Source organism: Stenotrophomonas sp. 704A1, from assembly GCF_030549525.1.
GTDB lineage: Bacteria > Pseudomonadota > Gammaproteobacteria > Xanthomonadales > Xanthomonadaceae > Stenotrophomonas > Stenotrophomonas tuberculopleuritidis.
This window is the reverse complement of sequence record NZ_CP130831.1, coordinates 1,350,673-1,407,249: the sequence shown is the minus strand read 5'-3', so window position 1 is coordinate 1,407,249 and position 56,577 is coordinate 1,350,673. Positions and strand designations below refer to the sequence as shown.

Sequence of the window (56,577 nt, the reverse complement as noted above, 5' to 3'; positions counted from 1 at the left end):
ACGCTGGGCCTGCTGCATGTCGCCGTTGATCGCGGCAGCGGCCAGGCCACGGGCCTGCAGCTTGCTGGCCAGTTCTTCGGTACCGGCCTTGGTCCGCGCGAAGATGATCATCGCGTCGAACGGCTCGACTTCCAGGATGCGGGTCAGCGCGTCCAGCTTGTGCATGCCGCTCACCCACCAGTAGCGCTGGCGGATGTTGGCCGAGGTGGTGGTCTTGGCCGCGATGGTCACTTCCACCGGGTCCTGCAGGTAGGTCTGCGCGATGCGGCGGATCTGCGGCGGCATGGTCGCCGAGAACAGCGCGACCTGGCGCTGCGCCGGCAGCTTCTTCAGCACCGCTTCGACGTCGTCGATGAAGCCCATGCGCAGCATTTCATCGGCTTCGTCCAGCACCAGGGTCTTCAGCTCGGACAGGTCCAGGGTGCTGCGGTCCAGGTGGTCGATCACGCGGCCGGGGGTACCGACCACGACGTGCACGCCGCGGCGCAGGGCCGACAGCTGCTGGCCGTAGGGCTGGCCACCGTAGACCGGCAGCACGCGGAAACCGGGGATCTTCGAGGAATAGGACTGGAAGGCCTCGGCGACCTGGATGGCCAGTTCGCGGGTCGGGGCCAGCACCAGCGCCTGCGGCTTGATCTGCTGCAGGTCGATGTTGGACAGTACCGGCAGCGCGAAGGCGGCGGTCTTGCCGGTGCCGGTCTGCGCCTGGCCGAGCACGTCGCGGCCTTCCAGCATCGCCGGGATGGTGGCGGCCTGGATCGGCGACGGGGTTTCGTAACCGATGGCGGTGACGGCCTGCATGACAGACTCGGACAGGCCAAGCTGCGCGAACTGCATCGGCGCCTGGGCCGGCGTCTGGGAATCGTGGGACATGGGGAACTCCAACGGCACGGCCATCTGCATGGCAGTGCGATAAAAAAGGGATGGTCCGCGCTTTGGGCGCCCTTCTTATCGCGTGCCCTGGCGCTGCTCGTTCGGAGGGAGATTCACTCGCTCAGAGCGGAATGATACCGCACTCATCCTGAACCATGCGTACAGGAAACCATCCGCACCCCGTTGCGGCCGGCGGTAGCGCACAATAGGCGCCCCATTTTACCGGCCCCGGGCCCCGCCCGGCGTCGCCTGCCGCAGGAAACCCCGTCCCATGCAGATCCTCGAATTCGACCTCGACGGCGACTACGTCGAACTCAAGCAGCTGCTCAAGCTGGCCGACCTGGTCACCAGCGGTGGCGAAGCCAAGATGGTGATCAGCGAAGGCCTGGTCCTGGTCGATGGCGAAGTCGAGCTGCGCAAGGCCTGCAAGATCCGCGCAGGCCAGGTGGTCGAGTTCAACGACAGCCAGATCCGGGTGCTGGCCGCCGGCTGAGGCGGCTCGTGGCCAGCCGGTTCAGGCCACGCGCTGGGTCAGGTGCGAGGCGATCAGCTGCCGGAACGGCGCCACCCCCTGCGCCAGCCGCAGCCCGGCGGCCCGCAGCAGGCGCGCCGGCCGGCGGTCGTCGGTGTACAGGCTGGCGATGGCATTGGTGGCCTCGTACAAGGGCCGCGACGCCAACCGGTGGCCACGCTGGTAGCCGGCCAGCATGCCGGCCGCAGCGATGTCAGCGCTGCGCCGCTGCTGTTCCAGGATGCCGTTGGCCAGTCGCTGTGCGCTGGCCAGGCCCAGGTTGAAACCGTGCGCGGTCACCGGGTGCATGCCCACCGCCGCATCGCCGATCAACGCCGAACGCTCGGCGATGAACCGGTGGGCGTACACGCCCACCAGCGGATAGGCCTGCGGCGTCGCCACCGGCTGCATCCGCCCAAGGCGGTGTTCGAAGCAGGCGCTGATGGCCTCACCGAAGGCCACCTCGTCCATCGCCAACAGGTCTTCAATCTGCCGCGGCGGCAGCGTGATCACCGCCGATGCCTGGCCCTCGTTGAGCGGCAGCAGCGCCATGGTGCGGCCGTAGCCGAACCATTCCCAGGCAGTGTGGTGATGGTCGCGCTCGACCTGCATGCGGCACACCAGCATCGACTTGCCGAAGTCGCGCATCTGCGCGCCGATGCCGAGCATGCGCCGGGTCGCGGAGAAGCGGCTGTCGGCGGCCACCAGCAGCCGTGCGTGCAGCCTGCTGCCATCGTCCAGGGTCACCACATGGCCCTGTGCGTCGGCCTGTACGCCCTGCACCCTGCGCCCGTCGAACAGTTCCAGGCCGTCCTGGTCCTGCACGGCATCCCAGGCAGCACGGCGGATCAGATGGTTGGGCACCAGCCAGCCCAGCGGCTGGCCATCGACCTGGCTGCTGGCGAAGGTCAGCGCGAACGGCGAGCCGCCGTTCATCACCCTGGCATCGCGCAGTTCCGCGATTTCGGCGTGCGGCAGGCGCTGCCACAGCCCCAGCTGCTCCATGCTCTGCCGCGAGGCATGGGTCAACGCGATCTCGCGGCCATCGAAGGCGGCTTCGGCCAGGGCCTGGCGCGGCTGAATCTCGACCAGCCCGACCTGCAGGCCGCTGCCGGCCAGCGCGCGCGCGAAGCACAGACCTGCCGGTCCGGCGCCGACCACCACCACGTCCATCCTGCGCATGCGCGCCTCCTGCCGTTGATTCAGTCGCGGCCAGCATAGCGCCACGCGCATGACTGGCCTTGATCTGGATCAGGCCCGGCTCACAGCAGCGCGAACACCAGCGCCAGGATCGACAGCAGCGACACCAGCCAGACCAGGCTGCGCACGTAGGGCACGCCCGCGGCATACAGCGGCAGGTAGACCACGCGTGCCCAGAAGTAGGCCTGCGCAGCCAGCGCCGTGGTGTCGCTGCCGCGCCCGGCCACCACCACCGCAATTGCGGCAGCAGCGAAGAACGGAAACGTCTCCAGGAAGTTGCCCTGCGCCCGCTGCAGGCGGCCGGCCAGCGGGCTGAGCGGCCGGCCCTGGTCATCGCGCACCGAGGCATTCCACTTCATGCCGCGCTCGCGGGTAATCACTGTGGATGCGGCAAAGATGTACACGAAGCCGAGCAGCGTCGCCCAGGCCAGCATCGTCAGTTCGGTTGCCATGCTCACTCTCCGTCAGGGGCTGGACGCACGCAGGCTGTAGCCGGCCAGGCGCCAGGTCTGGTCCTCGTCGAAGCGGAACGACACCAGTTCGCGTACCGGCTGGGCACTGTTGGCGAAACGGGTCGGGAAGCTGACATTGATGTACAGCCCCTCCGGGACCGCCGCGCCGGCCGCGTACTTGACCCGGGTGATGGTCGGCTGGCCACGGCCGGCCATCGCCCCCAGGCGCGCGCGATCGGCGGCGAGCTGGCTGACGAAGGCGTCCTTGGGCACAGCGCGCCGGGCGACGGCCGAGGCCCCCTCCCACAGTTCGGCGGCCCGGTTGGCGTCGACCAGCTGTGCCGCCTGCAAGGCCGCGCTGCCCATTTCCGCGTCCTGCTTCTGCACCTGCGCCTGCTGCGCGGGGCTCAACGCCGGTGCCGTCGCGGTTGCCGGTTTCGCCGCCCCGGCGGCGCTCGGTGCGGGGCGCGCGGGAGCCGGCGCGGGCGTGGCCGGCGCAGGCGTCTGCGCCAGGGCCGCCAGGGGCAACAGGGACAGCAGCAGGAGCACGCGCTTCATGGACACCGCCGGTTCGATGGGAAGAACGGCAGTCTACGCCAGCGCGGTGAGTGGTTCGTCAGCGTGCGTGGACGCTGCCTTCCACCGCGCCGGCATCGGCGTTGGCGGCCGGCGCGGGCAGCTGCTCGGCCACCGGCGGCGGCTCCGGCGGTGCCGGCGGCAGCGTGGCCACATCGATCTCCGACAGCGGGCTTTCCTCCGGGCACACCGGATCCGGGAAGCCGAAGCGCTGCTTCAATGCCTGGCCGCAGCTGTTGATCGATTCCATGTCCGCGCCTTCGCGCTTGCACTGCTGGTCGAAGGCCACCAGGAAGGCATCCTTGCGCTGCACGAAATCATCGCCGCAGGCGCGCATCTGCTTGATCCGCTCCAGGTCGTCCTGCACCGCATTGGTACCGTCCAGGCCGTACTGCCGCAGCTCGTCCGGGGTCAACAGGCGCAGGCTGCGGTTGGGCACGGTCATCATCAGGTCGGCCACGCCCACCGCCACGCCATTGCGCTGCAGGTAGTCCTTCACGTTGTCGTAGACCTCATGCAGTTCGCGATTGAGCTCGGCACGCGAGGTCGCCTTGGAGCTGATGCGCATCATCCGGTGGATGCCGACCTTGCCGGTCAGCAGGCGGTTGTCGCCGGCCGCGAGCACGAACACGCAGGCACTGTGGCAAATCGAGCCTTCGCGCACCCAGATGGTCCAGCCGGACTCACCGATGCTGTCGCCGGCCAGGATGGCCGATTCCACCTGGCCGCCACTGGAGTCCAGGTCGAGGATGCGCTTGTGGATCTGCAGTTCATCGGCGACCACGGCCAGGCGCCACATCAGTTCGGCGAAGCCCGGATTGATCTTGCCGTTGTAGCGCACCCGCAGCAGGCCGCGCTCGGCACACGGCGCCAGCGCCTGCACCAGCTGCTCGCGCTGCAGGCCTTCCAGCTCGGTGCCATCGCCCCCTTCGGCTGCGTAATCGGTGCTGCAGCTGACCCAGGCCTTGCCGTTCTCCAGCTGCGCCTGCGGCCACGGCCGGTCGGCCCGGCTGCGCGGCGGCGCCGGCGGCGGCGGTGCATCGGCGGCGTTGATCGACACCATGTTCTCGCCATCGCTGGCCGGGGCACGCGTGGCCTTGTCGGCAGCGGTGACATTGCCCGGATTCTCCAGCTGGCTGCAGCCCGCCAGGGCCAGGCACAACAGGGGCAACCAGCGGAATTTGGCGGACATCGGGCAACCGGGATCGATGGGAGCAAGGGCCACAGTCTACCCGTCCGCTACGCGCATTCAGCGCGTGGCACTGAACCCCTTCTGACCCTGGGCATTGCGTACCGACCAGGATCAACACCGGCCAGAGCAGAACGCCGTTGCTTCAGCCGCGGTCGTTGCTGCGGCGGATGCAGGGCGCAGCCTGCCGCCCTCTTCAGCATCGATGTCCGAATCCGGCGAGTATCCCTGCCCGCACGGGCCTAGACTGGCGCCATGGATACCGCTCTCGCCCTCGACACCGCCGCCTGCGACCGTGCCCGCCTGGCCCGGGATGCGCGCTTCGACGGCGTGTTCTTCACCGCCGTGCGCAGCACCGGCATCTATTGCCGGCCGGTCTGCCCGGCCCCGCCACCGAAGCCACGCAACATCCGCTACTACCCCACCGCGGCGGCCGCCGCAGCCGCCGGTTACCGGCCCTGCCTGCGCTGCCGCCCCGAGCTGGCACCGCAGGCACAGCAGGCGCTGGCCGGGCAGGCCGTGCAACGCGCACTGGCCTTGATCCAGGGCGGCTATCTGCAGGAGCAGCCGGTGGCCGGCCTGGCCACCCGGATCGGCATCAGCGCCCGCCAGCTGCAGCGCCTGTTCGTCGAGCACCTGGGGGCGACGCCGGGACAGATCCATGCCACCCACCGCCTGCTGCTGGCCAAGCAGCTGCTCACCGAAACCACGCTGCCGGTGACCGACGTGGCGCTGGCGGCCGGCTACAACAGCCTGCGCCGCTTCAACACCGCCTTCCTGCAGGGCTGCGGCATGGCACCGACGGCACTGCGCCGCCAGCACCACCCGCTGGCCGCCGATGACGGCGGACTGGTGCTGCGCCTGGGCTACCGCCCACCGCTGGATTTCCCGCGGATGCTGGCGTTCCTGCGCAAGCGCAGCCTGCCCGGCATCGAACTGATTGGCGAGGACAGTTACCAGCGCGTGCTCGGCACCGCCGAACGCCCCACCCTGCTGCGCGTCAGCGCCGATCCGAAGCGCCCCGAACTGCGCCTGCAGCTGGGTGCGGTCGACCCGCGCCTGATTCCCGACATCGTGCGCCGGGTCCGTCGCGTGTTCGACCTGGATGCCGACCTGCAACAGGTGCACGCCGCGCTGGGCGAGGAACCGCTGCTGGCGCGTGGCATCGCCGAACGCCCCGGGCTGCGCGTACCGGGCGGCTGGGATGGCTTTGAAGTAGCGGTACGCGCGGTCCTCGGCCAACAGGTCAGCGTGGCCGCAGCGACGACCTTCGCACGCCGGCTGGTCGATGCCTACGGTGCGCATCTGCCGGGCATGCCGGCTGAGTTCGACCGCCAGTTCCCCGCCCCGGCAGTGCTGGCCGAGGCGCCGCTGGAATCGATCGGCCTGCCGCGCAGTCGTGCCGCCACCGTGCGCGCCCTGGCCAGCGCCTGTGCCAGCGGCCAGCTCGATTTCGCTCCCGGGCAGGCGCTGGAGGAGTTCGTTGCGCGCTGCGTCGCGCTGCCCGGCATCGGCCCGTGGACGGCCCAGTACATCGCGCTGCGTGGCCTCGGCCAGCCCGATGCCTTCCCCGCCGGCGACCTGGTGCTGCAGCAGGTGCTGGGCCATGCGCAGGGCCAGCGCCTGAGCGAACGCGCCACCGAAGCCCGCTCGCAGCCGTGGCGGCCGTGGCGCGCCTATGCCGTGCTGCATCTGTGGCACCTGTCCGGCACCTTCGTTGGAGAACCGACATGACCCTGTTGTTCGACCGTTTTGACAGCCCGATCGGCGTGCTGACCATCGCCGGTGACGAACGTGGCCTGGCCCATGTGCTGTTCCCGGAAAACCGCCACCCGGCGCGTGGCCGCGATGACTGGCACTACGCACCGGACGCACTGCCCGACGCCCGCGAGCAGCTGCTGCAGTTCCTGCATGGCGAGCGCAGCAGCTTCAACCTTGCACTGGCACCACGCGGCACGCCGTTCCAGCTGCGTGTATGGCAGGCGCTGGCGCTGATTCCGTTCGGCCAGACCTGGAGCTATCTGCAGCTGGCGCAGCATCTGGGCCAGCCCAGCGCGACCCGCGCGGTCGGTGCGGCCAATGGCCGCAATCCGCTGCCGATCATCCTGCCCTGCCATCGCGTGATCGGCAGCAACGGCGCGCTCACCGGCTTCGGCGGCGGCCTGGAAACCAAGGCCGCGCTGCTGCGGCTGGAGCAGCGCCAGGCGCCCCTGTTCGCCTGAGGGCGTGCCGCTGCGCGGCGCGCGGGCGCACGCGGGGCGCAACGCGCCCCGTGTCTTTGGTACGTCATTGCACCGGCTTATCATGCACGGATGACTTCCGTACGCCTGACCTGCGCGCTGGCACTGCTGCTGCCCCTGGCTGCCTGCACCACCGCGCCCGCCCCGTCCGCCTCCGTTCCCCCTTCCGTCGCTGCGGCCGCGCCGCCGAAGCTGCTGCTGATCTCCATCGATGGCCTGCGCGCCGATGCGCTCGACCGCGGCCTGACGCCGAACCTGCAGCGCATGATCGACAACGGCGTGCGCGCACGCTGGATGACACCGTCGTATCCATCGTTGACCTTCCCCAACCACTACACGCTGGTCACCGGACTGCGCCCGGACCACCACGGCATCATCAACAACAGCATGGATGATGCTGCGCTGGGCCGCTTCGCGCTGCACGACCGCAGCGCGGTGACCACCAGCGGCTGGTGGGGCGGTGAGCCGATCTGGGTCGGCGCCGAGAACGCCGGGGTGCGCACCGCCACCACGTCGTGGCCGGGCAGCGAGTCGGAGATCCGTGGCGTGCGTCCCAGCCAGTGGCGCATCTACGACGGCAAGGAACCGCTGGAGGCGCGTGCGCGCACCGTGCTGGAGTGGCTGGCGCAGACCGATGCCGATGCGCCGCGCCTGACCACGCTGTACATGGAGCATGTGGACAAGGCCGGCCACAACTTCGGCCCGGACTCCCGCCAGTATGCCGATGCGATCGTGCGCGCCGACCAGATCATCGGGCAGGTCCTGGATGGATTGCAGCAGCACGGCCTGGCAGCGACCACCAATGTGGTGGTGGTCTCCGACCATGGCATGGCGCAGGTACCGGAGGGCCAGGTGATCGCCATCGAGTCGATGGCCGATCCTGCGCTTGCACGCAACGTCAGCGCCGGGCAGTCGGTCGGCTTCGCGCCGGTGGCGGGCCGCGAGGCAGAGGCCGAGCGCATCCTGCTGGGCCGCCACGAGCATTACCAGTGCTGGAAGAAGGACGCGCTGCCGGCGCGCTGGCAGTACGGCACGCATCCGCGGGTGCCGGCCATCGTCTGCCAGATGGACGAGGGCTGGGATGCGCTGAGCGCCGCGCGGATCGCTACGCGCGAGCATGCCGATCGCGGATCGCACGGCTACGATCCCGACCTGCCATCGATGCGCGCGGTGTTCCTGGCCAGCGGCCCGTCGTTCCGGCAGGGGCTGGTGATCGACGGCTTCGACAACGTCGATGTCTACCCGCTGTTGGCCCATCTGCTGCAGGTACCGGCCGCGCCGAATGATGGCCAGGCGGACACCCTGCTGAAGACCTTGCGCTGATCGTGCGTCATCCGCCGGGCCTGGCTCGGCAGGCGCGACGGCTGGCCGCACAGGCATAAAAAAACGCGGCGCCAGGCGCCGCGTTTTTCATTGGACCGGTCGGTCGGCCGGATCAGGCCTTGGCGACGGTCTTCTTCGCCACGGCCTTCTTCGCCGGAGCCTTGGCCACGGTCTTCTTGGCAACCGGGGCGGCGGCGCCTACGGCGACCTTGCTCGCGGTGTGCGAACGGGCGTTGCCGTAGCTGGCGTTGTAGCGCTTGCCCTTGGCGGTCTTGCGGTCACCCTTACCCATGTCTTCAACTCCTCAAATGTGAAATCTGGTTACCCCGTACTGACACGGGTTCGGCGGGGCCGCCTTGCTGGGCGCCCCCGCGCACGATCGGAAAGCCTATCACGGCGGGCCTAGTGCGCGCAGCTGGCGTCATGCACGTGGCCATGGTTCAAGCGCAGGTTGACCAGATGCGCGATGCCCACCAGCAGCCCGCCCAGGGTCATCACCACCGCATGCGGCACCGGATTGTGGTGCAGCGGGTCGTACAGCACGCCGGCCCACAGCGCGACCAGGCCGGGAATCAGGAACGCCAGCGCACGCAGGGCGCCATGCCGGCGATACCCCCAGACCAGGCTGAACAGCCCCAGCAGGGTCACGAACACCACCAGCGCCTGCTCGACGCCATCGCTCAGCCAGAACGACAACCCCAGCGAAGGGGCCGCTGCCAGCAGTACCGGGATCACCGCGCAGTGCACCGCGCACAGCATCGAACCGGTGGCGCCAAAGCGGTCAAGCAGGCGGCGCAGACGTGAGGACAGGGACATGACTTCCAGCAGGGTCGGCGAATCGTTATGGAATAATATAACATCCGTTCCCGAACCGCACGGTTTCCCCCTCCCCCGTCCCGCCGATGGGATGCGTGCGCCATACGATTGATACATTGTAACAAAGGACCCGCCCATGCCCCGCCACCACCCACGCTTCAAGCCGCATACCCTGGCCCTGGCGCTCGCCGCCCTGCTGCCGTCGGCCGCGTTCGCCGCCGCTGCGGACGACGCGCATCGTGACCGCCACCTGACCGAACTGTCGTCGGTGCAGGTCACCGCGTCGCCGCTGCAGGGCGATGCCGAATCGCTGGCGCGCCCGATCGAGGTGCTGGCCGGTGAACGCCTGGACGAACAGAAGGCCGGCACCCTGGGTGACACCGTGGCCAAGCTGCCCGGCGTGCAGAGCACCTTCTTCGGCCCTGGCGTCGGCCGCCCGATCATCCGCGGCCAGGAAGGCCCGCGCGTGGCCGTGCTGTCCAACGGCATGGGCAACATGGACGCCTCCACGGTCAGCGCCGACCATGCCACCAGCATCGAGCCGTTCCTGGCTGACCAGATCGAAGTGCTGAAAGGCCCGGCCACGCTGCTGTTCGGCAGCGGCGCGATCGGCGGCGCGGTGAACGTGGTCGATGGCCGCATCGCGCGCGAACTGCCGGATCGTCCGCTCAGCGGCCGCGCCGAACTGCGTGGCAACTCGGTCAACGACGAGCGCAGCGGCATGTTCCGCCTCGACGGCGTCAGCGGCAACGTCGTGCTGCATGTCGATGGCCTGGTGCGCAACGGCGATGACTACCGCATCCCCGGCTACGCGGTGATCGACAGCCTGGAAGACCACCACGAAGACCACGACCACGCAGGCGAGGAAGGCGAAGAGCCGCGCCGTGGCCGCCTCGACAACAGCTCCATCCGTACCCGCGCCGGTGGCGTTGGTGCCACCTGGCTGGGCGAAGGCGGCTACTTCGGCGTATCGGCCAGCACCTACCGCACCAACTACGGCATCCCCAACGGCGCCCACGTGCACGCCGACGGCGAGGACCACGATCATGATCACGACCACGACCATGGCGACGAGGAAGAAGGTGACGAGCACGACGTGCGCATCGACATGGTGCAGAACCGCTTCGAGACCAAGGCCGGCATCTACAACCCGGTCTCGTTCCTGAAGAACATCAATGCGCGCGTGGCCTACACCGACTACGAGCATGTCGAGCTGGAAGCCGGTACGCCGTCCACCCGCTTCACCAACCGTGGCATCGAAGGCCGCCTGGAAGCCGTGCAGCAGCAGATCGGTGGCTGGGACGGCGCGTTCGGCCTGCAGGTGGGCAACAGCGATTTTGGTGCGAAGGGCGAAGAAGCCTTCGTTCCGGATACCGGCACCAGGAACATCGGCGTGTTCGTGCTGCAGGAAAAGCAGTTCGGTCCGTTCAAGCTGGAACTGGGCGGCCGCCATGACCAGGTCAAGCTGGACCCGACCGGTGATTACCAGCGCCGCACGTTCGATGCGACCAACCTGTCGGCGGCCGGCATCTGGAAGCTCAACGATGCCGTCGACCTGCGCATCGGCGTGGACAGCTCCGAGCGTGCGCCGACCAATGAGGAGCTGTACGCCGCCGGTGCGCACATCGCCACCCGTTCGCTGGAAATCGGCGATGCCGACCTGAAGACCGAGCGTGGCCAGCGCGTCGAGCTGGGCATCCACACCCACAGCGAACGCCTGGATTTTTCGGCTGCGGTGTACCAGACGAAGTTCAAGGACTTCATCTACCTGGCCGACACCGGCGTCACTGAAAGTCTGCCGGTCCGTGCCTGGACCCAGCAGGACGCGGTGTTCCGCGGTGCCGAGGCCGAGGCCCTGGTGCACCTGTTCGAAGGCGGCGCCGGTGACTGGGACCTTCGCCTGTTCGGCGACTACGTGAAGGCCAAGCTGGATGGCAGCGGCAGCCGCACCCTGGACGTCGCCGTGCCGCATGGCGACCACAACCACAACTACACGGTGGAGCTGGCCAACACCGGTTACCTGCCGCGCATCGCACCGGCCCGCGTCGGCGCCGACCTGCGCTGGGCAAAGGACGGCTGGCGTGCCTCGGTGGGCGCGGTCCGCTACAGCCGGCAGAAGGATGTGGCGCAGAACGAGGCGCCGAGCAACGGCTACACCCTGGTCGACGCGCACTTCGCCTACCGCTGGGACCGCAACGACAGCAACAGCTACGAAGTGTTCCTGGACGGCAGCAACCTGACCAACCGCGAAGTGCGTCCGCATACCTCGCTGCTGCGTGACTACTCGCCGCTGCCGGGCCGCGGCGTCGCATTCGGCATCCGCGCCTACTTCTGACCGGCCAGGCCGGGGCCATCGCCAAGGGCGCTGGCCCCGCCTTCTTCCACGCAGGGTGTGGGTCCATTTCCCACTCCTTCCACATGCACACCACGGGGGCCTTCGGGCCCCCGTTTTCATTTCGCCGCCCCATCACGCGTCCATCACAAAGATGTGCGTAGGACAACAAGCGGACAATCCCGTCACTCAACGTCTCGCGCAACGGACACTTTTGTCCGAAAATAATTCCATGACCGCCCAACGTGCCGATGCCGCCGCCCGCCGTGCCCTCATCCTCGATGCCGCCGACCATGTGTTCGGCCAGCACGGGGTCACTGCTCCCCTGGATCTGGTGGTCGAACGCGCCGAAGTCGGCCGGGCCACGCTGTACCGCAATTTTCCCGACCGCACCGCGCTGATCCAGGCGCTGCTGCAACGCACGGTCGACCGGATCCGCCGCCAGGTGGAGCAGCTGGGCGACCGCGATGACGCCCTGTTCGAGGTGTTCGAGGGCATGGCCCAGCGCATCATCGACTCGCCTGCACTGGCCGACTACTGGCGTGCGGTGGACGCGGACGTGCCGGCCATGCGCACCGCGCGCGAGACCGTGCGCGACCTGCTGGAAGAACCGATTGCCCGCGCCAAGGCCGCCGGCCTGTGCCGGCCCGACCTGGACAAGACCGATATCTCGCTGATCTCGGGCATGCTCGGCGCAGCCCTGCGCGGCAAGACCCGCGAGGAGCGTGCGCAACTGGCCGGGCGCGCACTGCAGCTGTTGCGTGGTGGCCTGCAGGGAACCGCCACCGGGCCACGCTGATGGTGCAGCCGTATCTCAAGCCGATTCCGGATTGGGAGGACCATGAGAAGCCGACCATGCCCGGTTCGGCCTCGATGCCCTGGCACCCGCCGTATCGGCGGCTGGCCTATGCGCTGGTATCGCTGCTGGTGGCGATCACCGGTGGCCTCGGCAATGCCCTGGTCACCGCCAACCTGCCGTTCCTGCAGGGCCAGCTGGCGCTGACGCCGACCCAGGGCAGCTGGCTGGTGGCGGCCTATGCGATGGTGAATGTCACGGCCAACCTGCTGGCCTTCAAGTTCCGCCAGCAGTACGGCATCCGCCTGTTTGCCGAGATCGGGCTGGGCCTGTACGCAGCGCTGGCCGTGCTGCACCTGTTCGTCGGCAGCTTCGAGACCACCATGCTGACCCGAGCCGCCAGCGGCTTCGCTGGCGCGGCCTGTTCAACCCTGGGCACGCTGTACATGCTGCAGGCGCTGCCGCGCCGTTTCACTGGCAATCTGCTGGTGGTCGGCGTCGGCCTGTCGCAGCTGGCGGTGCCGATCGCCTGGATCGTCTCGCCGGGGCTGGTCGATACCGGTCAATGGCACCAGCTGTATTCGTTCGAAGCCGGGCTGGCACTGTGTGCATTCGCTGCGGTGGTGGTGCTGAAGCTGCCACCCGGCATCCAGGTGAAGGCCTTCGAACCGCTGGATTTCCTCACCTTCGCCCTGCTCGCCCCTGCTGTCGCCCTGCTGGTGATCGTGCTGGCGCAGGGCTACACGCGCTGGTGGCTCAACACGCCGTGGCTGGGCTGGGCCCTGATCGCGTCGATCGCGCTGACCACCACCGCGCTGATCCTCGAGCACTACCGGCGCAACCCGTTGCTGCAGATCCGCTGGCTGTCGACGCTGCCGGTCCTGCACTTCATCGTCGGCGCGTTCCTGATCCGTTTCCTGACCACCGAACAGTCCTACGGCGTGGTCAACCTGATGCGCACGCTGGGCATGGGCCCGGACCAGATGCGGCCGCTGTTCGTGGTGATCCTGGCCGGGGTGGTGACCGGCATCGCTGGTGCAGCATTGACGTTCGGCCCCAAGCGCTTGATCGCACAACTGCTGCTCGCCATCCTGCTGCTGGGCACCGCCGCCTTCTTCGACCAGCACCGCACCAGCCTGGACCGGCCGCACGATTTCTACATCAGCCAGTTCCTGGCCTCGGTTGGTGCCGGCATGTTCATGGGCCCGTTGATCATGCTCGGCATTTCCGCCGCGCTGAAGCAGGGCGTGGACCACATGATCACCTTCCTGGTGACGCTGTCGATCACGCAGACGCTCGGTGGCCTGGCCGGCTCGGCGGTGCTGGGCACCTTCCAGCTGCATCGCGAGCAGTTGTACTCCAGCGCATTGACCAGCCAGCTCGACCCGGCCGACCCGGTGGTGGCACAACGCCTGCGCGTCCAGCAGCAGCTGTACGGCGCACAGATCACCGACCCGGTGCTGCGCAGCGCGCAGGGCAGCGCGCAGCTGGCGCAGACCGCGCGCCGCGAAGCCAACGTGCGTGGCTTCAATGACGTGTTCACACTGAGCGGTTGGCTGGCAATCGGCTTCCTGTGCTGGTTGCTGCTGCTGTCGCTGCGCACCGCCGTGCGCAAGCAATGGCGCAAGCGCCACCCCACCCCCTCCTCCGCTGCGGCGCCGGCCGCGGCACTGCGCTGAGTCCTTCGCCATGCCTCCCGTCCCGCCCCGTGCCGACGATACCGACGCTGCTGACAACGTCACCCCGCCGCCGCCCACCGATGCCGCGCCCGCAGCCACGCCGGCGGCACCGGCAGCGGCGCCGAAGTACCTCAAGCCCAGCGCGCGCAGCGTGGTGGTGATGGTGGTGGTGGCGCTGCTGGGCATCGCCCTGATCCTGCGCGCCTGGCACCTGTGGCCGTTCACCAGCAGCGTGATGGTGACCGACAACGCCTATGTGCGCGGACAGATCACGGTGATGGCGCCGCAGGTGAACGGCTATGTGACCGAGGTGCTGGTGAAGGACTTCCAGCAGGTGAAGAAGGGTGAGCCGCTGCTGCGCATCGATGACCGCATCTACGCCCAGCGCGTTGCACAGGCGCAGGCAACACTGGACAGCGCGCGCGCCGCGTTGGCCAACTCGGACCAGTCGCAGGCGCAGAACCGGGCGCAGATCAGCGCGGCACGGGCCACCCTGACGGCGGGCCAGGCCGAGCTGCAACGCTCGCGCAACGAACTGAAGCGCTACGAGGAGCTGGCTGCACAGCGGCTGGTATCGATCAACGACCGCGACAAGTTCCGCACCACGCAGGCGTCGGCGCAGGCCAGCGTGCAGCAGTCACAGGCGCAGATCCGCATCGCCGAAGAGACGCTGGTGTCCACCCAGGTGGCGCGCAAGAGCCTGGAAGCGCAGGTGGAAAGCGCGCAGGCGCAGCTGGAACTGGCGCGCATCGACCTGGCCAACACGGTGATCCATGCGCCGCGCGACGGCCAGATCAGCGAGGCCAGCGTGCGCGTAGGCCAGTACGTGGCGGCCGGTTCGCAGCTGCTGTTCCTGGTGCCGGACGCACTGTGGGTGGTCGCCAACTACAAGGAAGGCCAGACCTGGCAGATGCGCATCGGCCAGCCGGCGACGTTTGCGGTGGATGCCTTCCAGGGCCAGGTGCTGCGTGGCCACGTCGAGCAGATCGCACCGGCCACCGGCTCGGAATTCAGCGTACTGCGGCCGGACAATGCCAGCGGCAACTTCACCAAGGTGGTACAGCGGCTGCCGATCCGGATCTCGATCGATCCGGGCCAGACACTGGCCGCGCGGCTGCGGCCGGGCATGTCGGTGATCGCGCGGGTGGATACGGCGGCGGAGCCGGCGCCGGCACCGGCACCGGAACGGTAGAGTCGACTGGCAGTCGACTGCTCTACTGCCAGCCGAACCGCGCGGCTTCGCCGAAGGCGGCGAACGGCGGAGCCCCTCGTGGCTGATCGTTGCGGTTGGATTGCTGGATGGGCCGGGTGGGTCAGCCACGCGAATCAAAGGAATAGAATCAAAAGCGGGGCCCTGGCTCCGCTTTATTTGTAGAGTCGAGCCGTGCTCGACTGCTTCTGGTCAGGAACGATCACTCATCATGAAATTCAACGCACTGGCCAGAAAAGCGGCCAAGGGCCCTGCGCCGCTGGAACATGGCGGCAACGTGGACGTGGAGGATCTGATCCGCTTCGTGCTGGAACACGGCAGCGAAGGCGCGGCCGAGATCGAGCGCCTGTGTGCGCTGCACGGCTGGCGCGAGGAATTCCAGTACAACGCCGATGGCACGCACTTCGCGCCGATGGCGCCGTGGGCGCAGGCGTGTGCGGCATTCGGCCACGGCGGCGTGGCGGGGTTGCAGCCGCTGCTGGATGATCCGCGGCGGGCGACCTATGCGATTGGTGTGCTGGAAGACGTGCGCAGCGAGGCGTCGGTGATGGCGCTGCTGGGGTTCTGCGCGCAGGCGGATTTCAGCCAGGGCGATCCGATGTCGGCGCCGTCGCGGGCACTGGCTGCGTTGAATTCGCTGCTGTCGTTGGACAAGGGCGTTGTGGTGCCGGTGGCGACGCAGCAGGCGCTGCTGCGCCTGGTCCAGCGCGCGTGGGAACAGGCGCCGACCGCGCAGGCCCGCAGCCTGGCGCTGTATGCCGCGCGCGGTGCATCGGTGGCTGAAGCGATGGCGTGGCTGCAGTCGCTGGCGCTGGAGGAGGAAGAGATGGTTGCTGCGCGCAAGGTGGCATTGAAGCGGCTGCGGCAGCGTCTGTGAGATGGGGCCAGAGCCCTCTGCCTTGGGGCAAAGGGGTCCGACCCCGGTCCTCATGCCGGCCAGCGGCCGGCACTACCGTTGCGTCAGCCTGCGCAGCGGGCGCACAGCCCGTGCACTTCCAGGGTCTGCGCCTGCGGCTGGAAGCCCAGCTCCTTGGCGCGCTTTTCCAGCTGGCTGACGATCTCGCGGTCTTCCAGTTCCACCGCGCTGTGGCAGCTGTTGCAGATCAGGAACGGCACCGAGTGTGCGGCACTGCTGGGATGGTGGCAGGCCACGAAGGCATTCACCGACTCCAGCTTGTGCACAAAGCCATTCGCCATGAGGAAGTCGAGGGCGCGGTACACGGTGGGCGGGGCATCGGCGCCCACGCCCTTGCCGTTGCGCACCCATTCCAGCAGCTCATAGGCCTTGACCGGCTTGCCGGCCTCGGCGATCAGCTTCAGCACATTGGCGCGGATCGGGGTCAGGCGCAGCCCGCGTTCGCGCGAGACGCGCTCGACCACCGCCACGAAATCCGATGCATCGTGGACGTGGTGGTGCGGGGCGGTGCAGGCAGTGGCGGTCTTGGCGGGCATGCGTGTTCTCCGGTTCGGGCCTGGGCCGGTGGGCTCAGGCCGTTGCTACCTTGGTGATGGCCACATCGATGCGTTTCAAGGCCTGCTCGCGGCCGGCCAGGTAAACGGTATGGGAAATGTCAGGGCTGACCTGGGTGCCGGTGATGGCCACGCGCAGCGGCTGGGCGACCTTGCCCATGCCGATTTCCAGCGCTGCGGCCGCGTCGTGCAGGGCGACGCCGACCGATTCGGCGGTCCATTCCGGCAGGGCGGCCAGCAGCTCGCGGGCCTTGCCCAGCGCCACCTCGGCACCGGCCTTGAAGTGCTTGGCCACCGCCGCGTCGTCGTACTCGGTCAGCGGCTGGTACCAGACCACCGCCTTCTCGGCCATTTCCTTCAGGGTCTGCACGCGTTCACGCAGGGCGATCACCACGTCCTCCGGGGCGGGGCCGGCGGCCAGGTCCAGGCCCAGCTTCTGCAGCTGGTAGACCAGGTGCGGCACGATCGCGGCCACTTCCTCGGTCTTCAGGAAGTGCTGGTTGACCCAGCCCAGCTTGGCCATGTCCAGGCGCGAGGCCTTGGAATTGCAGTCCTTCACGTCGAACAGGTCGATCAGTTCCTGGCGGCTGAACAGCTCCTGGTCGCCGTGCGACCAGCCCAGGCGGGCCAGGTAGCTCAGCAGCGCGTCGGGCAGGTAGCCGGCGTCCTTGTACTGCATCACGTCGGCGGCGCCGGTGCGCTTGGACAGCTTGGCGCCCTGCTCGTCCAAGATCATCGGCATGTGGCCGAACTTCGGCACCGGCGCACCGATGCCTTCATACAGGTTGATCTGCCGCGGGGTGTTGTTGATGTGGTCGTCGCCGCGGATGACCTCGGTGATGCCCATGTCCCAGTCATCCACCACCACCGCGAAGTTGTAGGTGGGGTAGCCGTCCGGGCGGAAGATGACCATGTCATCCAGCTCGCTGTTGGCGATCTCGATGCGGCCCTTGATCAGGTCGTCGAACACCACCGTGCCGTCCAGCGGGTTCTTGAAGCGGATGACGCGGTTCGGGTCGTCCTTGCGCGGCAGGCCCAGTTCGCGCGCAGCGCCGTTGTAACGCGGCTTCTCCTGCTTCGCCATGGCGGCCTCGCGCATCGCGTCCAGCTCTTCGCGGGTCTCGTAGGCGTAGTACGCCTTGCCGTCGGCCACCAGCTGCTCGGCCACTTCCAGGTAACGGGCAACGCGGTCGGTCTGGTAGATCGGACCCTCGTCGTAATCCAGGCCCAGCCACTCCATCGCCTCCAGGATGGCGTCGATCGCGCCCTGGGTGCTGCGCTCACGGTCGGTGTCCTCGATGCGCAGCACGAACTCGCCGCCCCGGTGGCGGGCCTCCAGCCAGCAGTACAGCGCGGTGCGGGCGCCACCGATGTGCAGGTAGCCGGTGGGACTGGGGGCGAAGCGGGTGCGGCAGGTCATGGAGGGCTCGAGGAACGGGAATTCCCCGATTTTACCACCAGCCCCGGAACGCGACCCGGGGCGCCGCACGTCCGGCGCCCCCGGGTTGCCCCCGGTTACGGCTGGGGCTCGGGCTTGCGCGGGAAGGACGGCTCGCGCATGGCCGCGTGGTAGGCGAAGGAGGCGACGATGGCCGCGGCCTGCTTCAGGTCTTCCGGCTCGGCATGGTCCCAGGTATCGAGATGGCTGTGATGGACGTTGCTGAAGTAGTCCAGCTTGTCCTGGATGAACTGGAAACCGGGCAGGCCGATGCGGTCGAAGCTGATGTGATCGGTGCTGCCGGTGTTGCGGGTGGCCACGGTGGTGGCACCGACGTCATGGAAAGGCGCCAGCCAGGCTTCGAAGATCGGCATCGCGGCCAGGTTCTCCTGCGCATAGATGCCACGGAAGCGGCCCGAGCCGTTGTCCATGTTGAAGTAGACCTGGAACCTGCTGTAATCGCGCGTCTTCTGCAGCGCGCCGGTCGGGTCACGCAGCGATGCCGGCAGCGCCTTCTGGGCCGGATCGGCGGGTTCCGGGAAACGACCGAAATGCCTGGCCACATAGGCCTGCGAGCCGACCAGGCCCTGCTCCTCGCCACTCCACAGGGCCACGCGGATGGTCCGCTTCGGCTTGGCGCCGGTGGCCTTGAGGATGCGCATGGCCTCCATCATCACCGCCACCCCGGCAGCGTTGTCGGCCGCGCCGGTGCCGCTGTGCCAGGAATCCAGGTGGGCACCGATCATCACCACTTCATCGGGCTTGCTGCTGCCGCGGATCTCGGCCAACGTGTTGTAGCCGGGCTGGTCGGCGACATCGGTGAAGCGCGCCGCGACATCCACGCGCAGGCGCACGGCCTGCTTGGCCTCCAGCGCGCGCGCCAGCGGATTGAAGTGTTCGGCGATCATCGCCAGTTCGGGGATGCCGACCGATTCGCCGGCCTTGCGCGAACCGCCGCCGGCCACGCGGATGATGCCGTTGTCCCAGCTGCTGATGCTGATCGCGGCCAGCGCACCTTCTTCCACGAAGAACGCATTGACCTTGGCCGCCAGCGCCTGCTTTTCCTGGTATTCCTTGACCCGCTTGGCACGATCGGCGGCCACGTCCTTGTCCTTGGGCAGGGTGAATTCCTGCAGGCCTTCCAGCGAGGTGGCGTCATGCCGGTGCGAATCGGCGTCGGTGCCGCGCTTGTATTCGCGTGCCTCGCCCAGCAGCAGGATCTTTCCACGCAGCTTGCCGCGGTACTGGTCGATGTCTTCCGGCTTCTTGATGTCCACCTGCAGCAGATCACCTTCCACCGGCCCGTTGGTGCCCGGCGTCCACGCCTTGGGCAGGGCATGCAGCGGTTGCACGCGCTCACCCAGCCTCTCGACGCTGGCCGAGGTGAACTCCCAGCCGCGGCCGAAATCATCGAAGGCTTCGTCGTGGACGTTGTCCAGCTTCCACTCGTTGAACTTGCTGCGGGTCCAGGCATTGGCCCGGCCCATCGCCGGCGAGTTGCTCAGGCGCGGTCCGATGCGCTCGGTGAGGTAGCTGAAGGTGTCCATCACCTGCGAACGGTGGAAGGCCTGCTGGCGGATCTTGCCGACCATGTCCAGATCCACCGGCTCGCGCTGCTGCGCGGCTGCATGCCCACCTGTCGCCAGCGCGATCGCCAGCATGCCCCACTTCAACACAGTCCACCCCTGCCCTTCGGCCCGATCATCAACCATCGAGTCTAGCCAGCACGGCGCTGTGGCCCCCGTCCCATCGGTCATGGGCAGCAGTGCATCCTCGCCACGCGGGGATGCACCGCCTGCGATCAGCAGCTCCACCCCAGCCACAGCTGCGCCCGCTCCGGCAGCAGCAGCAACCAGTGCCGCCGGTCCACGCTGCTGCAGCCGAACACTGCCGCGTGCGCCGGCCAATCCTGCGGCAGGCCATCGATGCCGATGTCCGACAATGCCGCCGCGCCGGCCTTCCATGGCCGGTAGTGCGGCACCTTGCCTGCCAGCGCGCCGCGTCCGTGCCGTGCGCCCTGCAGCCACTCCAGCCCCCACCGCTGCAATCCGCTGCAGGTCTCGACGGCCAGCGTGAAGCGGACCAGGCCGGGCGCGATCCGCGCCCCCGGCAAGGCTGCCAGCACTCCGTGGGCCTGCAGCAGCGCATCCACTTCCAGCAGCGCCGGAATGCCCTGCCGTGCCCGTTGCTGCAATCCCTGTCGCCAGCCCATGGCGTGCTCCTTATTTCTGTTCGGCCAGTGCATACCAGTCAACGCGGCGGGTCACCCACATCGCCAGCGCCAGGATCACGAACAGCAGCAGCGACCCCATCAGCAGTGCGTTGTTCTCAGACACCAGCAGGCCATACAGCGCGCCATACAGCACCGTCAGCATCGCCGCGAAGCCCAGCCCGCGCTTCCAGTGCCCCAGCACATTGGCCAGGTACACCGCCTGCAGGCTGATGCAGGCCAGCGCCGAAACCAGGTAGGCCAGCCAGAAGGCGATGTGCTCGGACAGGCTGATCAGCAGCAGGAAGAAGATCGCCAACGCCAGGCCCACCATCAGGTACTGCAGCGGGTGGATGCGCAGCGACTTGATCAGTTCGAACAGGATGAAGCCGACGAAGGTCAGCACCACGAACAGGACGCCGTACTTGGATGCCCGGTCGGCCTGGGTATAGGTGTCCACCGGATCGACCAGCGAGACCTGAACCGCCTGCGCATCCAGGTCCTCGTTGTCGTACAGCCGCTGCTGCGCATCGGAGGCCAGCGAAGACACCGCCCAGTGCGCGTCGAAACCCTGGGCATCGACGCGACGCTCGTTCGGCAGGAAGGCACCGGCAAAAGACGGATGCGGCCAGCTGGAGCGCAGCGCGATCTGGTTGTCATCGCCCACCGGCACCACCGACAGCGAGCGGCTGCCATCCAGCTGCAGCGTCAGCTCCACGCGGCTGGCCGCCAGCGTACCGCCGCCCGGTTCGATGCCGGCGACCGGGGCATGCAGCCCGCGCCCCAGCGCGGAGGCGCTGCCCACGCCCGGCAGCAGCTTCACCTGCTGGCCGTCCACCCGCAGGTCCGGGGTTCCGACCAGGCCACGGGCATCGGAAACACCCAGCGCGATGTAGGCCTCGCCGTAGACCATGCCAGCGCGGTCCGGGTAGTCCTCCTGCGCGAACGTTGCCTGGATCTGGCCGTTCCAGCTGTACACCGGCACCTTGAACAGGCCCACCGAACGCTGGCTCGGCAGCAGTTCGCCATTGACCCGCAGGGTCGCCGGCGGCTGCACCCAGTAGCCCTGGGTGGCGCGCACCTCCACCGTCTTGTTGCCCTGCGCGTCCACGGCCTCCACCCGCTCGTTGCGGGTCCACGGCACCACGCGCACCGGCCCTACCACCCGCTGGGTGCCGGCGCGGCTTTCCGCCACGCGCTCATACGCCGCTTCACGGTAGGCGCTGCGCTCGGTGATGACGCCGCGGATCAGGAACAACGGCACCAGCAACAGCAGGATCAGGCCGCCGACTATGGCGAACCGCAGCAGCATCTTCAGGGATTTCATCTTCCATCCTCGTTGGAGAGGACTGCAGGATGGACGCCGGCGGTGTGCGGGGTTTGTGGCGAATTTGAAGCGAGTGTGAAGTCAGCGCCGCGGACGCTGGCCGGGTCCTGCCAACGGCAGCCACAGGCTGGCCAGCGTGCCGCCGTCCGCGCGCGGCTGCAGGCTGGCACGGCCATCATGCAGGCGGGCCACCTCCTGCACGAACGGCAGCCCCAATCCGGAGCTGCGTCGCCCGGTGCCCGGCCGGGCCAGCGAATAGAAGCGTTCGAACACGCGTTCGCGGGCGTACTCGGGGATGCCGGCGCCCCGGTCGGCGACCTGCAGGCGCACTCCCTGCCCGTCCGGCTGGGCGTCCAGTTCGATCTGCGCGCCCACAGGCGAGAACGCCACTGCGTTGTCGATCAGGTTGTGCAGCGCCTGGCGCAGCAGGTACGCATCGCCCTGCACGCGCACCGCTGGCACTTCACCGACCACCAGGCGGACAGCCGCTGCCTGTGCCCGGACCTGCGCGGCGCTGGCCGCCTCCTGCAGCAGTACCGGCAGCGCGATCGGATCGCGGGTCTGCAGCCAGCCATGCTGCTCCACTTCAGCCAGGGCCAGCAGCTTGTCGATGGTCTCGGTCAGGCGTTCCTGCTGATCGACGATGCTGCGCGCGAAATGCGCGCGGTCGGCGTCCGGCATCGGCTCCTGCAGCAGTTCGGCGGCACCGCGGATGGCGGCCAGCGGGCTCTTCATCTCGTGGGTGAGCGATTGCACGTACTGCTCGACGTAGGCCTTGCCTTCCAGCTTGCGGCGCATCGTCTCCAGCGCCTGGCCCAGATCACCGATCTCGTCATTGCGACGCTTCGGCGGCGGTACCGGTTCGCCGGCGCTGACCGCGCGGGCGTATCGGCTGAGCTGGCCCAGGCCGTGGGTCAACCACATCGTCACCAGCACCCCCACCAGCGCGGACAGGCCGATCAGCCAGGCACCGCGTTCGATGATGGCCCGCTGGCTGGCCGCGATGAAGGGATCGATGCTGCGGTTCGGCTGGGCCAGGCTGAGCACGCCGATGAGCGTGCGCCCATCGGCCGGGTCGTACACCGGTGCGGCCACGTGCATCACGGTATTGCCGTCATCGCCGGGAGTTTCCGGACTGGAACGCGCACCGTACTCGCCACGCAGCGTGCGGTAGACATCGTTCCAGCGCGAATTGTCACGACCGACGTCGCGACCGAGCGAATCGTAGATGACGATGCCGCGGGCATCGGTGATCGTCACCCGGTAGTCCAGCGACCGCTTGGGGAAGCGCCAGACCATCGCCTTGAGGTCACGCTGCCGCGCCTTGGCCAGGTTGCGGGTGAAGCTGCCTGAGCCGATCGTGCCGGCCTTGACGTCGGCGGCGGCCATTTCCGCCAGCACGTTGGCGGCGTCCACCAGGGTCGACTCCATCGCCTGGCGTACACCGGGCTTCACTTCGTTGACGAACACCCGCATCACGAAGAACGCGGCGATGCCCACGATCAGGAAGAAGCCCAGGAACAGTTTCACCACCAGCCGCATGGGTCAGGCCTCCAGCGCGTAGCCCAGGCCACGGTGGGTACGAATCGGATCGCCGCTGGCGCCGGCCGCCCGCAGCTTGGCCCGCAGTGTCTTGACGTGGGTATCGACGGTGCGGTCGGCACTGTCGGCGCTGCTGTCCCAGCCGCGGTCCATCAGCTGGGCGCGGCTGAGGATCGCGCCGGGCCGCTGCAGCAGTGCTTCCAGCAGTGCGTACTCATAGCGGGTCAGGTCCAGCGCCTGGCCCTGGTAGCGGATGCGGTGGCCGGCGCGGTCGATGGCGAAGGCGCCGTGTTCCTGCCAGCCGGCATCGGCAGCGGGCACCGGTACCGCGCGCCGCAGGCGGGCGCGCACCCGCGCCACCAGTTCGCGCGGCGAGAACGGCTTGGCCATGTAGTCGTCGGCGCCCAGTTCCAGGCCCAGCACGCGGTCCAGTTCGTCGTTGCGGGCGGTCAGGAAGATCACCGGCACCTGCGCGGCTGCTCCCGGCAACGCCCGCAACCGCCGGCACACCTCGAAACCACTGAGATCGGGCAGGCCGACATCGAGCACCACCAGGTCCACCGGTCCGGCCTGCACCTGCTGCACGGCCTGCCCACCCAGCAGGCAATGGCTGGCGGCATAGCCCTCGCTGCGCAGGGCATAGAGAACGGTCTCGGCGATGGCGGCTTCGTCCTCGACCACCAGGATGTGGGAAACAGGGGCTGTCATGGGCCGCAGCATAGCCGCTGCGGCCGCCGCCCCGTACACTGCCGCCCATGAACTATCGCCACGCCTTCCACGCCGGCAACCACGCCGATGTCCTCAAGCACATCGTGCAGTTGGCCCTGATCGACAGCTTCAAGCGCAAGGACAGCCCGTTCTTCGTGCTCGACACCCACGGCGGTGCCGGCCGCTACCTGCTGGCCAGCGAAGAGAGCCGCAAGACGCTGGAGGCCGAGTCGGGGGTCATGCGGCTGATGGCCCAGCCGAAGCTGCCGGAGGTGGTCGAGCGCTACCTCAAAGCGGTGCAGGCCGACAATCCGGTGGGCGCGATGATCACCTACCCGGGCTCGCCGCTGCTGACCGCCCAGGCCATGCGCGCACAGGACCGCATGGCGGTCTGCGAGCTGCAGGAAGACGAAGCGGGCGCGTTGAAGACGCTGTTCGCCCACGACAGCCGGGTGGGCGTGCACCCGGGCAACGGTTATGCACTGCTGCGTTCGCTGCTGCCGCCCAAGGCCAATGGCAGCAAGATCGGCCGCGGCCTGGTCCTGATCGACCCGCCGTATGAGGCGCAGGATGCCGAGTACCAGGCGATCCTGGCCGCCCTCGCCGAGACCCTGGCGCGCTGGCCGCAGGCGACCTGTGCAGTCTGGTTCCCGATCAAGCAGCGGCGCACCATCCTGCACTTCCTGCGCAAGGCCACCGCGCTGCCGGTGAAGTCCGCGCTGACCATCGAGTTCCTGGTGCGTCCGGACGACTCGCCCCTGCGCCTCAACGGCAGCGGCATGCTGGTGCTCAACGCGCCCTGGCAGTTCGACCGGGTGGTCGGCCCGGCCCTGCCGGCCCTGCGCCAGCACCTGGGTGAACCCGGTGCCAGCACCCGCCTGGATTGGCTCAAAGCGCCCGAATAACGGCCTTCACGAGGCTGTACCGCCGTGAGCCTTTCGTTCACGGAATGCAGCCCCGGTGATGCCACAATCGATGGACCACCAAGGAATCACCCGGTATGGCCACTCGCAACCGCATGCCGCCCTGGCATGAGATCTTCAAGGCTCCCAGCGGCCACGAGCTGCTGATCCGCCCCATCCGCCCGGAAGACGGCGCGCCGCTGCAGGCCGCGTTCAGCCTGTTCGGGCCGGAAGAAATCCGTGATCGTTTCCTGCAGGCGGTCACCGAGCTGTCGCCGGAGACGACCCAGCGCCTGACCCACCCCAATCCCAAGACCGAAATCACCCTGGTCGCCGCCGAGTCGCTGCCGGCCGGTGAAGCCGTGGTCGGTGCGGTCGCCCGCGCCTCGATCATCCCCGGTACCCGCGAAGCCGAGTACGCGATCCTGATCAGCCGCTTCCTGATCGGCCAGGGCCTGGGCCGGCAGCTGATGCGCAAGCTGGTCAAGTGGGGCCGTGGCAAGTACCTCGATCGCCTGTATGGCGACGTGGCCGCCGAGAACGAGCCGATGAAGCAGCTGGCCGCCTCGCTGGGCTTCAAGCCGGTGCCGCACCCCAACGGTGCCGAAGGCCTGGTGCGGATGGTGCTGGAGCTGGACAACTGAGGTAGCGCCGGGCCCTGCCCGGCGTGCCGACCCAACCGCGACGTTCGCCGGGCATGGCCCGGCGCTACCGCGACCTTACGCACACGGTCACGACAAGGGCATCTGTTAAGATCGGCGGTCCATGTCGCGTACCTCATACCCCGCCCCGCCGCTGCCTCGTGCCGGCCAGCTTCGCGCCTGGTGGCGCGCCCCCGCATCGCCGACCGCCCTGGCCTGGTACCTGGCCCAGGCCGCGCGCGCGCACGACGCCCCGCTGCTGGTGGCCGCGCGTGACAACCACGGCGCCAACCAGCTCGAAGCCGATCTGCACACCCTGCTCGGCGCTGACCCCAGCCTGCCGGTGGTGGCCTTCCCCGATTGGGAAACGCTGCCCTACGACCGCTTCAGCCCGCACCCGGACATCATCTCGCAGCGCCTGTCGGCCCTGCACCGCCTGCCCACGCTGAAGCGCGGTCTGGTGGTGGTGCCGGTGCAGACGCTGCTGCAGCAGCTGGCGCCCCGCAGCTACGTGATCGGTGGCAGCTTCGACCTGAAGGTCGGGCAGCGGCTGGACCTGGAAGCGGAGAAGCGCCGGCTTGAAAGCGCCGGTTACCGCAACGTGCCGCAGGTGATGGATCCGGGCGACTTCGCGGTGCGCGGCGGCCTGCTCGACGTCTACCCGATGGGCGCCGAGGAGCCGCTGCGGGTCGAGCTGCTGGACGAGGACATCGATTCGATCCGTGCGTTCGATCCGGAAACCCAGCGCTCGCTGGACAGGGTCGAGGCGGTCCACATGCTGCCCGGCCGCGAAGTGCCGATGGACGAGGCCAGCATCGCCCGCGTGCTGGCCACCCTGCGTGAGCGCTTCGATGTCGATACCCGGCGCAGTTCGCTGTACCAGGACCTGAAATCGGGCCTGGCACCGGCCGGCATCGAGTACTACCTGCCGTTGTTCTTCGAACGCACCGCGACCCTGTTCGACTACCTGCCCGAAGGCAGCCTGACCGTGGTCTGCAGTGGGGCCGCCGAAGCCGCCGATACGTTCTGGGCGCAGACCGGCGAACGCTATGAACAGCGCCGCCACGATGTGGAACGGCCGCTGCTGCCGCCGTCGGCGCTGTACCTGTCGCCGGACCTGCTGCGCGAACGCCTGAACGACGCGCCGCGCATCGAAGTCTGGGGCGCCGACCATGCGCGCATCGCCGATGCGCACGCGCTGGGCGACCAGCCGCTGCCGCCGTTGCCGGTGGCCGCGCGCGAAGCGCCCGCCGGCGACGCACTGAAATCCTTCCTCGGCCACTACCCCGGCCGGGTGCTGATCGCGGCCGATTCACCCGGCCGCCGTGAGGCGCTGCTGGAAGTGCTGCAGGCCGCCGAGCTGAAGCCGCCGGTGGTGGCCGACCTGCCGGCGTTCCTGGCCAGCGATGCGCGCTTCGCGATCGCCGTGGCGCCGCTGGAAGATGGCTTCGCGCTGGACACTCCGCATATTGCGGTGCTGACCGAGCGCCAGCTGTTCCCCGAACGCGCCGGCAGCACCCGCCGCACGCGCCGTGCCGGACGCGAACCCGAAGCGATCATCCGCGACCTCGGCGAGCTGACCGAAGGCGCGCCGATCGTGCATGAGGACCATGGCGTCGGCCGCTACCGTGGGCTGATCGCGATGGACGTCGGCGGCATGCCCGGCGAGTTCCTCGAAATCGAATATGCCAAGGGTGACCGCCTGTATGTGCCGGTCGCCCAGCTGCACCTGATCAGCCGCTACTCCGGCGCCTCGGCCGAAACCGCGCCGCTGCATTCACTGGGGGGCGAGCAGTGGAGCAAGGCCAAGCGCAAGGCTGCCGAAAAGGTACGCGACGTGGCCGCCGAACTGCTGGAGATCCAGGCCCGCCGCCAGGCACGTGCCGGTCTGGCGCTGCAGGTGGACCGCGCCATGTACGAGCCGTTCGCCGCCGGCTTCCCGTTCGAGGAGACCCCGGACCAGCTGGCCGCGATCGAGGCCACCCTGCGCGACCTGGCCAGCAGCCAGCCGATGGACCGGGTGGTCTGCGGTGACGTCGGCTTCGGCAAGACCGAAGTGGCCGTGCGCGCGGCGTTCGCCGCCGCCAGTGCCGGCAAGCAGGTGGCCGTGCTGGTGCCGACCACGCTGCTGGCCGAACAGCACTACCGCAATTTCCGCGACCGCTTCGCCGACTACCCGATGAAGGTCGAGGTACTGTCGCGGTTCAAGAGCACCAAGGAGATCAAGGCCGAGCTGGAGAAGGTGGCTGCGGGCACCATCGACGTCATCGTCGGTACCCATCGCCTGCTGCAGCCGGACGTGAAGTTCAAGGACCTGGGCATGGTCATCGTCGACGAGGAGCAGCGTTTCGGCGTACGCCAGAAGGAGGCGCTGAAAGCGCTGCGCGCCAACGTGCACCTGCTGACCCTGACCGCCACGCCGATCCCGCGCACGCTCAACATGGCCATGGCCGGCCTGCGCGACCTGTCGATCATCGCCACGCCGCCACCGAACCGGCTGGCGGTGCAGACCTTCATCACCCAGTGGGACAACGCGCTGCTGCGCGAAGCCTTCCAGCGCGAGCTGGCACGCGGTGGCCAGCTGTATTTCCTGCACAACGACGTGGAAAGCATCGGCCGCATGCAGCGCGAACTGTCCGAGCTGGTGCCCGAGGCGCGCATCGGCGTGGCGCACGGGCAGATGCCCGAGCGCGAACTGGAAAAGGTGATGCTGGACTTCCAGAAGCAGCGCTTCAACGTGCTGCTGTCGACCACGATCATCGAATCGGGCATCGACATCCCCAACGCCAACACCATCATCATCAACCGCGCCGACCGCTTCGGCCTGGCCCAGCTGCACCAGCTGCGCGGCCGTGTCGGCCGTTCGCACCACCGCGCCTACGCCTACCTGGTCGCGCCGGACCGGCGTTCGATCACCCCGGATGCGGAAAAGCGCCTGGAAGCGATCGCTTCGATGGACGAACTGGGTGCCGGCTTCACCCTGGCCACGCACGATCTGGAGATCCGCGGTGCCGGTGAACTGCTCGGCGAGGACCAGAGCGGGCAGATGGCCGAGGTGGGCTTCAGCCTGTACACCGAACTGCTGGAGCGCGCGGTGCGCAGCATCAAGCAGGGCAAGCTGCCTGACCTGGATGCCGGCGAGGAAGTGCGCGGCGCCGAGGTCGAGCTGCACGTCCCGGCCTTGATTCCGGAAGACTACCTGCCCGACGTGCATACCCGCCTGACCCTGTACAAGCGCATTTCCAGCGCGCGTGACAGTGATGCGCTGCGCGAGCTGCAGGTGGAGATGATCGACCGCTTCGGCCTGCTGCCCGACGCCGCCAAGCATCTGTTCGCCATCGCCGAACTGAAGCTGCAGGCCAACACGCTGGGCATCCGCAAGCTGGACCTGGGCGAGAACGGCGGCCGCATCGTGTTCGAGTCCAAGCCGAACATCGACCCGATGGCGGTGATCCAGCTGATCCAGAAGCAGCCGAACCTGTACGCCATGGACGGGCCGGACAAGCTGCGCATCAAGCACCCGCTGCCGCTGCCCGAGGATCGCTTCAACGCCGCCCGCGCCCTGCTGCTGACCCTGGCCGTGCGCTGACCGGTGGTTGCGATGCCTGTTTGCCGCGGGCGGCAGGCGTCGCATGCGTGGCCGCGGCGCCGGCACGGCCGCGGCGGCTGAACGCACGACCCCACGCGACGCAGTGCACGCACTGCGCAGCGCGCAGTTGCGGGTACCCTATGCGCCGCCCTGCCCCGGCCCGCTGTCGCGGGCCTTTCCGTTCAAGCGCTGATTGTCCGCGCCGCCCGTTCCGATGCCCCATTCCAGACCTCCCGATCTTCTGCATGCGCAGGCCTGCCTGATCGACGCCCTGTCGATGACACTGCAGATGCGTGATGCCTATACCCGCCACCATTGCGACCGTGTCGGCCTGCTGGCGCGATGCCTGGCCAGCCATTGCGATCAGGACGAAGCTGCCTGTGCGCAGATCGGCCTGGCGGCCCGCTTCCATGACATCGGCAAGATCGGCATTCCCGACGAGGTGCTGTTGAGCCCACGCCGGCACACCGAGGAAGAGCGCGCGATCATGCGCGAACATCCGGTGCGCGGCGAGCATATCTTCCTGGCCACCGGTCGCAGCGACGCCACGCCGGTCGCACGGCTGATCCGTGCCCACCACGAAGCCTTCGACGGCAGTGGCTATCCCGATGGCCTGCAGGGCGAGGCCATTCCGCTGGGCGCGCGCATCGTCACCATTGCCGATGCCTACGATGCCATGACCAGCGCGCGCCCGTACCGCGCGGCGATGGAACATGAAACGGTGGTGCGGATCCTGCAGGAACAGGCCGGCGGACTGATCGATCCCTACGTGCTGGGCCGCTTCCACAGCATGCTCAGGCGCGAACCGGCGCTGGCCTGAGATCCGCCGGGCATGGCCGGGCACCACCGCGCGGACAGAAAAAAGGCCCGGCGTTCGCCGGGCCTTTCGCATCACCCATCTGCGGCGATCGGTTACCAGATCACCACGCGCTTGTCGTCGGCACGCACCATCGCGTCGCCGGCCTTGCACTGGAACGCCGCGGCGAACGACGGCATGTTCGACGGCGCACCGTTGGCACGGAAGTTGGCCGGTGCGTGCGGATCGGTGTTCAGGCGCACGCGCAGCTCGCCGTCGGTGAAGTTGCGGCGCCATACCGTGGCCCAGTTCATGAAGAAGCGCTGGTCCTGGCTGTGGCCATCCACCTCGACATTCGCCTTCGGGTCTTCCTTCAGCGCCATCTGCAGTGCGTCGTAGGCCACGGTCAGGCCGCCGAGGTCGCCGATGTTCTCGCCCAGAGTCAGCTTGCCCTTCACGAACACGCCCGGCACCGACTCGTAGCCGTCGAACTGCGCCACCAGCTGGTCGGTGCGTTCGGTGAAGGCCTTGCGGTCGCTGTCGGTCCACCAGTTGTCGAAGTTGCCGTTGGCGGCGAACTGGCTGCCCGAGTCGTCGTAGCCGTGCATCATCTCGTGGCCGATGACCGCACCGATGCCGCCGTAGTTCAGCGCCGGATCGGCCTTGGCGTCGAAGAACGGCGCCTGCAGGATCGCCGCCGGGAACACGATTTCGTTCTTGGTGGCGTTGTAGTACGCATTGACCGTCTGCGGGGTCATGCCCCACTCGGTCTTGTCCACCGGCTTGCCGATCTTGTCCAGCATGTAGCGGTAGTTGAACGCACGCGCCGCCTGCATGTTGCCCAGGTAGCTGTCGCCGTTGGTCTGCAGGCCCGCCCAGTCACGCCACTTGTCCGGGTAACCGATCTTCGGGGTGAAGCTGGCCCACTTCTCCAGCGCCTTCTTTTTGGTTTCCTCGCCCATCCACGGCAGCTGTTCCAGACGTGCCTTCAGCGCCACCGACAGGTTTTCCACCAGGTGCTGCATGGCGACCTTCGACTCGGCCGGGAACACGGCATCGACATACAGCTGGCCGAGCGCTTCACCCATGCCACCGTTCACCGACTCCAGCACGCGCTTCCAGCGCGGCTGCATTTCCTGCTGGCCACGCAGGGTGGTGCCGTAGAAATCGAAGCTGGCCTTCTCGAACGGGCTGCTCAGGTACGGCGAGGCGTCGTCGATGGTGTGGAAGCGCAGGTAGGCCTGCCAGGTGCTGGCCGGCACATCGGCGAGCATCTTGTCCATTTCACCGAAGAAGCCCGGCTGGGCCAGCGAGAACTTCTGCGCGGCCGGCACCTTCAGGGTGTCGAACAGCGCGGTCCAGCTGAAATTCGGGGTCAGCCTGTCGGCGTCGGCGGCGCTGAGCGGGTTGTAGCGCTTGGCCGGATCACGCATTTCGATGCGCGACATCGACGCCTTGGCCAGGCGGGTTTCGAAGGCCATCACGGCCTTGGCCTGCTCGGCCGCCTGTGCAGCGTCCACGCCGGACAGGGTCAGCACCTGGGCGATGTAGGCCACGTAGGCGTCGCGGATCCTGGCCTGCGCCTCGTCGAAGTAGTAACCCTTCTCCGGCAGGCCGAGGCCGCCCTGGCCGACGTAGGCGATGACGTTGGCCGAATCCTTGTAATCGGCATTGGCAAACAGCGAGAACAGCACGCCCTGGCCCTGCGCCTGGCTGTCGCGCAGGTACTGGGTGATGGCGGCGGTGTCGTTCAGCGCGCTGATCTTGTCCAGCGTCGGCTGCAGCGGCGCCAGGCCGGCGGCCTCGATCTTCGCTTCGTCGTTGCCGGTCTTCCAGATGTCACCGATCTTGGCTTCCACCGAGCCGGCCTTGGCCTGGCTGGCGGCAGCCTGCTGCACCAGTGCGTGCTGCACTTCCAGCGAGCGCTCGCGCAGGATCTCGAAGCTGCCCCAGGTGGTCTGGTCACCCGGCACCGGGTTGGCCTTCAGCCACTTGCTGTTGACGAAGCCATTGAGGTCGGTACAGGCCGAAATGGCCGGATCCAGATCGGCGCTGTTGAGGCTGATCAGCGCGGTCTTGATCTGCGACTGGTCGAAGGCCGGCTTGGCATCGGCACTGGCGGCCGGCGCGGTTTCATTCTTGCCACAGGCGGCCAGCGAGGCAGCGATGGCGATGGTCAGGCCCAGCGGGGCCAGGTTGCGGAAGTTCATGAGGCGCTCCTGCGGGTAATCTCACAGGGTAGCCGGGCAGGCCCACGGCAGGGACCGCCAAAGGTCACAGGGCACCGCTTCTGTAGAGTCGAGCCGTGCTCGACTGCTGTTGGTCTCTTGCCGCAGTGGTCATGAACCCGGGACAGAGAGCAGTCGAGCATGGCTCGACGCTACAAAAGGAAAGGCCGGCTTGCGCCGGCCCTTCGTTGTTATTTCGCCTTGCCCTGGTTGGCCACGGCTTCAGCGGCCTTGCGCGCCGCTTCCGGGTCGCCCAGGTAGCGGAACGATTTCACCGTCAGGTCGTCATTCAACTCGAACAGCAGCGGGATGCCGGTCGGGATGTTCAGCTCGAGGATTTCCTCGCGCGACACGTTGTTGAGGTACTTGTACAGCGCGCGCAGCGAATTGCCGTGGGCGGTGACCAGCACGGTCTTGCCGTCCTTCAGCTGCGGCGCGATGGCGTCGTGCCAGTACGGCAGCACGCGATCCAGCGTGGTCGCCAGCGATTCGGTGCCCGGCAGCGCGTTGCGGTCCAGGCCGGCGTAACGACGGTCGTGGATCGGGTGGCCCGGATCTTCCAGGTCCATGGCCGGCGGCGGGATGTCGTACGAACGGCGCCATACCTTGACCTGGTCCTCGCCGTGCTTGGCGGCGGTCTCGGCCTTGTCCAGGCCCTGCAGCCCGCCGTAGTGGCGCTCGTTGAGGCGCCAGGACTTGTTCACCGGCAGCCAGTCCTGCTCCAGCTCGGCCAGCGCCCCCTGCAGGGTGTGGATGGCGCGCTTGAGCACCGAGGTGTGGGCGACGTCGAACTGCAGGCCTTCCTCGCGCATCAGGCGGCCGGCGGCGGCCGCTTCCCGGCGCCCCTGCTCGGTCAGGTCGACATCGACCCAGCCAGTGAAACGGTTGTCCAGGTTCCACTGGCTCTGGCCATGGCGCAACAGTACGAGTTTACGGGTCACTGCAGGGTCTCCAACGCGAGGAAAGGCAGGGCGCCATTGTAGCCCCGGCGCCCGCTCACCGCGCCGTGGCGGTGTGGATGCCATCCTGTAGCCGATGAATACACTGATCGACCCCGGGCGCTGGGAAGGCAGCGTCAGTGCCGCCCGCGAACAGCAGAAGCAGCTGGCCACCCGCGTGCAGCGGCAGGACCGGCTGCCCGACCCGGTGCGCTGGCTGGCCGGGCTGGATGTCGGGTTCGAGGAGGACGGCGCGATCACCCGCGCTGCGGCGGTCCTGCTTGACGCGCAGACCCTGCAGCCGGTGGCGCAGGAAATCGCCCGCATCCCCACGGTGATGCCCTACATCCCCGGCCTGCTCAGTTTCCGCGAACTGCCGGCATTGCTGGCCGCGCTGTCATTGCTGCCGCGCACGCCGGACCTGGTGTTCGTCGATGGCCATGGCATCAGCCATCCGCGCCGGCTCGGCATCGCAGCCCACCTGGGCGTGGTGACCGACCTGCCGAGCATCGGTGTGGCCAAGTCGAAACTGGTGGGCTGCTTTGTCGAGCCGGCCGCCGACGCCGGCGCGCATACCCCGCTGATGGACGGTGACGAGCAGCTGGGCTGGGTGCTGCGCAGCAAGGTGCGCTGCAAGCCACTGTTCGTGGCCGGTGGCCACCGGGTCAGCGCCGATACCGCGCTGCATTGGGTGCAGCGCACGCTGCGCGGCTATCGGCTGCCGGAGCCGACCCGGCTGGCGGACCGGTTGGCCTCGCGCCGGGACCGGTGACCGCAGCGGGCATCACCCGGCGCGGTCGTCCATGCCCATCAACGATGCACGTGGCCGCGATGGCCCTGCGCGTCTTCGCCGTGGTCGTGGCCTTCATGGCCTTGGTGCCCGCCGCCCGTGGCCGGCACCGGTCCGCCACAGGCTTCTCCGCAGTGGTCCGCTTCGATCTGCAGGGTCACGTGCTCGATGCCGAAGCCATCGTGCAGGCGTCCACCCAGCTCGCGGCGCAGCGCATCGGCATCGGTGCCATCGCGCATGACGATGTGCGCGGTCAGTGCCGGCGTGCTGGAGGCCAGCGCCCACACGTGCAGGTCGTGTACATCCAGCACCGCCGCATGGCCGGACAGGCTTTCACGCACCCGCGCCACATCCATGCCCTTGGGCACGCCTTCCAGCAGCACATTGATGGCTTCGCGCATCAGCACATAGGTGCGCGGCAGCACCCACAGGCCGATCAGCACCGCCAGGATCGGATCGATCGGCTTCCAGCCGGTCCACCGGATCAGCAGCGCACCGGCGATCACCGCCACCGAACCGAGCATGTCGGCCCACACTTCCAGGTAGGCGCCCTTGACGTTGAGGCTCTCGCCGCTGCCGGCCTGCAGCAGCCGCATCGAAATCAGATTGATGACCAGGCCCACCGCAGCAATGACCAGCATGCCGGTGGAGGCGATCTCCTGCGGCTGGCGGAAGCGGCCGATCGCCTCCCACAGGATGTAGCCGGCGACCACGAACAGCATCGCACCGTTGATCATCGCCCCCAGTGCTTCCAGGCGTGCATAGCCGTAGGTGCGGCGCGCATCGGGCGGGCGCCGGCTCAAGCGCACCGCGATGAGGGCGATCATCAGGGCCAGCGCGTCGGTGGCCATGTGCGCGGCATCGGACAGCAGCGCCAGGCTGTTGGTCCAGAACGCGCCCACCACTTCGACGACCAGGAACGTGGAGGTCAGGCCGAGCGCCCACCACAGCGGTTTCTCGTGGCGGATCTCGGATGGCAGGTGATCGTGGTCGTGGCCCATGGCAACAGCTCCTTTGCGATGGGAGGCAGGCTACGCTGGCGGGCGTGGGGAAACTATCACGGTGTTTATAACATTGCAGGCTCCGCGACCCGCCGAGGCCGCCGGGCATGGCCCGGCGCTACCGCGACGCATGGCGCCATGCATTGACCTGCGCCAGCCTACGCCGGGCATGGCCCGGCGCTACCGTGGGAGGTCGCGCCAGGCCATCGCCGGCAAGCGCAGCGGATCGGGCCCTGCGTGCGCTCAGAAACCGAAGCGCAGGCTGGCCCAGTAGGCGCGGCCAGGTTCGTTGTAGGTCGCTGCGCCGGCATCGCTGCTGTTGGCCTCGCGGAACAGGCGCTTGTCGGCCAGGTTGTTGACACCGAAGCCCACGCTGACGGTGTCGGTCACCCTGTAGCGCGCGCTCACGCCCCAGATGTTGTACGCACCGCGGGTCTGCAGCACCGTGGCGGCGTCGCAGCTGCCGGTGCAGCGCGGGTCATTGTTGATGTTGGTCGTGGCCGGCTCCTGCTTGCCGTAGAAGGTACCGGTCAGCAGCAACGACAGCTGCTCGGTGGCCTGCCAGTCGAGCATGGTGTTGATGGTGTACTTGGGGATCACCGACAGCGGCTGGCCGGTGGTCTTGTTCTCGTTCTCCACCATGTAGGTGAAGTTGTTGCTCCACTTCAGGCGGTCGCCCTGCTCGCCCAGCAGCGGGATCACCAGGTTGCCCTCAAGCCCCTGCACGATGGCCTTGGGCGCGTTCTCCCAGCGGAAGATGCGGCCCCGGGTGTCGGCGGTCAGGCCGATCTGCTCATAGCCGGCCTGGATCTTGTCCTTGTAGTCGTTGTGGAAATAGGTCAACGAGGCCTGCCAGCCACTCTGCGGCGCCCACTCGATGCCCAGTTCCTTGTTGAGGCTGGTCTCGGCCTTCAGGTCGGCATTGCCGCGCATGTAGCAGCCGGCGCCCAGGCTCGGCAGCGCGTTCGGACAGCCGTTGCCGCGGGTGTAGTACAGATAGTCCGGGTTGGACTGGTACAGGTTCGGCGCCTTGAACGCGCGGGCAATGCCGCCCTTGACCACCCAGTCGCCGTTGATGCGGAACTGCGCGTTGAGGCTGGGACTGGTGTTGTTGCCGAACTGGCTGTGGTGATCGAAGCGCAGCCCGGGGGTGACGATCCAGCGCTCACCCAAGTAGATGTTGTCTTCCACGAACACCGCGGTGGTCTGCGCATCGGCCTTGCCGCGCGCGCGGTCGGCCGACAGGCCGGGGATGCCGCCACCGCTGCTGCTGGACTGGCTCATCGAATACGGGTCGGTCAGGCGGCTGTCCAGGTACTCGAAGCCCAGCGTCCACACGTTCTCGGCACCGCCGATCGTGGTCGGGAAGCTCACCTCGCCATCCAGCTGGTAGTTGCGCAGGCGCGAGGTCGACCAATCGGTCCCGTTGAAGCTGCCCTCCGGGCCACCGGCCAGGCCTTCGTTGATGCGCGAGTTGTTGACCGCCTCCACCGCGGCGGTGACCCGCGAGCTGACATCGCCCCAGCGGCCGCGGTGGGTGATCGCGCCGGTGGTGCGGTACATGCGGTTGGTCTCCGCCTGCTCGTCGGCCAGCGCAGCCAGATCCACCGGCGTGGACGTACCGGTGGTGCTGACGGCGCGGTCGCCGGCATAGATGTTGCCCTGGCGGCTGGTGCCCGCTTCGACTTCAACGACCTGGTCGGCAGTCACATCCCAGCGCAGCAGCGCATTGACGTCGCGGTTCTTGACCCCTTCGCGACCGGCCGGCGGTACCGCGTTCGGAGCGGTGGCGTACTGGCGGTTGAGGTCCAGCGAATCGGCGTCGGTCCGGTTGAGATTGCCATACAGGCGGAACGACAGCGTCTCGGTCAGCGGACCGCTCAGCTGCAGCCCCACGCGCTCGCTGCCGCCTTCGGCGCTGTGCTCGGGGACCAGGCCGTACAGATCCATCGCGCCGGTCAGGTCACCGGTCGGGCGCTTGGTGATGATGTTGACCACACCGCCGGAGGCACCGGAGCCATAGCGCGCCGCGGCCGGGCCGCGCAGCACTTCGATCCGCTCGATCATCTCGGCCGGCACCCAGTTGGTGTCGCCACGGGTATTGCGCTCGCCGCTGCGGCCCATGCGCACCGCATCACGTGCACCGATGCGCTTGCCGTCGACCAGGATCAGGGTGTTTTCCGGGCCCATGCCGCGCAGGTCGATCTGTCGGTTGTTGCCATACTGGCCCGACGCACTGTTGCCGGTCAGGTTGACGCCGGGCATGGTGCGCAGCAGCTCGGCGATGTCGTTGGCCGGCGGCCGCTTGGCGATGTCCTCGGCGGTGATGGTCGACGTGCCCAGCGCCTGCCGCGCGATCTCCGAAGCGGTGACATGCACGGTGTCGATATCGGTGGCATCGGTTTCCGCCCGGGCGGACAACGCGCTGGTCGCCAGCAGAGCGGCAACGGCGAGCGCCAGCGGACGGGCGCGCGGCGGAACAACAACGGAAGAGGACATGATCGAAAACCTTCTGACAGGGCAACGGGGCCTCTGGCAAAGGGCTTGAGGCAGCGACAGGGGGAGGCGGACCACCGCTGCACAGGGCCCGCAGGTCGATCCGTGCGGCCATTGTCCCATCAATGCGATTGATTCTCAAATGCGTCAACGCATTGCGGCAGCGGTCGGACTGTGCTCTGCGCACCGTCCAAGGCTGCATCGCGCTTAAACTGACCGGCTCACCTGCCATCAACCGGTGACAGCCGGGGCCGATACCCCGGGTCTGTTGCCTGCCGCCAGAGATCGACGTGGAAACTCCCCAACTGGATGACGCCAGCCAGCCGCTGGCCGAGGCCTGGCAGAACTGCCTGCTGGATGCTGGCCCTGCCGCCACCGCGCTGCTGCATGCGGCCGCCGCCGACGCGCCACCGGCGCTGGCCCAGCGCTTCTACGAGGTACTGCTGCAGGACGCGCGCGCGCGCCGCTTCCTGTCCCACGAACAGGTCAAGCAGCGCCTGCAGCCGGCCATGCAACGCTGGCTGGTGCAGCTGCTGACCACCGATGCGGCCGGCGTCGCCGCCACCGTCGCCGCACAACGGGTCATCGGTGATGTGCACGCGCGGGTGGGTATTCCGGTGGATCTGGTGACCCGCGGTGCGCGCGTACTCAAGCACGAGCTGTACGTGCGCCTGCGCGCCGATGCGAGCGACAGCGACGTCGCATTCGCGGCCATCGACTGCCTCAGCGCGATCATGGACATCGCCATGGAAGGCATGACCCTGGCCTATACGCATGCACGCGAGCGCTCCTCGCGCACCGATGCGGCGTACCGGCTGTTCTCGCTGGTGCAGAACGTCAGCACCGAACGCGAACGCCAGCGCGCCCTGCTGCTGGATTGGGAAAACACCCTGCTGTACACCCTGGCAGGACACGGCGAGGGCGGCGACAACGCCAGCCTGGCCACATCGGAATTCGGCCTGTGGTTCACCCACAAGGGCATTCCCAGCTTCGGTGAAAGCACGGAAACCCACGCGGTCGGCCGCCTGGTCGCACGCATCGACAGCTGCCTGCAGCGGGTCACCGCCGACGGCCCGGCGACGCGGCTGGCGGTACTGCCGGCGATCCGCGAAGACCTGGCGACGATCCGCAACCTGATGACCCTGTTGTTCGAGCGCATCGGCGAACTCGACGCCGGCAGCGATGCCTTGACCAACCTGCTCAATCGCCGCTTCCTGCCAACCGTGCTGCGCCGCGAGATTGAACTGTCCACGCGCAACCGCACGCCGTTCTCACTGCTGCTGCTCGACCTGGACCACTTCAAGGCGATCAACGATGGCCACGGCCACGACGCCGGCGACCGCGCACTGCAGCATGTGGCCGCACTGCTGGGCCAGCAGACCCGTGGCAGCGACTACCTGTTCCGCTACGGTGGCGAGGAGTTCGTGGTGGTGCTGGTGGCGGCAAGCGAGTCGCAGGCGGCGGTGATCGCCGAGAGCCTGCGCCGGCAGATCGCGCAGTCGCCGCTGGCGCTGCCCAACGGCCAGGTGCTGGGGCTGACGGCCAGCATCGGCGTCGCCGGCCACGATGGGCACCCGGACTACGAGCGGCTGATGGCACGCGCCGATGCGGCGATGTACGCGGCCAAGCGCTGCGGGCGCAACCGCGTGGTGGTTGCCGACGACAACCTGCAGGAGGCGCCCGGGCGGCGGGCGCTGCAGCGCTGACCGTGCGGCGACGGCGCGACTGGGCGGGTCGCCCTGCAACGCAGTCCACTGACAGACGCTACCGGTGCTGGACGCTGCCGGCATCGGCCCGTGCGTTCTGCACAGGCAGGCGCCACCCGGCCCACCACAGCACCGCCAGCAACGCGATGCCGGCGCCCAGCAGGCACACCGCCGGCCAGCCATGCCGCGCCTGCGTCCAGCTGCCGGCAGCCGCGCCCACCCCACTGCCCACCGCATAGAACAGCATGTACAGCGCGACCAGGCGCCCGTGCTGTGCGGCCGGGGCACGCAGCAGCAGGGCCTGGTTGGATACATGCAGCGCCTGCCCACCGAGATCGAGCACCACCACCCCCAGCAGCAACAGCGCCAACGAGTGCGGCAGGCCGAGCAGCGGCCACCACGCCGCCAGCATCAGCAGCAGCGCGCCGAGGCTCACCCGGTGCGCGTGGCCACGGTCCATCCAGTGCCCGACCCGCGCGGCCAGCAGCGCACCGACCACGCCGGCCAGCCCCAGCGCACCGATGGCCGCCGTCGACCAGTGCAGCGGCGGTGCCGACAGCGGCAGCGGTACGGCCGCCCAGAACACGTTGAGGCCGGCGAACAGCAACAGCGCCAGGGGGCCGCGTTCGCGCAGCGTGCGGTCGCGGCGCAGCATCCCGGCCATCGACGCCAGCAGTACGCGCCACGACGGCGGCACTGCGGGTACCGGCACCGGCGGCAGGTGCCGCCACAGCAGCAGGGCGAGGCCGATCATCAGCGCCGCCGACACCAGGTAGACCGCGCGCCAGCCGGCCAGCGCCGCCACCGCGCCCGACAGCACCCGCGCCAGCAGCAGGCCGATGAACACCCCGCCCTGCACGGTGCCGACCACGCGCCCGCGCTGCTCGGCTGGCGCCAACGCGGCCGTATAGGCGATCAGGCCCTGGGTGAGCGCGGTGCCGAGCAGTCCGGCCAGCAGCATGCCCGACAACAGCCACGCCGCCGAGCGCGCAGCGGCCAGCCACACCAGCGCCACCACCAGCGCCGCCCACTGCACGCGCAGCAGCCGACGGCGATCACCGCGGTCGGCAAGCGGCAGCAGTGCCAGCAACGCCAGCACGCTGCCGGCCTGGGTGGCGGCCACGATCGTGCCGGCCACCGCGCGGTCCAGCGCAAAGGCCTGTGCCAACCGCTCCAGCAGCGGTTGCGCGTAGTAGACGTTGGCGACGCTGGCACCGGCGGCGACAGCAAGCAGGCCCAGGATGGGCCGCGACAGCAGGGAGGGCGGCATGAATATGGTTGCAATTTGAAACTTGATGCAAGCCTACCGTTGGTGGTTTTAAACTGCAACCACATCACCGGACACCTGCCATGCACACCCAGAGTCCCTGCCCGGTGGCCCGCAGCGCCGATCTGCTCGGCGACCGCTGGGCCCTGCTGGTCATCCGCGATGCCTTCGACGGCATCACCCGCTTCAGCGATTTCCAGCGCAGCCTCGGCGCCGCACGCAACATCCTCAGCGACCGGCTGCGGCGACTGCTCGAGGCCGGCATCCTGGCCTTGCGCCCTGCTTCGGACGGTTCGGCCTACCAGGAGTACGTGCTGACTCCCGCCGGGCAGGCGCTGTTCCCGCTGCTGGTGGCGCTGCGCCAGTGGGGAGAACGCCACCGCTTCGCTGCCGATGAAGCCCATTCCACGCTGGTCGAACGCGGCAGTGCGGCAGCGCTTCCCTACATGCAGCCGCGGGACGCGGCAGGCCAGGTGCTGACCGCGGCGCAGACGGTGGTACGCAAGCTGCCGGCGCCGCCCCCCCCGAATGGGGGACTCGACAGCGCCACCGGTGTCAAATAGCATTCAATCGCAATTGCATTCGATTCGTATTGACATCGGCGATGGCCGCTTCCTCTTCCCGTTCTGCCGGCGGCCCGCCGCCCGCCAAACGCGTCGCCCGCGGTAGCGGCCAGACCGCCCTGCTGTGGGCACGTGGCAGCCTGGCCCTGCTGGGCGGCTATGCGGTTGCCGCTTGCTGGGCGGCAGCACTGGCGCGCCTGCTGCCGGGCGCGACCGCCGATGCCACCCTGGTGGCCACCATGGCCGCGTTCGTGGTCTACACCCTGGCCGCGATCTGGGCGTACGCCGCACGCAGCACCCTGCGCGCCGCGCTGGGCCTGGTGATTGCCGGCGGCGCAGGCGCTGCGCTGGCCTGGCTGCTGCGTGGAGGCGTGGCATGAGCAATCTCGGGGGCTTCCGCCAATCGCAGTCGGTCCTGCATACCTGGTCAGGCCTGGTGGTCGGCTGGGTGCTGTTCCTGATCTTCATTGCCGGCACCGCTGCCTACTGGAAGGAAGAGCTGACCCGCTGGATGCAGCCGGAAATCGGCCTGCCGGCCAGCAGCGCCACGGCGGTCACCCAGGCCCAGCGCTTCCTTGCCCGCACCGCGCCGGACGCACAGCGCTGGAGCGTCGAACTGCCCGATGCACGCAGCAGCGCGACCACCGTCAGCTGGCAGGCGCAGGGCGAGAAGGAACGCCGGCGTGGCCAGCGCAATCCGAACCAGGCCACGCTGGATGCGCAGGGCAACCCGGTGCAGGTGCGCGAGACGCGCGGTGGCAACTTCTTCTATCGCCTGCACTTCGACCTGCACTACGTGCCGGTGCTGTGGGCCCGCTGGTTCATCAGTGCCTGCTCGATGCTGATGCTGATCGCGCTGATCAGCGGCGTGATCACCCACAAGAAGATCTTCACTGACTTCTTCACGTTCCGCCGTGGCAAGGGCCAGCGCAGCTGGCTGGACGGGCACAACGCGCTGGCCGTGCTGTCGCTGCCGTTCCATCTGATGATCACCTACACCGGCCTGATCACCCTGATGACGCTGTACATGCCGTGGGCGGTGGATGCCAACTATCCCGGCGGCCGCGATGCGTTCTTCGCCGAACTGTTCCCGCGTGCCGAAAAGGTCGAGGCCAGTGGTGTCGCTGCGACGCCGCCGGCGTTGAGCGCGATCCTGCGCCGCGCCGAACTGCACTGGGGCGGTGGCCATGCCGCGTCGCTGCAGATCGAACACCCTGCCGACGCAGCGATGCGCATCAGCGTGCGCCGCCAGCAGGGCGACCAGATTGCCGGCGCGGCCGACGCGCTCGCCTTCGATGCGCGCGGCACCCTGCTGGATGCAGCGCCGCCACGTTCGGCCGCCGTCATCACCCGCGACGGCATGATCGGCCTGCACGCGGCACGCTTCGCACCGACCACCCTGCGCTGGCTGTTCTTCCTCTCCGGCGTGGCCGGCACGCTGATGGTGGCCACCGGCCTGGTGCTGTGGACGGTCAAGCGGCGCACCCAGCTGCCCGATCCGGCGCGTCCGCATCTGGGCTTCCGCATCGTCGAACGGCTGAACATCGGCTTCGTCACCGGCCTGCCGGTGGCCATGCTGGCCTTCCTGTGGGGGAACCGCCTGCTGCCGCTGGACGTGGCCAACCGCAGCGACGCCGAAGTGAAGGTGTTCTTCTATGCGTGGGCCGCCTGCGTACTGCATGCGCTGCTGCGCGCGCCGCGCCGCGGCTGGGTCGAGCAGCTGGCGCTGGCCGGCGTGCTGGCCCTGGGCCTGCCGCTGTACAACCTCGTGGCCTGGCACGGCGGCGCGGTCAGCGCGCTCGCCGCCGGCGACGGCGCCAAGGCCGGCATCGATATCGGCCTGCTGCTGATGGGGGCCTGCCTGCTGTGGGCCGCACGCAAGGTGCACCGTTTTGTTCCCGCGCAGCGCAGACCACGCGCCGCACATGCGGCCACCCCGGCCGAGGCGAGCGCATGAGCGTGCTCGCGCTGCTGCTGGCGGCGGCCGCCTTCGCCTGCCTGGCCATGGCCATGGACCGCCACCACCGCGATGTGGCCGGCCACGCACCGACCGCAGCGCGTCGGCGCCGGTTGCAGCTATTGGGCGTGCTGGGGCTGGTCGCCAGCCTGCTCGCCAGCATCGCCGCCTGGGGCGTGGCACAGGGTTTCGTTGGTTGGTGCGGCGTGCTTGCCGCCGGTGCCGGGGCGATGGTGCTCTGGCTCAGTTTCCGCAGCCCGGCCAAGCCGGCGCCACGCCCGTCTTCCCGTTCCTGATCCTGTAACAGAGGCTCCCTCATGAATCAGCAGTCCTCTGGCGCCCTGCGCCGGAACGTTCTCGCCTTGTCGCTCGCCTGCACCATTGCACCGGCCTTCGCCCAGGACAGCGCCCCGACCACCACCGAGCTGGACCGGGTGATGGTCACCCAGCGTACCGAGGGCTACCAGGTGTATGGCACCAACACCGCCACCAAACTGCCGCTGACCCTGCGCGAAACACCGCAGTCGCTGACCGTGTTCACCCGCCAGCGCATCGAGGATTTCAACCTCATCACCATTTCCGAGGTGCTGCAGCAGACCCCGGGCGTCACTGTCCAGTCGTATGACAGCAACCGCACGTTGTTCAACGCGCGCGGCTTTGCCATCAACAACTTCATGTTCGATGGCATTCCCACCAACTACACCACCGGCGCCGGCGGCAACTCGATCCTCAGCGACACCTCCATCTACGAGCGCATCGAAGTGGTGCGCGGCGCCAGCGGCCTGGTGACCGGCTCGGGCAACCCGTCGGCCACGGTGAACATGGTGCGCAAGCGCCCGACCGAGACGTTCCAGGCCAGTACCAGCCTCAGTGCCGGTTCGTGGGATTACAAGCGCGCCGAAGTGGATGTGTCCGGCCCGCTCAGCAAGGGTGGCCGCGTGCGTGGCCGCTTCGTCGGCGCCTACACCGACAAGGAAAGCTGGGTGCGCTTCCAGCATGACAGATCGCCCAGCCTGTACGGGGTGATCGAGGCCGACCTGACCGACAGCACCCGCCTGCGCGCCGGCATCGACTACCTGAAGACCGGCTCCGATGGCGGCGCCTGGAGCGCCTCGCCGCTGTACTTCCGCGATGGCAGCCGCGCGCGGATGCCGCGTTCCTACAGCGCCGCAGCGCGCTGGAACGAATGGAACCGCGAAAGCACCAACTACTTCGCAACGCTGGAACAGCAGTTCGGCGCCGGCTGGAGCGGTCGCCTGGCCTACAACCATCGCGCCACCGATACCGACTCGCTGCTGCTGGCCGGTTCCAACACCGGCAACTGGGCCGACCCGGTCAGCGGCCTGGGCCTGCGCATTGCCGATACCTATTCGGTCTCGGAAACGCGCGAGGATGCCTTCGACCTGTATGCGTCGGGACCGCTCCAGCTGTTCGGCCGATCGCACGAACTGGTGGTGGGCATCAACCACTACGACCGCGACCTGGACACGATCCGCGCCGGCATCACCTCGCGCCCGTACAACATCGCTGCCTTCCCCAGCATCTTCAGCTGGGACGGCAACATCGGCAAGCCGACCACGTACAACAACGGCATTCCGTTGAATACGGTGAACACCACCGAGACCGGCTACTACGCCGCCGTGCGCCTGAACCCGATCGATCCGCTGAAGATCATCGCCGGCGCGCGCTATTCCGATTACCGCACCACCACCGACAACTACAACGCCGACGGCGTGTTCACCAACCGCAGCGCGCGCACCACCGCGCACGAACTGACCCCGTACCTCGGCGTGCTGTACGACCTCAGCAGCAGCATCACCGCCTTCGCCAGCTATTCGGACGTGTTCCAGGCGACCGCGCGACGCGACATCAACAACCAGCTGCTGGACCCGACCACCGGCGGCAACTACGAGTACGGCCTGAAGGGCGAGTTCTTCGGTGGCCGCCTGTACGCCGCGTTGAACGGCTTCTACATGAAGCAGGACAACGTGGCCGAACTGGATCCGAACGGTGGCGAGATCAAGCTGCCCGATGGCAGTTCGCCGTACATCGCCAGCAAGGGCATCACCACCCAGGGCGGCGAGTTCGAAGTGTCCGGCTCGATCACCGACCACTGGAGCATGACCGGCGGCTACACCTACAGCTACAGCAGCAATCCCGATGGCAGCCGCTTCGCCAGCACCAGCCCGATGCACCTGGCGCGCTTCAACACCACCTGGACCCATGGCCCGTGGACGCTGGGCGGGGGTGTCAGCGTGCAGAGCGAGATCTACCAGATGCAGCCCATTCCCACCGGTCGCTTCACTGCCACCGGCGCGCCGGTCACGGCCACCGGCAGGATGAGCCAGGGCGGCTACGTGCTGTTCGACCTGATGGGCCGCTACCGCATCAACGACAACCTGAGCGTGGGCGTGACGGTGACCAACCTGTTCGACAAGGTCTACTACCGCAACGTCGGCTTCTTCAATGCCGGCTACTGGGGCGAACCGCGCCGGGTGCTGTTCAACCTGCGCGCGAAGTTCTGAGCGAGCGGCCGCATGCCCGAACCGCTGCACGGCCGGATGGCCGGCGCAGCGACGGCCTGGCATGAGCAGCGGGCAGCGCTGGCCGCCATCGCCACGGTGCCCGCCGCCCCTGGGCGGCGGCACTACACTGGGGCTCAGCCACCGGAGCCACCAGCATGCCCCAGACCGTCATTCCGCAGCTGCGCATGCGCCACGCCGATGCCAGCCTGCCGTTCTACGTGCAGGGGCTGGGCTTCGTGATCGACTGGGAGCACCGCTTCGGGCCCGGTTTCCCGCTGTTTGCGCAGTTGACCCGCGACGGCCAGACGATCTTCCTGACCGAGCACAGCGGCGACTGCGACGTCGGCGGCGCGGTGTATTTCCTGGTCTCCGATGTCGACGCGCTGCATCGCGCGTTCAGTGCGGCGGGCGTGGCCATCGAGCAGCCACCGCACGACACCGAGTGGGGCAGCCGCGAGATGCTGCTGATGGACCCGGACCGCAACCGGCTGCGCTTCGCCACCCACGCCGGCTGACCGGGCTTGATCGGGAATATATGAATCATATACGATTCATATATTCCCGTTCGAGATCCGCCCATGGGCATCGTCAACATCGATGACACCCTGCATGACCAGCTGCGTCGTGCCTGCACCGTCTCCAACCGCTCGATCAACGCCCAGGCCAGCTTCTGGATCCGGGTCGGCATGCTGTGCGAGATGAACCCCACCCTGACCTTCCAGGACATCGTCGCCAGCGAACTGCGTGCGGCCGGGGTGCAGCCGCAGGCCCTGGCACCCGGGCGGGCCTGAGATGGCGATGGTCAAGCGCGCCGACGAGATCGAACGGCTCGCCGCGTCCGGGCGCCTGCTGGCGCGGGTGTTCGCGATGCTCGATGCATTGCCGCTGCAGGGACGCAGCACGCTGGACATTAACACCCTCGTCGAGCGCATGATCGTCGACGAGCTGCACGCGCGCCCCGCCAGCAAGGGCCAGTACGGGTTCCCGTACGTGCTCAATGCTTCTGTCGACAACGTGGTCTGCCATGGCGTGCCCTCCGCCGACGAGGTGCTGCGCAGCGGCCAGATCGTCAACCTGGACATCACCCTGGAGAAGGACGGCTACATCGCCGATTCCAGCACCACCTACCTGGTCGGCGACGTGGCCCCGGCCGCGCGCAGGCTGGTGCAGGTCAGCTACCAGGCCATGTGGAAGGGCATCGCGGCGGTCCGCCCGGGCGCACGGCTGGGCGACATCGGCCACGCCATCGCCCGCCATGCGCGCAGCCATGGCTACAGCGTGGTGAAGGAATACTGCGGCCACGGCATCGGCCGGGAGATGCACGAGGAACCGCAGATCCTGCACTACGGCCACCCCGGCACCGGCATGGCGCTGGAGGAAGGCATGGTGTTCACCATCGAACCAATGCTCAACCAGGGCCGGCCGGCCATCCGCCAGCAGCCGGACCAGTGGCCGGTGTACACCCGCGACGGCAAGCTGTCCGCACAGTTCGAACACACCGTGGCGGTCACCCGCAGCGGCGTGCGCGTGCTGACCCTGCGCGCAGGTGAAACGCCGCTGTGCGCAGTGGAGCATGGCTAGCGCCGGCGCAGCGACGGCAGCAGCACCCGCACTACCCGTACCCGCGCCAACGCCAGCGCAGCCGCGTATCGGCAGGCGATCCAGCATTCCACCTGGAACAGGCGGACGTGCGCAGCGGAATGCAGGTCATGGCGGAGCATCGCTCAGCCCTGCGGATCGGGACTGATCCGCAGCGTCGCACCAGCGTCCTGCGCTCTCGGCAGCTGCTGCCGCAGGCCGGCCGGCAGGGTGCGTGGTGCATCCCCTACAGCGGCTTCACGGCAGATCCACTATTTTTTGCCGACTCTTTACGGATGACGGGACCCGACGTGCACTGGCCTCGCTTTTCTCCACGGCTGCGACGCGCACGCGGGCCCCTGCTGATCTGCGCCACGCTGCTGTCCGGTGCTGCGTTCGCGCAGGCCGCATTCGATGCCGCGCAGCAGCCCGCACTGGACTGGGAACAGGCACGCCAGCGACTGGAACAGGTCTCCGATGCGCTGGCCGCCGCCGATGCCGGCGTGCGCAACAAGCAGGAACTGCAGGACGCCACCCGTCTGCTGCGCCTGCCGGAGATCACCGGCGAAGTGCGCCGGCTGCAGTTCCAGAAGACCCTCACCCTGCCGCTTGGTTCGCTCGCTCCGGTCGCCGAAGCCTATGGCATCGACTCGCCGCTGTCGTTCACCGAACGCGACTGGCGCACCCGGCCGGTCGTCACCGCCGTCCTGCCGCTGTATACCGGCGGCCTGATTCCCGCCGCGCAGCGTGCTGCCGGCGCCGCCAGCGAACAGGCCAGCGCCGAGCGCGAGGCACAACGCCAGTCGCTCACCGTGCAGCTGGCCCAGGCCTATTTCGGCCAGCGCCTGGCCGAGCAGGCAGTGGACGTGCGCCGCGAGGTGCGCGATGGCCTCAACCGCCACCTGTCCGACGCAGAGAAGCTGGAACGCGAGGGCTTCGCCACCCGCGCGCAGCGCCTGCAGGCCACCGTGGCCCGCGACAAGGCCGAGCGCGAATACCAGAAGACGGTGAACGACCTGGCCACGCTGAAAGCCGCGCTGGCCACCCTGCTGCGCAGCGGCGGCGAGGTGCGGCCGGTGTCGCCCTTGTTCGTGCACCGTTCCGCGCTGGAGCCGGTGGCCAGCTTCGAGCGCACCGCGCAGGCCCGCCAACCCCAGATCGCGCGCCTGCGGGCGATGGTCGCGCAGGCCGAACAGGGCGTGCGCGTGCAGCAGGCCAAGCTCAAACCCACCGTGTTCCTGTTCGGCCAGTACGACTTCCGTCGCCGCGACGAGATGCTGACCGACCCGGACTGGGCGTTCGGCATCGGCCTGAAGTACACCTTCCTGTCGCCCAGTTCGCGGCCGGCACAGATCGCAGCCGCACGCGCCCAGCAGGAACAGGCCGAAGCCGGCCTGCGCGAGGCCGAAAACCAGGTCGCGCTGGGCGTGCGCAAGGCATGGAACGAACTGGAAACCGCGCGCCAGCAGTTCGTGCTGCTGGACAGCAGCATCGCCCAGGCCGACGAGAACCTGCGCCTGCAGACGCTGGCATTCCGCGAAGGCCAGGCGACGTCGCTGGATGTGATCGATGCCCGGCTGGGGCTGGGCGGCGCCCGCGTCGAGCGCGCCCAGGCCGCCTACCAGTACGACGTCGCCTTGGCACAATTGCTGGAGGTCAGTGGACAGATGGACCGCTTCGAGGAATTCCGGCGGCGTGCAGACGAGGTGATCGATCATGAGTGATGTGTTGCACGACGAGGCAACCACGCCCCCCGGCAAGCGCCGGCTGGGCCCGATCCTGGCGGTGGTGCTGCTGCTGGTCGTGGCACTGGGCCTGTGGCTGGCCTGGCGCGGCCCGGCCGACCAGATCCAGGGCATGGCAGACGCCGACACCCTCAACGTGTCCGCCAAGATCACCGCACGCGTGGCCGAACTGAAGGTGCGCGAGGGCGACCGCGTGCAGCCCGGCCAGGTGCTGTTCCTGCTCGACAGCCCCGAAGTGGCGGCCAAGGAACAGCAGGCGCACGGTGCTCTGGCTGCGGCACAGGCGGTGGCCGACAAGGCCGCCGAGGGCGCACGCAGCGAAGACATCCGCGCGGCCGAGGCCAACTGGAAGCGCGCCGAAGCCGGCGCGACCCTGGCCGATTCAACCTACCGGCGCGTGCAGAACCTGTTCAATGAAGGCGTGATGACCCGGCAGAAGCGCGATGAAGCGCTGGCGCAGTCGCAGAGTTCGCGCGAACTGGCGCGCGCCGCCCGCGCGCAGTACGACATGGCGCTGGCTGGTGCCCGCGACCAGGACAAGCGCGCCGCGCAGGGCCAGGTGCAGCAGGCCCAGGGCGCGGTGGCCGAGGTCAATGCCGCACGTGCCGAAGTGGAAGGCCGTGCACCGGTGGCCGGCGAGATCAACAAGCGCATGGCCGATCCGGGTGAACTGGTGCCGGCCGGCTTCCCGGTGTTCACCCTGGTCGACATCGACCGCATGTGGGTGTCGATGAACCTGCGCGAATCGCAGATGCAGGGCCTGAAGGTCGGCAGCAAGCTGCAGGGCAGCGTGCCGGCACTCGGCAAGGACGGCGAGTTCGAGGTCTACTTCATCAATCCCGCAGGCGACTACGCCACCTGGCGCACCACCCGCCAGTCATCGGGCTATGACGTGCGCAGCTTCGAAGTGCGGGTGCGCCCGGTACGCCGCATCGAGGGCTTCCGCCCCGGCATGAGCGTGCTGTTCGCATGGCCGCAGCACTGAACACCCGCCGCAGCAGCGTCGCCAGCTCATGGCAGCGCGAACTGCGCCGGTTGCGCAGCAACCGCGCAGACCTTGCACTGGTCACCGTGCTGCCGCTGCTGATGCTGGTGGTGATGGCGTGGATGTTCTCCGCATCGGTGATGCGCGATGTGCCGATTGCCGTGGTCGACCATGACCACAGCAGCGACAGCCGCCTGCTGCTGCGCATGCTCGATGCCAGCCCCGGCGTGCGCATCGCCAGCCAACCAGCCGATATGGAGGAGGCGCGCGCGCAGCTGCAGCGGCTGCAGGTGTTCGCGGTGGTGCTGGTGCCGCGCGACGTCACCCGGCAGGCCCTGCGCGGCCGGCAGGGCACGGTGTTTTCCTATTACAACGCCACCTACATGACCACCGGCCAGTCTGCCGCGCGCGATATCGGCGATGCGGTCTCGGCATGGAACGCGCGGCTGCTGCGTGAGCGCATCGGCCTGCAGGTCGGGCCGGGCAAGCTGCGCGCGGCGCCCATCGCGGTGCAGTCGGACATCCTGTTCAATCCTGCACGCAGCTACGAACTGTTCCTGCTGCCGTTGATCTTCCCGGCGGTGCTGTCGCTGGTGCTGGCACTGGCCGTGGCCGGCAGCCTGGGGCGCGAGATCCGCGACGGCACCCTGCCCGCCTGGCTGGGCGATGCACCAGGGTCGGCCATCGCCGGCAAGGTGCTGCCGTACGTGCTGCTGTTCTCGTTGTACGGCGCGCTGGGCGCGGCCTACCTGGCCTGGCTGCGTGGCGACGGCATCGCTGGCAGCGTGCTTCTGCTGCTGCTCGCGCAGCCGCTGTTCTACCTGGCCACCGCGGCCTATGCGCTGTTCTTCGTCGGGGTCACCCGTGACATGGGTACGGCGCTGTCCGCGGTGGGCCTGAGCATCGGCACCGCGCTGGCGTTCTCGAGCGCCACCTTCCCGGTGATCGGCGCGCCACTGTTCACCCGCGTCTGGCACCTGCTGCTGCCGCTCAGCGCCTACATCAAGCTGCAGACCCAGCAGCAGTTCATCGGCTCGCCGCTGGCGGTGTCGTTGTGGCCGATGGCCACGCTGCTGTTGATGATCGTGGTTGCCGGTGGCCTCGGTGGCTGGCGCCTGCTCGCATACGCGCGCACCGCACCGGCGCAGCAGCCTGCCGGAGCCGACGCATGAGTACCGTCTGGCGCAGCCTGCGGCAGACCTGGATGGCCGTGCTCTGCGACCGCTACGCCATCGTGGTGATGATCGGCGCGGTGGTGCTGTACTCGTTCTTCTACCCCGCCGCGTATCGCCACCAGGTGGCCGGCGACCTGCCTATCCTGGTGGTCGACGAAGACCACAGCAGCACCAGCCGCGAGCTGCTGCGCACGCTCGACTCGCTGCGCGTGGCCAAGGTGGTCGGGCAACCGGCCGACCTCGACAGCGCGCGCCGGCAGCTGGAAGCGGGCCATGCCGAAGGCATCGTGCTGGTGCCGGCCAACCTGGAGCGCGACATCCTGCGTGGCCAGCCCGCGAAACTGGTCCTGCTGGGCAACGGCGCCTATCTGGGCCGTGCCAGCTGGGTGCTCGGCAGCATCGCCGACGCACTGGCGGCCTTCGGCCGGGATGCGGCGGTCACCCAGGCCGCCTTCATGGGTGCCCCGCAGGCGCCACCAATCACGCTGGTGCAGCGACCGCTGTACAACACCCAGGAAGGCTACGGCAGCGCGATCGTGCCGGGCGTGGCCGAACTGATCGTGCACCAGACGCTGCTGATGGGCATTGGTGTGCTGCTCGGCGGCCGCCGCCTGCAACTCGGGCGGCGCCTGCGTTTCGACCTGCCCACGCTGGGCGGCATGGCACTGGGCTTCGGCCTGATCGGCCTGTTCGGGTTGTTCTGGTACGCCGGTTTCACCGCCTGGGTGCAGGACTATCCGCGGGGCGGCAATCCGGTCGGGCAGCTGCTGGGCGGCACCCTGTTCATCGCCGCCACGGTGGCCTTCGGCCTGTTCGTCGGCAGCTTCTTCCGCACCCGCGAACGCGCCTTCCAGTACATCATCGCCACGTCCATTCCGCTGTTCTTCCTGGCCAGCCTGTCGTGGCCAGCGGTGATGACCCCACGCCCACTGGTGTGGCTGGCGCAGCTGCTGCCGACCACCTCCGGCATCAACCTGATGGTGCGCCTGAACCAGATGGACGCCAGCCTGGCCGAGGTCAGCCACGAGCTGATCACCCTGGCGGTGCTGCTGGTGCTGTACGGCGCCCTCGCCCTCTGGCGCCTGCACAGCCCAGAGGCAACAGAGGGAATCAGGTCGTAACCCGTTTACGGTTCCGGTGCGTACCAGAACGGGATGCTGTATTCGCGCCGACGGCTGGGGCCACGTTCGCCGCCGTCCGCGTTCCAGACCAGTCGCAGGTCATGCCGGCCCGGCTTCAGGTCCGCCATCGGCAGATAGCCCACCAGCCCGCGCATGTCCAGGTCGCGGCGTTCCATCGGCACGAAATCGTGCAGGTCGACCTTGCCGCCATCCAACTGCACCGTCCACAGCGTGGCCATGCAGTCCACCGCTGCTGTCGCGGCCAGTGCACCCTGCGCTTCGTTGCGGGCACCACCCGCGCAGCGCTGTCGTGCCACCGGGTTGTCACGCTGCGGGCGATGGGGAATGAACAGGCGCAGCCGTGATGCACTGATGGTATCGGCCGGAATCATCGGATAAGGCAGCAACTGGTCATGCGCCGAGCGCAGCGATTCGTAGTGCGCGCCCAGCATGCCGTGGTTCACTGCTTCCTCGGTCAGCACGCTGTAGCGGTTGAACAGCGAGAACGTCATCGAGCCGTAGACCTGCAGGGCAGCCAGCACCATCGCCAGCATGACCGCCGAGATATAGATCACCGTGAACGAGCGACCGCGCAGGTTGCTCTGCAGGGTCCACTGCATGGTCTGCAGCAGGCGCAGCATCGGTACCCGCTGCAGGCCAGCCAGCAGAGAGTGAAGTCGCTTCTCCTGCCGCGTTGTCTCCAGGCCGCGCGCGCGACGCCGCGCGATCGACTTCTCCAGCAGCATCGGCGCCATCGCCAGAGCGAGCAGGCAGAGCATCAACAGCGCAACGATGCCCAGCGCGATGCGATCCACATCGCCAAAGGCGGCGCCGATGGCCAGCGCCACGCCAAGCGAGACAATGGCCACCACCAGCGTGCCGGCCAGGGTCTGCACGCACAGCAGCGTGGTCGAGAACAGCAAGGTGGCAAGCCGGTCCGCGCGTTCAATGGTGCCGTCCAGCCCGCCGTCGCGCTGCTGCAGAAACCTGCGTGAGAACGGCCCCAGCATCGTCAACCGATCCCAGTCGATACCCTGGGGGAAGTGCGATTTCAGGCCGATCAGGCCGATCCAGTAGCCGCGCACCGCCAGGTGGATGATCAAGGCCACCGCCAGCACGTAGCACATGCCGACGCCGATGCTGAAGGCGAACCACAGCGCCTGGAAGTAGACGCCTTCGGTATGCAGGCTGCTACGCGCCCACGCATCGAACAGGTATCCCGGCACGGCGAGCAGTGCGAAGGCGAGCAGGCCGGAAATGAACAGTTCCAGCTCATCGGTACGGTCGCGCACGCGGGAGTAGCTGGCTGTCGTGCGAGGCAGGGCATCGGCAACATCAGACGGTTCCCGGCGGTCTACAGCGCTGGACTCGTTCACTGGCGATTCATCCCTGGAGGTCGGCGCAGTATAGGCATGCTCCCTGCCCCACGGAACGGGTCCGGAAACGGAGAACGCCGGCACAGGGCCGGCGTTCGGGGTACAGCAGTGTGGAAGGGGTATCACATGGAGGATCAGCGATAGACGCGCTCGCAGCGGCGCTCGACCACGCGGTCGCCGGTCTTGTTCTGGTGGTTGCCCTGGATCTGCCTGCCGGCGGCACCACCGGCCACCGCACCGGCCACCGTGGCCAGCTTCTTGCCGTTGCCGCCGCCCACCTGGTTGCCGAGCAGGCCGCCGATCACCGCGCCTGTCGCGGTACCGGTGATGCGGTTGGGATCACGCGAGTTGCGCTGCACCTCGACGTTCTTGCAGACCACGCGGCTGCCGTCGTTGAACTTGCGGCCTTCATCACGCGGGCCATAGGTCTGCGCGCCGGCAACCGACGAGGCCGCCAGCAGGGTGCCCAGCAGCAACACGCGAATGGAAGTGTTCATGGCCGTCTCCTGTGTTCCGATATGGCGCAAGTGTCTGCCTGGCGATGGCAACTGAAGGTGAAATCCACGTCCCTGCCAATTCAACGGCCATCCTCGGTTCAGAAACAAAATGCGCCCATCGCGACCAGCCATCGCGATGGGCGCCGTCTCCCACCCGGCTCAGAACTCTTCCCAACCGCCCGTATTGGCCGCCAGCGTCGGGGCGCCACGCGGCGGCAGCGCGGTCATGCGCCGGACCGGCGGCACCGTCGCTGCCACGGCAGCCAGCATCGGCTTGACCGCCGCCGCTGCCGTCGAGGCACCGGTGCGGAACACCGACACCGCCTCGGCCAGCAGGCTGGCCTGTTCTTCCATCGACCGCGCAGCCGCGCTGGCCTCTTCCACCAGCGCGGCGTTCTGCTGGGTGGTCTCGTCCATCTGCATCACGGTCTGGTTGACCTGCTCGATGCCCGAGCTCTGCTCCTGCGAGGCGGCGGAGATCTCGGCCATGATGTCGGTGACCCGCTGCACCGAGGCGACGATATCGCCCATCGTCGCGCCGGCCTGGCGCACCAACACCGAGCCATCGGCCACCTTGCCCACCGACTCCTCGATCAGGCCCTTGATCTCCTTGGCCGCACCGGCCGAGCGCTGCGCCAGCGTGCGCACCTCGCTGGCCACCACCGCGAAGCCGCGACCCTGCTCGCCGGCGCGTGCGGCCTCCACTGCCGCGTTCAAGGCCAGGATGTTGGTCTGGAACGCGATGCCGTCGATCACGCTGATGATCTCGGCGATCTTCTTCGAGGACGCCTCGATGGCCGTCATGGTGGTCACCACCTGCCCGACCACCTCGCCGCCCTGCGAGGCCACCCCATGGGCCCCGATCGCCAGCTGGTTGGCCTGGCGCGCGTGCTCGGCGTTCTGCTTCACCGTGGACGTCAGTTCTTCCATCGATGCCGCGGTTTCTTCCAGGTTGGCCGCCTGCTGCTCGGTGCGGCGCGACAGATCGGTGTTGCCGGACGCGATCTCGCCCGCGGCCAGGTTGATGCTGGCCGCACTGGACTGGATGCGGCCGACGATCTGGGTCAGCTGCTCGACCGTCGCATTGCAGTCATCGCGCATGCGGGCGAACACACCGTGGAAATCGCCCTGCATGCGTACGGTCAGGTCGCCACGCGAGATCGCCTGCAGCAGGCTGGAGACCTGCACCAGGTTCTCGTCGGTGGTCTGCATCAACCGGTTGAGCCCGGCCACCATTTCGCGGAAGTCGTGCTCGAATCGGGCCTCGTCGCCGCGCAGGCTGAAGTCGCCAGCGGCGGCGGCCGTCGCCAGCCGCCGGATCTCATCGTTGATCGCCGACAGGCTGGCCTTGGTCTCGTCCATCGCCTGGGTGATCGCAGCCTTCTCGCCTGGCAGCGTATCCATGTCCACCGACAGGTCACCGCGTGCGTAGTGCTTCATCACCTCGATCAGGCGGTTCTGCACCTGCACGTGCGAGCCCACCAGCGCGTTGGTGTCATGCACCATGCGCCCGTAGTCGCCGGGGAAGGCGCTCTCGTCCATGCGGTAGCTCAGACTGCCGTCGTCATGCTGCCGGGCCATCTCGCCCTGCGCGGCCATCACCGCCTGCAGTTGGCCCTGCATGCGCTGCATCGACTTCAGCAACTGGGTCACTTCGTCGTTGCCGGAGGCATCGATGACGTTGTCCAATCGACCATTGGCTATGCCATCGGCCAGCTTCACCGCGCCCGCCAAGGGGCGCGTCAGACTGCGGGTGATGGCCCAGGCGGCCAACGCGCCAAGCAGCAGGCTCAGAACGCCGAAGGCGATGGACAGCGTGCCGGTCCACGCCTCGGTGGCGCGGTATTCCCCACGGCTGCGCTCGGTCAACGTTTCCTGGTGCCGCAGCAGGCTGGAAATGGCGCCATTCCATGCCGACGCCAGGCTGTGCTCAGCCAGCAGCTCCTTTGCCGCACCATCGTAATCACCTGCCTGCATCCGCGCATGCAGCTGCGCGGTGGAGGCATCGGTGGCCTTGCGTGCCGCCGCGATCTGCGCCACCAGTTTATCGCCGGTGGCATCGCGCGGAATCTTTACGTACTTGTCCCATATGCCGTCGTAGGTACGGCCCAGTTCCAGCGCACGCTGGTAATCCCTGTCGACCTCCTCGCCGCGCTTGATCACCATCAACCGGCGATGCATCAGCATCGCGTTGTTGGTATCGAGCATGTCATTCAACAGCCGCATCTTGACCATGTTCACGCCCACCACTTTCTCGAACTGGGCGGACTTCAGATGGTTTCCGTACAACACCAGGCCGACGATGGCCAGGATGAACAGCAACAGCAGACCGAAGCCGGCGGCAAGCCGGGAACCCACACGGAGGTTGCGTAAGGCGAGCATCTCAATTCCCTTGATCGTGGCCCTATATCGGTGGCGGCACGGGGTGGGGAAACTTTAAGGGCGTTTTACGCTGAAACCCTCACAAATGTGAATCGGCTCAAACAGCCTTCCACATGCACCGACCCGCCCGCTCTGTTGGCAGGTAATCGTTAGAAGTATCTCCAGCCCGACGACAGCGCGCCTCGTGAAAACACGCCACTTTTCCTCAACGGCAAAGTCGGGCTACCTGATGCCCTGTTGACTTGTGGAAATCACTGCAGACCGACTCTTGGCAGCTGCCGGCGGCACCGAACAAGCCGCTAAGAAGTGCCCCAACCTTAGGACGCCATTGCGCCAGGAAACTCATCGGTGAAAAACCGTGTTTCTTCATCCTTTGCAGACCATTTTCTGAGCAGCGTCGAGGCGGCAGACCAGTCAGAGGCAATGAC

General features: G+C 68.2%; 50 protein-coding genes (1 of these 50 only partly in view). 27 read left to right on the top strand and 23 right to left on the bottom strand.

The features are described from left to right. Positions 1–873: the beginning of a DEAD/DEAH box helicase gene (locus Q5Z10_RS06520; RefSeq protein ID WP_303638438.1), read on the bottom strand. It extends 1,056 nt beyond the left edge of the window; the window shows 873 of its 1,929 coding nt (coding positions 1–873); it begins with the start codon at positions 871–873; its stop codon lies off the left edge, out of view. Positions 874–1,144: 271 nt separating this feature from the next. Between Q5Z10_RS06520 and Q5Z10_RS06515 the strand changes: the two genes are divergently transcribed. Continuing rightward, the gene (locus Q5Z10_RS06515) at positions 1,145–1,366 is read left to right on the top strand and encodes an RNA-binding S4 domain-containing protein (RefSeq protein ID WP_303638437.1); all 222 of its coding nucleotides are present in this window, start codon (positions 1,145–1,147) and stop codon (positions 1,364–1,366) included. A gap of 21 nt (positions 1,367–1,387) precedes the next feature. On the opposite strand, the gene ubiM is transcribed toward Q5Z10_RS06515, so the two are convergent. The 4 genes from ubiM to Q5Z10_RS06495 form a co-directional block, all read right to left on the bottom strand. Continuing rightward, the gene (ubiM, locus tag Q5Z10_RS06510; protein WP_303638436.1) at positions 1,388–2,566 is read right to left on the bottom strand and encodes a 5-demethoxyubiquinol-8 5-hydroxylase UbiM; all 1,179 of its coding nucleotides are present in this window, start codon (positions 2,564–2,566) and stop codon (positions 1,388–1,390) included. 80 nt (positions 2,567–2,646) lie between these two features. After that, entirely contained in the window at positions 2,647–3,036 is a 390-nt protein-coding gene (locus Q5Z10_RS06505; RefSeq protein ID WP_303638435.1) for an MAPEG family protein, read from the bottom strand. 12 nt (positions 3,037–3,048) lie between these two features. Continuing rightward, positions 3,049–3,594 carry a DUF4019 domain-containing protein gene (locus Q5Z10_RS06500; protein ID WP_303638434.1) on the bottom strand — a complete coding sequence of 182 codons (546 nt, stop codon included), beginning with the start codon at positions 3,592–3,594 and terminating at the stop codon, positions 3,049–3,051. A 58-nt stretch (positions 3,595–3,652) separates the two neighbouring features. Beyond that, positions 3,653–4,804, bottom strand: a complete 1,152-nt coding sequence (locus Q5Z10_RS06495; protein WP_303638433.1) for a COG3904 family protein — start codon at positions 4,802–4,804, stop codon at positions 3,653–3,655. 252 nt (positions 4,805–5,056) lie between these two features. Between Q5Z10_RS06495 and Q5Z10_RS06490 the strand changes: the two genes are divergently transcribed. The 3 genes from Q5Z10_RS06490 to Q5Z10_RS06480 all read left to right on the top strand — a co-directional run bounded on the left by Q5Z10_RS06490 (position 5,057) and on the right by Q5Z10_RS06480 (position 8,364). Beyond that, positions 5,057–6,535, top strand: coding sequence for a DNA-3-methyladenine glycosylase 2 family protein (locus Q5Z10_RS06490; RefSeq protein ID WP_303638432.1), 1,479 nt, complete (start codon positions 5,057–5,059; stop codon positions 6,533–6,535). Beyond that, entirely contained in the window at positions 6,532–7,023 is a 492-nt protein-coding gene (locus Q5Z10_RS06485) for a methylated-DNA--[protein]-cysteine S-methyltransferase (RefSeq protein ID WP_303638431.1), read from the top strand. Before Q5Z10_RS06490 ends, Q5Z10_RS06485 begins: the two co-directional genes overlap by 4 nt. Before the next feature lie 90 nt (positions 7,024–7,113). After that, entirely contained in the window at positions 7,114–8,364 is a 1,251-nt protein-coding gene (locus Q5Z10_RS06480; RefSeq protein ID WP_303638430.1) for an alkaline phosphatase family protein, read from the top strand. A gap of 112 nt (positions 8,365–8,476) precedes the next feature. Here Q5Z10_RS06480 and Q5Z10_RS06475 read toward each other — a convergent pair whose 3' ends face one another. Together Q5Z10_RS06475 and Q5Z10_RS06470 are read right to left on the bottom strand one after the other, a co-directional pair. Beyond that, positions 8,477–8,656, bottom strand: a complete 180-nt coding sequence (locus Q5Z10_RS06475) for a 30S ribosomal protein THX (RefSeq protein WP_010483110.1) — start codon at positions 8,654–8,656, stop codon at positions 8,477–8,479. A gap of 110 nt (positions 8,657–8,766) precedes the next feature. After that, positions 8,767–9,180, bottom strand: a complete 414-nt coding sequence (locus tag Q5Z10_RS06470) for a MerC domain-containing protein (RefSeq protein ID WP_303638429.1) — start codon at positions 9,178–9,180, stop codon at positions 8,767–8,769. A 136-nt stretch (positions 9,181–9,316) separates the two neighbouring features. Here Q5Z10_RS06470 and Q5Z10_RS06465 point away from each other — a divergent pair, with 136 nt between their 5' ends. The 5 genes from Q5Z10_RS06465 to Q5Z10_RS06445 all read left to right on the top strand — a co-directional run bounded on the left by Q5Z10_RS06465 (position 9,317) and on the right by Q5Z10_RS06445 (position 16,074). Further along, the gene (locus Q5Z10_RS06465) at positions 9,317–11,515 is read left to right on the top strand and encodes a TonB-dependent receptor (protein ID WP_303638428.1); all 2,199 of its coding nucleotides are present in this window, start codon (positions 9,317–9,319) and stop codon (positions 11,513–11,515) included. A gap of 229 nt (positions 11,516–11,744) precedes the next feature. Continuing rightward, complete coding sequence (locus Q5Z10_RS06460) at positions 11,745–12,311, top strand: TetR/AcrR family transcriptional regulator (RefSeq protein ID WP_303638427.1); 567 nt, start codon at positions 11,745–11,747, stop codon at positions 12,309–12,311. Then, on the top strand, positions 12,311–13,987 hold the full coding sequence (locus Q5Z10_RS06455; protein WP_303638426.1) for an MFS transporter: 1,677 nt from the start codon (positions 12,311–12,313) through the stop codon (positions 13,985–13,987). The genes Q5Z10_RS06460 and Q5Z10_RS06455 overlap by 1 nt, the downstream gene beginning before the upstream one ends. A gap of 10 nt (positions 13,988–13,997) precedes the next feature. Next, positions 13,998–15,179 carry an HlyD family secretion protein gene (locus Q5Z10_RS06450; protein ID WP_303638425.1) on the top strand — a complete coding sequence of 394 codons (1,182 nt, stop codon included), beginning with the start codon at positions 13,998–14,000 and terminating at the stop codon, positions 15,177–15,179. A gap of 229 nt (positions 15,180–15,408) precedes the next feature. Next, the gene (locus Q5Z10_RS06445; protein ID WP_303638424.1) at positions 15,409–16,074 is read left to right on the top strand and encodes a hypothetical protein; all 666 of its coding nucleotides are present in this window, start codon (positions 15,409–15,411) and stop codon (positions 16,072–16,074) included. A gap of 83 nt (positions 16,075–16,157) precedes the next feature. Here the strand turns inward: Q5Z10_RS06445 and Q5Z10_RS06440 are convergent, their stop codons facing one another. The 7 genes from Q5Z10_RS06440 to creB all read right to left on the bottom strand — a co-directional run bounded on the left by Q5Z10_RS06440 (position 16,158) and on the right by creB (position 23,903). Continuing rightward, entirely contained in the window at positions 16,158–16,649 is a 492-nt protein-coding gene (locus tag Q5Z10_RS06440; RefSeq protein WP_005415799.1) for a Fur family transcriptional regulator, read from the bottom strand. Between the two features lie 34 nt (positions 16,650–16,683). Further along, positions 16,684–18,087 (bottom strand): glutamate--tRNA ligase, encoded by a 1,404-nt coding sequence (gene gltX, locus Q5Z10_RS06435; RefSeq protein ID WP_303638423.1) that lies wholly within the window; start codon positions 18,085–18,087, stop codon positions 16,684–16,686. A 95-nt stretch (positions 18,088–18,182) separates the two neighbouring features. Further along, entirely contained in the window at positions 18,183–19,766 is a 1,584-nt protein-coding gene (locus tag Q5Z10_RS06430; RefSeq protein ID WP_303638422.1) for a M28 family metallopeptidase, read from the bottom strand. 140 nt (positions 19,767–19,906) lie between these two features. Next, positions 19,907–20,317, bottom strand: coding sequence for a hypothetical protein (locus tag Q5Z10_RS06425; protein WP_303638421.1), 411 nt, complete (start codon positions 20,315–20,317; stop codon positions 19,907–19,909). 10 nt (positions 20,318–20,327) lie between these two features. Next, positions 20,328–21,641: a cell envelope integrity protein CreD gene (gene creD / locus Q5Z10_RS06420; protein ID WP_303638420.1), complete on the bottom strand. Its 1,314-nt coding sequence runs from the start codon at positions 21,639–21,641 to the stop codon at positions 20,328–20,330. An 81-nt stretch (positions 21,642–21,722) separates the two neighbouring features. Beyond that, complete coding sequence (gene creC, locus Q5Z10_RS06415; RefSeq protein ID WP_303638419.1) at positions 21,723–23,183, bottom strand: two-component system sensor histidine kinase CreC; 1,461 nt, start codon at positions 23,181–23,183, stop codon at positions 21,723–21,725. A gap of 3 nt (positions 23,184–23,186) precedes the next feature. After that, positions 23,187–23,903 carry a two-component system response regulator CreB gene (creB, locus tag Q5Z10_RS06410; protein ID WP_303638418.1) on the bottom strand — a complete coding sequence of 239 codons (717 nt, stop codon included), beginning with the start codon at positions 23,901–23,903 and terminating at the stop codon, positions 23,187–23,189. A 35-nt stretch (positions 23,904–23,938) separates the two neighbouring features. On the opposite strand from creB, the gene Q5Z10_RS06405 reads away from it, so the two are divergent. From Q5Z10_RS06405 to Q5Z10_RS06390, 4 genes are all read left to right on the top strand, one after another. Further along, positions 23,939–24,796, top strand: a complete 858-nt coding sequence (locus Q5Z10_RS06405; protein WP_303638417.1) for a 23S rRNA (adenine(2030)-N(6))-methyltransferase RlmJ — start codon at positions 23,939–23,941, stop codon at positions 24,794–24,796. A 95-nt stretch (positions 24,797–24,891) separates the two neighbouring features. Next, a complete protein-coding gene (locus tag Q5Z10_RS06400) occupies positions 24,892–25,437 on the top strand; it encodes a GNAT family N-acetyltransferase (RefSeq protein ID WP_019659177.1) in 546 nt (181 codons plus the stop codon). A gap of 121 nt (positions 25,438–25,558) precedes the next feature. After that, entirely contained in the window at positions 25,559–29,023 is a 3,465-nt protein-coding gene (mfd, locus tag Q5Z10_RS06395; protein ID WP_303638416.1) for a transcription-repair coupling factor, read from the top strand. A gap of 214 nt (positions 29,024–29,237) precedes the next feature. After that, complete coding sequence (locus tag Q5Z10_RS06390; protein WP_303638415.1) at positions 29,238–29,843, top strand: HD-GYP domain-containing protein; 606 nt, start codon at positions 29,238–29,240, stop codon at positions 29,841–29,843. 92 nt (positions 29,844–29,935) lie between these two features. On the opposite strand, the gene Q5Z10_RS06385 is transcribed toward Q5Z10_RS06390, so the two are convergent. Beyond that, positions 29,936–32,029, bottom strand: coding sequence for a M13 family metallopeptidase (locus tag Q5Z10_RS06385; RefSeq protein WP_303638414.1), 2,094 nt, complete (start codon positions 32,027–32,029; stop codon positions 29,936–29,938). Positions 32,030–32,238: 209 nt separating this feature from the next. Continuing rightward, positions 32,239–32,988 carry a 2,3-diphosphoglycerate-dependent phosphoglycerate mutase gene (gene gpmA, locus Q5Z10_RS06380; RefSeq protein ID WP_004150217.1) on the bottom strand — a complete coding sequence of 250 codons (750 nt, stop codon included), beginning with the start codon at positions 32,986–32,988 and terminating at the stop codon, positions 32,239–32,241. A gap of 94 nt (positions 32,989–33,082) precedes the next feature. On the opposite strand from gpmA, the gene nfi reads away from it, so the two are divergent. Then, positions 33,083–33,757, top strand: coding sequence for a deoxyribonuclease V (gene nfi, locus Q5Z10_RS06375; protein WP_303638413.1), 675 nt, complete (start codon positions 33,083–33,085; stop codon positions 33,755–33,757). Positions 33,758–33,795: 38 nt separating this feature from the next. On the opposite strand, the gene Q5Z10_RS06370 is transcribed toward nfi, so the two are convergent. Continuing rightward, positions 33,796–34,776 (bottom strand): cation diffusion facilitator family transporter, encoded by a 981-nt coding sequence (locus Q5Z10_RS06370; RefSeq protein ID WP_303638412.1) that lies wholly within the window; start codon positions 34,774–34,776, stop codon positions 33,796–33,798. 243 nt (positions 34,777–35,019) lie between these two features. Then, positions 35,020–37,275, bottom strand: a complete 2,256-nt coding sequence (locus Q5Z10_RS06365; RefSeq protein WP_303638411.1) for a TonB-dependent siderophore receptor — start codon at positions 37,273–37,275, stop codon at positions 35,020–35,022. A 287-nt stretch (positions 37,276–37,562) separates the two neighbouring features. Here Q5Z10_RS06365 and Q5Z10_RS06360 point away from each other — a divergent pair, with 287 nt between their 5' ends. Then, entirely contained in the window at positions 37,563–38,978 is a 1,416-nt protein-coding gene (locus Q5Z10_RS06360) for a GGDEF domain-containing protein (protein ID WP_303638410.1), read from the top strand. Positions 38,979–39,036: 58 nt separating this feature from the next. Here the strand turns inward: Q5Z10_RS06360 and Q5Z10_RS06355 are convergent, their stop codons facing one another. Further along, positions 39,037–40,248 (bottom strand): MFS transporter, encoded by a 1,212-nt coding sequence (locus Q5Z10_RS06355; protein ID WP_303638409.1) that lies wholly within the window; start codon positions 40,246–40,248, stop codon positions 39,037–39,039. A gap of 80 nt (positions 40,249–40,328) precedes the next feature. On the opposite strand from Q5Z10_RS06355, the gene Q5Z10_RS06350 reads away from it, so the two are divergent. The 8 genes from Q5Z10_RS06350 (at position 40,329) to map (ending at position 46,871) form a co-directional block, all read left to right on the top strand. Next, on the top strand, positions 40,329–40,808 hold the full coding sequence (locus Q5Z10_RS06350) for a winged helix-turn-helix transcriptional regulator (protein WP_303638408.1): 480 nt from the start codon (positions 40,329–40,331) through the stop codon (positions 40,806–40,808). A 41-nt stretch (positions 40,809–40,849) separates the two neighbouring features. Continuing rightward, on the top strand, positions 40,850–41,188 hold the full coding sequence (locus tag Q5Z10_RS06345) for a DUF3649 domain-containing protein (RefSeq protein WP_303638407.1): 339 nt from the start codon (positions 40,850–40,852) through the stop codon (positions 41,186–41,188). Next, positions 41,185–42,765 (top strand): PepSY-associated TM helix domain-containing protein, encoded by a 1,581-nt coding sequence (locus Q5Z10_RS06340; protein WP_303638406.1) that lies wholly within the window; start codon positions 41,185–41,187, stop codon positions 42,763–42,765. Before Q5Z10_RS06345 ends, Q5Z10_RS06340 begins: the two co-directional genes overlap by 4 nt. Then, complete coding sequence (locus Q5Z10_RS06335) at positions 42,762–43,061, top strand: DUF3325 domain-containing protein (protein WP_303638405.1); 300 nt, start codon at positions 42,762–42,764, stop codon at positions 43,059–43,061. Before Q5Z10_RS06340 ends, Q5Z10_RS06335 begins: the two co-directional genes overlap by 4 nt. Before the next feature lie 21 nt (positions 43,062–43,082). Continuing rightward, positions 43,083–45,290 (top strand): TonB-dependent siderophore receptor, encoded by a 2,208-nt coding sequence (locus tag Q5Z10_RS06330; protein ID WP_303638404.1) that lies wholly within the window; start codon positions 43,083–43,085, stop codon positions 45,288–45,290. Positions 45,291–45,445: 155 nt separating this feature from the next. Continuing rightward, a complete protein-coding gene (locus Q5Z10_RS06325) occupies positions 45,446–45,805 on the top strand; it encodes a bleomycin resistance protein (RefSeq protein ID WP_303638403.1) in 360 nt (119 codons plus the stop codon). A gap of 63 nt (positions 45,806–45,868) precedes the next feature. Next, positions 45,869–46,081 (top strand): ParD-like family protein, encoded by a 213-nt coding sequence (locus Q5Z10_RS06320; protein WP_303638402.1) that lies wholly within the window; start codon positions 45,869–45,871, stop codon positions 46,079–46,081. A gap of 7 nt (positions 46,082–46,088) precedes the next feature. Continuing rightward, on the top strand, positions 46,089–46,871 hold the full coding sequence (gene map / locus Q5Z10_RS06315) for a type I methionyl aminopeptidase (protein ID WP_303639147.1): 783 nt from the start codon (positions 46,089–46,091) through the stop codon (positions 46,869–46,871). On the opposite strand, the gene Q5Z10_RS06310 is transcribed toward map, so the two are convergent. After that, positions 46,868–47,011 carry a hypothetical protein gene (locus Q5Z10_RS06310; protein WP_303638401.1) on the bottom strand — a complete coding sequence of 48 codons (144 nt, stop codon included), beginning with the start codon at positions 47,009–47,011 and terminating at the stop codon, positions 46,868–46,870. The genes map and Q5Z10_RS06310 overlap by 4 nt on opposite strands. A gap of 222 nt (positions 47,012–47,233) precedes the next feature. Between Q5Z10_RS06310 and Q5Z10_RS06305 the strand changes: the two genes are divergently transcribed. The 4 genes from Q5Z10_RS06305 to Q5Z10_RS06290 are packed head-to-tail and all read left to right on the top strand — an operon-like array spanning position 47,234 to position 51,894. Then, on the top strand, positions 47,234–48,592 hold the full coding sequence (locus Q5Z10_RS06305) for a TolC family protein (RefSeq protein ID WP_442758955.1): 1,359 nt from the start codon (positions 47,234–47,236) through the stop codon (positions 48,590–48,592). Continuing rightward, positions 48,585–49,598: an HlyD family secretion protein gene (locus tag Q5Z10_RS06300; protein ID WP_303638400.1), complete on the top strand. Its 1,014-nt coding sequence runs from the start codon at positions 48,585–48,587 to the stop codon at positions 49,596–49,598. The genes Q5Z10_RS06305 and Q5Z10_RS06300 overlap by 8 nt, the downstream gene beginning before the upstream one ends. After that, positions 49,583–50,770 carry an ABC transporter permease gene (locus Q5Z10_RS06295; protein WP_303638399.1) on the top strand — a complete coding sequence of 396 codons (1,188 nt, stop codon included), beginning with the start codon at positions 49,583–49,585 and terminating at the stop codon, positions 50,768–50,770. Before Q5Z10_RS06300 ends, Q5Z10_RS06295 begins: the two co-directional genes overlap by 16 nt. Further along, on the top strand, positions 50,767–51,894 hold the full coding sequence (locus Q5Z10_RS06290; protein WP_303638398.1) for an ABC transporter permease: 1,128 nt from the start codon (positions 50,767–50,769) through the stop codon (positions 51,892–51,894). The genes Q5Z10_RS06295 and Q5Z10_RS06290 overlap by 4 nt, the downstream gene beginning before the upstream one ends. A gap of 5 nt (positions 51,895–51,899) precedes the next feature. On the opposite strand, the gene Q5Z10_RS06285 is transcribed toward Q5Z10_RS06290, so the two are convergent. From Q5Z10_RS06285 to Q5Z10_RS06275, 3 genes are all read right to left on the bottom strand, one after another. Then, entirely contained in the window at positions 51,900–53,186 is a 1,287-nt protein-coding gene (locus Q5Z10_RS06285; RefSeq protein WP_303638397.1) for a hypothetical protein, read from the bottom strand. Between the two features lie 218 nt (positions 53,187–53,404). After that, entirely contained in the window at positions 53,405–53,767 is a 363-nt protein-coding gene (locus Q5Z10_RS06280) for a glycine zipper 2TM domain-containing protein (RefSeq protein WP_303638396.1), read from the bottom strand. Between the two features lie 159 nt (positions 53,768–53,926). Then, on the bottom strand, positions 53,927–56,149 hold the full coding sequence (locus Q5Z10_RS06275; protein WP_303638395.1) for a methyl-accepting chemotaxis protein: 2,223 nt from the start codon (positions 56,147–56,149) through the stop codon (positions 53,927–53,929). Positions 56,150–56,577 lie beyond the last annotated feature (428 nt).

Bases quoted from the DNA above. Each gene is read 5' to 3' on its own strand.
- Q5Z10_RS06300 (WP_303638400.1), top strand. From the start codon at position 48,585: ATGAGTGATGTGTTGCACGACGAGGCAACCACGCCCCCCGGCAAGCGC.
- Q5Z10_RS06480 (WP_303638430.1), top strand. From the start codon at position 7,114: ATGACTTCCGTACGCCTGACCTGCGCGCTGGCACTGCTGCTGCCCCTG.
- Q5Z10_RS06495 (WP_303638433.1), bottom strand. From the start codon at position 4,804: ATGTCCGCCAAATTCCGCTGGTTGCCCCTGTTGTGCCTGGCCCTGGCG.
- Q5Z10_RS06465 (WP_303638428.1), top strand. From the start codon at position 9,317: ATGCCCCGCCACCACCCACGCTTCAAGCCGCATACCCTGGCCCTGGCG.
- Q5Z10_RS06460 (WP_303638427.1), top strand. From the start codon at position 11,745: ATGACCGCCCAACGTGCCGATGCCGCCGCCCGCCGTGCCCTCATCCTC.
- mfd (WP_303638416.1), top strand. From the start codon at position 25,559: ATGTCGCGTACCTCATACCCCGCCCCGCCGCTGCCTCGTGCCGGCCAG.
- gltX (WP_303638423.1), bottom strand. From the start codon at position 18,087: ATGACCTGCCGCACCCGCTTCGCCCCCAGTCCCACCGGCTACCTGCAC.
- Q5Z10_RS06275 (WP_303638395.1), bottom strand. From the start codon at position 56,149: ATGCTCGCCTTACGCAACCTCCGTGTGGGTTCCCGGCTTGCCGCCGGC.
- Q5Z10_RS06355 (WP_303638409.1), bottom strand. From the start codon at position 40,248: ATGCCGCCCTCCCTGCTGTCGCGGCCCATCCTGGGCCTGCTTGCTGTC.
- Q5Z10_RS06475 (WP_010483110.1), bottom strand. From the start codon at position 8,656: ATGGGTAAGGGTGACCGCAAGACCGCCAAGGGCAAGCGCTACAACGCC.
- ubiM (WP_303638436.1), bottom strand. From the start codon at position 2,566: ATGCGCAGGATGGACGTGGTGGTGGTCGGCGCCGGACCGGCAGGTCTG.
- Q5Z10_RS06280 (WP_303638396.1), bottom strand. From the start codon at position 53,767: ATGAACACTTCCATTCGCGTGTTGCTGCTGGGCACCCTGCTGGCGGCC.
- Q5Z10_RS06330 (WP_303638404.1), top strand. From the start codon at position 43,083: ATGAATCAGCAGTCCTCTGGCGCCCTGCGCCGGAACGTTCTCGCCTTG.
- Q5Z10_RS06500 (WP_303638434.1), bottom strand. From the start codon at position 3,594: ATGAAGCGCGTGCTCCTGCTGCTGTCCCTGTTGCCCCTGGCGGCCCTG.
- nfi (WP_303638413.1), top strand. From the start codon at position 33,083: ATGAATACACTGATCGACCCCGGGCGCTGGGAAGGCAGCGTCAGTGCC.
- Q5Z10_RS06485 (WP_303638431.1), top strand. From the start codon at position 6,532: ATGACCCTGTTGTTCGACCGTTTTGACAGCCCGATCGGCGTGCTGACC.
- creD (WP_303638420.1), bottom strand. From the start codon at position 21,641: ATGAAATCCCTGAAGATGCTGCTGCGGTTCGCCATAGTCGGCGGCCTG.
- Q5Z10_RS06310 (WP_303638401.1), bottom strand. From the start codon at position 47,011: ATGCTCCGCCATGACCTGCATTCCGCTGCGCACGTCCGCCTGTTCCAG.
- Q5Z10_RS06345 (WP_303638407.1), top strand. From the start codon at position 40,850: ATGGCCGCTTCCTCTTCCCGTTCTGCCGGCGGCCCGCCGCCCGCCAAA.
- Q5Z10_RS06335 (WP_303638405.1), top strand. From the start codon at position 42,762: ATGAGCGTGCTCGCGCTGCTGCTGGCGGCGGCCGCCTTCGCCTGCCTG.
- Q5Z10_RS06515 (WP_303638437.1), top strand. From the start codon at position 1,145: ATGCAGATCCTCGAATTCGACCTCGACGGCGACTACGTCGAACTCAAG.
- Q5Z10_RS06320 (WP_303638402.1), top strand. From the start codon at position 45,869: ATGGGCATCGTCAACATCGATGACACCCTGCATGACCAGCTGCGTCGT.
- Q5Z10_RS06385 (WP_303638414.1), bottom strand. From the start codon at position 32,029: ATGAACTTCCGCAACCTGGCCCCGCTGGGCCTGACCATCGCCATCGCT.
- Q5Z10_RS06470 (WP_303638429.1), bottom strand. From the start codon at position 9,180: ATGTCCCTGTCCTCACGTCTGCGCCGCCTGCTTGACCGCTTTGGCGCC.
- Q5Z10_RS06405 (WP_303638417.1), top strand. From the start codon at position 23,939: ATGAACTATCGCCACGCCTTCCACGCCGGCAACCACGCCGATGTCCTC.
- creB (WP_303638418.1), bottom strand. From the start codon at position 23,903: ATGCTGCGGCCCATGACAGCCCCTGTTTCCCACATCCTGGTGGTCGAG.
- Q5Z10_RS06400 (WP_019659177.1), top strand. From the start codon at position 24,892: ATGGCCACTCGCAACCGCATGCCGCCCTGGCATGAGATCTTCAAGGCT.
- Q5Z10_RS06425 (WP_303638421.1), bottom strand. From the start codon at position 20,317: ATGGGCTGGCGACAGGGATTGCAGCAACGGGCACGGCAGGGCATTCCG.
- Q5Z10_RS06505 (WP_303638435.1), bottom strand. From the start codon at position 3,036: ATGGCAACCGAACTGACGATGCTGGCCTGGGCGACGCTGCTCGGCTTC.
- Q5Z10_RS06290 (WP_303638398.1), top strand. From the start codon at position 50,767: ATGAGTACCGTCTGGCGCAGCCTGCGGCAGACCTGGATGGCCGTGCTC.
- Q5Z10_RS06430 (WP_303638422.1), bottom strand. From the start codon at position 19,766: ATGCTGGCGATCGCGCTGGCGACAGGTGGGCATGCAGCCGCGCAGCAG.
- map (WP_303639147.1), top strand. From the start codon at position 46,089: ATGGTCAAGCGCGCCGACGAGATCGAACGGCTCGCCGCGTCCGGGCGC.
- Q5Z10_RS06390 (WP_303638415.1), top strand. From the start codon at position 29,238: ATGCCCCATTCCAGACCTCCCGATCTTCTGCATGCGCAGGCCTGCCTG.
- Q5Z10_RS06455 (WP_303638426.1), top strand. From the start codon at position 12,311: ATGGTGCAGCCGTATCTCAAGCCGATTCCGGATTGGGAGGACCATGAG.
- Q5Z10_RS06490 (WP_303638432.1), top strand. From the start codon at position 5,057: ATGGATACCGCTCTCGCCCTCGACACCGCCGCCTGCGACCGTGCCCGC.
- Q5Z10_RS06370 (WP_303638412.1), bottom strand. From the start codon at position 34,776: ATGGGCCACGACCACGATCACCTGCCATCCGAGATCCGCCACGAGAAA.
- Q5Z10_RS06340 (WP_303638406.1), top strand. From the start codon at position 41,185: ATGAGCAATCTCGGGGGCTTCCGCCAATCGCAGTCGGTCCTGCATACC.
- Q5Z10_RS06440 (WP_005415799.1), bottom strand. From the start codon at position 16,649: ATGCCCGCCAAGACCGCCACTGCCTGCACCGCCCCGCACCACCACGTC.
- Q5Z10_RS06450 (WP_303638425.1), top strand. From the start codon at position 13,998: ATGCCTCCCGTCCCGCCCCGTGCCGACGATACCGACGCTGCTGACAAC.
- creC (WP_303638419.1), bottom strand. From the start codon at position 23,183: ATGCGGCTGGTGGTGAAACTGTTCCTGGGCTTCTTCCTGATCGTGGGC.
- Q5Z10_RS06295 (WP_303638399.1), top strand. From the start codon at position 49,583: ATGGCCGCAGCACTGAACACCCGCCGCAGCAGCGTCGCCAGCTCATGG.
- Q5Z10_RS06350 (WP_303638408.1), top strand. From the start codon at position 40,329: ATGCACACCCAGAGTCCCTGCCCGGTGGCCCGCAGCGCCGATCTGCTC.
- Q5Z10_RS06445 (WP_303638424.1), top strand. From the start codon at position 15,409: ATGAAATTCAACGCACTGGCCAGAAAAGCGGCCAAGGGCCCTGCGCCG.
- Q5Z10_RS06365 (WP_303638411.1), bottom strand. From the start codon at position 37,275: ATGTCCTCTTCCGTTGTTGTTCCGCCGCGCGCCCGTCCGCTGGCGCTC.
- Q5Z10_RS06325 (WP_303638403.1), top strand. From the start codon at position 45,446: ATGCCCCAGACCGTCATTCCGCAGCTGCGCATGCGCCACGCCGATGCC.